General features: G+C 72.9%; 56 protein-coding genes (2 of these 56 cut by a window edge). 49 read left to right on the forward strand and 7 right to left on the reverse strand.

The window, feature by feature from the left end; translation table 11 throughout:
- From ABZ621_RS13910 to rpsD, 5 genes are all read left to right on the forward strand, one after another.
- Positions 1-102 carry the 3' portion of an MBL fold metallo-hydrolase gene (locus tag ABZ621_RS13910; RefSeq protein WP_360603998.1) on the forward strand. Its footprint begins 606 nt before the window's first position, so only the last 102 of its 708 coding nucleotides appear in the window; its start codon lies off the left edge, out of view; the stop codon is at positions 100-102.
- Positions 103-113: 11 nt separating this feature from the next.
- Positions 114-1,376, forward strand: a complete 1,263-nt coding sequence (gene hisS, locus ABZ621_RS13915; RefSeq protein WP_360604000.1) for a histidine--tRNA ligase — start codon at positions 114-116, stop codon at positions 1,374-1,376.
- Between the two features lie 135 nt (positions 1,377-1,511).
- Positions 1,512-2,126, forward strand: a complete 615-nt coding sequence (locus ABZ621_RS13920; protein WP_360604002.1) for a vitamin K epoxide reductase family protein — start codon at positions 1,512-1,514, stop codon at positions 2,124-2,126.
- A gap of 46 nt (positions 2,127-2,172) precedes the next feature.
- Complete coding sequence (locus ABZ621_RS13925; protein WP_360604162.1) at positions 2,173-3,522, forward strand: replication-associated recombination protein A; 1,350 nt, start codon at positions 2,173-2,175, stop codon at positions 3,520-3,522.
- A gap of 365 nt (positions 3,523-3,887) precedes the next feature.
- Positions 3,888-4,502, forward strand: coding sequence for a 30S ribosomal protein S4 (gene rpsD, locus ABZ621_RS13930; RefSeq protein WP_043228069.1), 615 nt, complete (start codon positions 3,888-3,890; stop codon positions 4,500-4,502).
- A gap of 29 nt (positions 4,503-4,531) precedes the next feature.
- On the opposite strand, the gene ABZ621_RS13935 is transcribed toward rpsD, so the two are convergent.
- On the reverse strand, positions 4,532-6,691 hold the full coding sequence (locus tag ABZ621_RS13935; RefSeq protein ID WP_360604004.1) for a regulator: 2,160 nt from the start codon (positions 6,689-6,691) through the stop codon (positions 4,532-4,534).
- A gap of 179 nt (positions 6,692-6,870) precedes the next feature.
- Here ABZ621_RS13935 and ABZ621_RS13940 point away from each other — a divergent pair, with 179 nt between their 5' ends.
- From ABZ621_RS13940 to nusB, 15 genes are all read left to right on the forward strand, one after another.
- Entirely contained in the window at positions 6,871-7,311 is a 441-nt protein-coding gene (locus tag ABZ621_RS13940; protein ID WP_360604006.1) for a DUF948 domain-containing protein, read from the forward strand.
- Between the two features lie 5 nt (positions 7,312-7,316).
- Entirely contained in the window at positions 7,317-7,667 is a 351-nt protein-coding gene (locus ABZ621_RS13945) for a DUF6167 family protein (protein WP_360604008.1), read from the forward strand.
- The gene (gene alaS / locus ABZ621_RS13950) at positions 7,667-10,336 is read left to right on the forward strand and encodes an alanine--tRNA ligase (RefSeq protein WP_360604010.1); all 2,670 of its coding nucleotides are present in this window, start codon (positions 7,667-7,669) and stop codon (positions 10,334-10,336) included. Before ABZ621_RS13945 ends, alaS begins: the two co-directional genes overlap by 1 nt.
- Positions 10,337-10,338: 2 nt before the next feature.
- The gene (ruvX, locus tag ABZ621_RS13955; RefSeq protein ID WP_200428327.1) at positions 10,339-10,803 is read left to right on the forward strand and encodes a Holliday junction resolvase RuvX; all 465 of its coding nucleotides are present in this window, start codon (positions 10,339-10,341) and stop codon (positions 10,801-10,803) included.
- Positions 10,804-10,904: 101 nt separating this feature from the next.
- Positions 10,905-12,665 carry an endolytic transglycosylase MltG gene (mltG, locus tag ABZ621_RS13960; protein ID WP_360604012.1) on the forward strand — a complete coding sequence of 587 codons (1,761 nt, stop codon included), beginning with the start codon at positions 10,905-10,907 and terminating at the stop codon, positions 12,663-12,665.
- Positions 12,649-13,491, forward strand: coding sequence for a shikimate dehydrogenase (locus ABZ621_RS13965; RefSeq protein WP_360604014.1), 843 nt, complete (start codon positions 12,649-12,651; stop codon positions 13,489-13,491). Before mltG ends, ABZ621_RS13965 begins: the two co-directional genes overlap by 17 nt.
- Positions 13,492-13,538: 47 nt before the next feature.
- Positions 13,539-13,766, forward strand: a complete 228-nt coding sequence (locus ABZ621_RS13970; protein WP_360604016.1) for a hypothetical protein — start codon at positions 13,539-13,541, stop codon at positions 13,764-13,766.
- Between the two features lie 114 nt (positions 13,767-13,880).
- Positions 13,881-15,065, forward strand: a complete 1,185-nt coding sequence (gene aroC, locus ABZ621_RS13975; protein WP_360604017.1) for a chorismate synthase — start codon at positions 13,881-13,883, stop codon at positions 15,063-15,065.
- The gene (locus ABZ621_RS13980; RefSeq protein WP_360604019.1) at positions 15,062-15,580 is read left to right on the forward strand and encodes a shikimate kinase; all 519 of its coding nucleotides are present in this window, start codon (positions 15,062-15,064) and stop codon (positions 15,578-15,580) included. The genes aroC and ABZ621_RS13980 overlap by 4 nt, the downstream gene beginning before the upstream one ends.
- Positions 15,577-16,674 carry a 3-dehydroquinate synthase gene (gene aroB, locus ABZ621_RS13985; protein WP_360604021.1) on the forward strand — a complete coding sequence of 366 codons (1,098 nt, stop codon included), beginning with the start codon at positions 15,577-15,579 and terminating at the stop codon, positions 16,672-16,674. Before ABZ621_RS13980 ends, aroB begins: the two co-directional genes overlap by 4 nt.
- Positions 16,671-17,123, forward strand: a complete 453-nt coding sequence (aroQ, locus tag ABZ621_RS13990; protein WP_360604023.1) for a type II 3-dehydroquinate dehydratase — start codon at positions 16,671-16,673, stop codon at positions 17,121-17,123. Before aroB ends, aroQ begins: the two co-directional genes overlap by 4 nt.
- 293 nt (positions 17,124-17,416) lie before the next feature.
- Complete coding sequence (locus ABZ621_RS13995; protein ID WP_360604025.1) at positions 17,417-18,325, forward strand: AAA family ATPase; 909 nt, start codon at positions 17,417-17,419, stop codon at positions 18,323-18,325.
- Between the two features lie 68 nt (positions 18,326-18,393).
- Entirely contained in the window at positions 18,394-19,506 is a 1,113-nt protein-coding gene (locus tag ABZ621_RS14000) for a M24 family metallopeptidase (protein ID WP_360604027.1), read from the forward strand.
- A gap of 49 nt (positions 19,507-19,555) precedes the next feature.
- Positions 19,556-20,122 carry an elongation factor P gene (gene efp / locus ABZ621_RS14005; protein ID WP_030745513.1) on the forward strand — a complete coding sequence of 189 codons (567 nt, stop codon included), beginning with the start codon at positions 19,556-19,558 and terminating at the stop codon, positions 20,120-20,122.
- 2 nt (positions 20,123-20,124) lie between these two features.
- Complete coding sequence (gene nusB / locus ABZ621_RS14010) at positions 20,125-20,562, forward strand: transcription antitermination factor NusB (protein ID WP_169092715.1); 438 nt, start codon at positions 20,125-20,127, stop codon at positions 20,560-20,562.
- A gap of 196 nt (positions 20,563-20,758) precedes the next feature.
- On the opposite strand, the gene bldD is transcribed toward nusB, so the two are convergent.
- Positions 20,759-21,259, reverse strand: a complete 501-nt coding sequence (gene bldD / locus ABZ621_RS14015; protein ID WP_015032294.1) for a transcriptional regulator BldD — start codon at positions 21,257-21,259, stop codon at positions 20,759-20,761.
- A gap of 256 nt (positions 21,260-21,515) precedes the next feature.
- Here bldD and pyrR point away from each other — a divergent pair, with 256 nt between their 5' ends.
- The 14 genes from pyrR (at position 21,516) to ABZ621_RS14085 (ending at position 38,112) form a co-directional block, all read left to right on the forward strand.
- A complete protein-coding gene (pyrR, locus tag ABZ621_RS14020) occupies positions 21,516-22,079 on the forward strand; it encodes a bifunctional pyr operon transcriptional regulator/uracil phosphoribosyltransferase PyrR (protein WP_360604030.1) in 564 nt (187 codons plus the stop codon).
- Between the two features lie 85 nt (positions 22,080-22,164).
- Complete coding sequence (locus ABZ621_RS14025) at positions 22,165-23,151, forward strand: aspartate carbamoyltransferase catalytic subunit (protein ID WP_360604032.1); 987 nt, start codon at positions 22,165-22,167, stop codon at positions 23,149-23,151.
- Positions 23,152-23,153: 2 nt separating this feature from the next.
- Positions 23,154-24,440: a dihydroorotase gene (locus ABZ621_RS14030; protein ID WP_360604034.1), complete on the forward strand. Its 1,287-nt coding sequence runs from the start codon at positions 23,154-23,156 to the stop codon at positions 24,438-24,440.
- A complete protein-coding gene (locus tag ABZ621_RS14035) occupies positions 24,437-25,045 on the forward strand; it encodes a hypothetical protein (RefSeq protein WP_360604036.1) in 609 nt (202 codons plus the stop codon). The genes ABZ621_RS14030 and ABZ621_RS14035 overlap by 4 nt, the downstream gene beginning before the upstream one ends.
- On the forward strand, positions 25,042-26,181 hold the full coding sequence (gene carA / locus ABZ621_RS14040; RefSeq protein WP_360604038.1) for a glutamine-hydrolyzing carbamoyl-phosphate synthase small subunit: 1,140 nt from the start codon (positions 25,042-25,044) through the stop codon (positions 26,179-26,181). The genes ABZ621_RS14035 and carA overlap by 4 nt, the downstream gene beginning before the upstream one ends.
- Positions 26,174-29,482, forward strand: coding sequence for a carbamoyl-phosphate synthase large subunit (carB, locus tag ABZ621_RS14045; protein ID WP_360604040.1), 3,309 nt, complete (start codon positions 26,174-26,176; stop codon positions 29,480-29,482). The genes carA and carB overlap by 8 nt, the downstream gene beginning before the upstream one ends.
- Positions 29,483-29,537: 55 nt before the next feature.
- On the forward strand, positions 29,538-30,650 hold the full coding sequence (locus tag ABZ621_RS14050; protein WP_360604042.1) for a quinone-dependent dihydroorotate dehydrogenase: 1,113 nt from the start codon (positions 29,538-29,540) through the stop codon (positions 30,648-30,650).
- The gene (gene pyrF / locus ABZ621_RS14055; protein WP_360604044.1) at positions 30,647-31,492 is read left to right on the forward strand and encodes an orotidine-5'-phosphate decarboxylase; all 846 of its coding nucleotides are present in this window, start codon (positions 30,647-30,649) and stop codon (positions 31,490-31,492) included. Before ABZ621_RS14050 ends, pyrF begins: the two co-directional genes overlap by 4 nt.
- A 307-nt stretch (positions 31,493-31,799) precedes the next feature.
- Positions 31,800-32,123 carry an integration host factor gene (locus tag ABZ621_RS14060; protein WP_030493613.1) on the forward strand — a complete coding sequence of 108 codons (324 nt, stop codon included), beginning with the start codon at positions 31,800-31,802 and terminating at the stop codon, positions 32,121-32,123.
- A gap of 73 nt (positions 32,124-32,196) precedes the next feature.
- Entirely contained in the window at positions 32,197-32,760 is a 564-nt protein-coding gene (gmk, locus tag ABZ621_RS14065; RefSeq protein ID WP_360604046.1) for a guanylate kinase, read from the forward strand.
- Between the two features lie 76 nt (positions 32,761-32,836).
- On the forward strand, positions 32,837-33,109 hold the full coding sequence (rpoZ, locus tag ABZ621_RS14070; protein ID WP_030493615.1) for a DNA-directed RNA polymerase subunit omega: 273 nt from the start codon (positions 32,837-32,839) through the stop codon (positions 33,107-33,109).
- 107 nt (positions 33,110-33,216) lie between these two features.
- The gene (gene coaBC, locus ABZ621_RS14075; protein ID WP_360604048.1) at positions 33,217-34,431 is read left to right on the forward strand and encodes a bifunctional phosphopantothenoylcysteine decarboxylase/phosphopantothenate--cysteine ligase CoaBC; all 1,215 of its coding nucleotides are present in this window, start codon (positions 33,217-33,219) and stop codon (positions 34,429-34,431) included.
- 237 nt (positions 34,432-34,668) lie between these two features.
- Positions 34,669-35,877, forward strand: a complete 1,209-nt coding sequence (metK, locus tag ABZ621_RS14080) for a methionine adenosyltransferase (RefSeq protein WP_360604050.1) — start codon at positions 34,669-34,671, stop codon at positions 35,875-35,877.
- Positions 35,878-35,973: 96 nt separating this feature from the next.
- Positions 35,974-38,112 (forward strand): primosomal protein N', encoded by a 2,139-nt coding sequence (locus tag ABZ621_RS14085; protein WP_360604052.1) that lies wholly within the window; start codon positions 35,974-35,976, stop codon positions 38,110-38,112.
- A gap of 78 nt (positions 38,113-38,190) precedes the next feature.
- Here the strand turns inward: ABZ621_RS14085 and ABZ621_RS14090 are convergent, their stop codons facing one another.
- On the reverse strand, positions 38,191-38,712 hold the full coding sequence (locus ABZ621_RS14090; protein ID WP_360604054.1) for a hypothetical protein: 522 nt from the start codon (positions 38,710-38,712) through the stop codon (positions 38,191-38,193).
- 307 nt (positions 38,713-39,019) lie between these two features.
- On the opposite strand from ABZ621_RS14090, the gene fmt reads away from it, so the two are divergent.
- The 11 genes from fmt (at position 39,020) to ABZ621_RS14145 (ending at position 48,971) form a co-directional block, all read left to right on the forward strand.
- Positions 39,020-39,952 (forward strand): methionyl-tRNA formyltransferase, encoded by a 933-nt coding sequence (gene fmt / locus ABZ621_RS14095; RefSeq protein ID WP_360604056.1) that lies wholly within the window; start codon positions 39,020-39,022, stop codon positions 39,950-39,952.
- Entirely contained in the window at positions 39,949-40,179 is a 231-nt protein-coding gene (locus ABZ621_RS14100) for a hypothetical protein (protein ID WP_360604058.1), read from the forward strand. Before fmt ends, ABZ621_RS14100 begins: the two co-directional genes overlap by 4 nt.
- A 42-nt stretch (positions 40,180-40,221) precedes the next feature.
- Positions 40,222-41,634 carry a transcription antitermination factor NusB gene (locus tag ABZ621_RS14105; protein WP_360604060.1) on the forward strand — a complete coding sequence of 471 codons (1,413 nt, stop codon included), beginning with the start codon at positions 40,222-40,224 and terminating at the stop codon, positions 41,632-41,634.
- 96 nt (positions 41,635-41,730) lie between these two features.
- Entirely contained in the window at positions 41,731-42,414 is a 684-nt protein-coding gene (rpe, locus tag ABZ621_RS14110; RefSeq protein ID WP_360604062.1) for a ribulose-phosphate 3-epimerase, read from the forward strand.
- 121 nt (positions 42,415-42,535) lie between these two features.
- Positions 42,536-43,594, forward strand: coding sequence for a sugar-binding domain-containing protein (locus tag ABZ621_RS14115; RefSeq protein WP_360604064.1), 1,059 nt, complete (start codon positions 42,536-42,538; stop codon positions 43,592-43,594).
- Positions 43,595-43,819: 225 nt separating this feature from the next.
- A complete protein-coding gene (locus ABZ621_RS14120) occupies positions 43,820-44,278 on the forward strand; it encodes a ribonuclease domain-containing protein (protein ID WP_360604066.1) in 459 nt (152 codons plus the stop codon).
- Complete coding sequence (locus ABZ621_RS14125; protein ID WP_360604068.1) at positions 44,265-44,573, forward strand: barstar family protein; 309 nt, start codon at positions 44,265-44,267, stop codon at positions 44,571-44,573. The genes ABZ621_RS14120 and ABZ621_RS14125 overlap by 14 nt, the downstream gene beginning before the upstream one ends.
- A 143-nt stretch (positions 44,574-44,716) precedes the next feature.
- Complete coding sequence (locus ABZ621_RS14130) at positions 44,717-45,355, forward strand: DUF998 domain-containing protein (protein ID WP_360604070.1); 639 nt, start codon at positions 44,717-44,719, stop codon at positions 45,353-45,355.
- A 47-nt stretch (positions 45,356-45,402) separates the two neighbouring features.
- A complete protein-coding gene (locus ABZ621_RS14135; RefSeq protein ID WP_360604072.1) occupies positions 45,403-46,683 on the forward strand; it encodes a histidine kinase in 1,281 nt (426 codons plus the stop codon).
- Positions 46,684-46,688: 5 nt separating this feature from the next.
- Entirely contained in the window at positions 46,689-47,372 is a 684-nt protein-coding gene (locus ABZ621_RS14140) for a response regulator transcription factor (RefSeq protein WP_360604074.1), read from the forward strand.
- Positions 47,373-47,528: 156 nt separating this feature from the next.
- The gene (locus ABZ621_RS14145; RefSeq protein ID WP_360604076.1) at positions 47,529-48,971 is read left to right on the forward strand and encodes a GuaB1 family IMP dehydrogenase-related protein; all 1,443 of its coding nucleotides are present in this window, start codon (positions 47,529-47,531) and stop codon (positions 48,969-48,971) included.
- Positions 48,972-49,050: 79 nt separating this feature from the next.
- On the opposite strand, the gene ABZ621_RS14150 is transcribed toward ABZ621_RS14145, so the two are convergent.
- On the reverse strand, positions 49,051-50,049 hold the full coding sequence (locus ABZ621_RS14150) for a GDSL-type esterase/lipase family protein (RefSeq protein WP_360604078.1): 999 nt from the start codon (positions 50,047-50,049) through the stop codon (positions 49,051-49,053).
- 344 nt (positions 50,050-50,393) lie between these two features.
- On the opposite strand from ABZ621_RS14150, the gene ABZ621_RS14155 reads away from it, so the two are divergent.
- The gene (locus ABZ621_RS14155) at positions 50,394-51,875 is read left to right on the forward strand and encodes an amino acid permease (RefSeq protein ID WP_360604080.1); all 1,482 of its coding nucleotides are present in this window, start codon (positions 50,394-50,396) and stop codon (positions 51,873-51,875) included.
- Between the two features lie 10 nt (positions 51,876-51,885).
- Positions 51,886-52,341, forward strand: coding sequence for an Lrp/AsnC family transcriptional regulator (locus tag ABZ621_RS14160; RefSeq protein WP_043223665.1), 456 nt, complete (start codon positions 51,886-51,888; stop codon positions 52,339-52,341).
- Positions 52,342-52,345: 4 nt separating this feature from the next.
- Here ABZ621_RS14160 and ABZ621_RS14165 read toward each other — a convergent pair whose 3' ends face one another.
- Positions 52,346-52,900 carry a Repetin gene (locus ABZ621_RS14165; RefSeq protein WP_360604082.1) on the reverse strand — a complete coding sequence of 185 codons (555 nt, stop codon included), beginning with the start codon at positions 52,898-52,900 and terminating at the stop codon, positions 52,346-52,348.
- A 285-nt stretch (positions 52,901-53,185) separates the two neighbouring features.
- Between ABZ621_RS14165 and ABZ621_RS14170 the strand changes: the two genes are divergently transcribed.
- Both ABZ621_RS14170 and ABZ621_RS14175 read left to right on the forward strand, forming a co-directional pair.
- Positions 53,186-53,992: a carbon-nitrogen hydrolase family protein gene (locus ABZ621_RS14170; RefSeq protein ID WP_360604084.1), complete on the forward strand. Its 807-nt coding sequence runs from the start codon at positions 53,186-53,188 to the stop codon at positions 53,990-53,992.
- Between the two features lie 63 nt (positions 53,993-54,055).
- Positions 54,056-55,756, forward strand: coding sequence for an NAD(P)/FAD-dependent oxidoreductase (locus tag ABZ621_RS14175; protein WP_360604086.1), 1,701 nt, complete (start codon positions 54,056-54,058; stop codon positions 55,754-55,756).
- A gap of 45 nt (positions 55,757-55,801) precedes the next feature.
- On the opposite strand, the gene ABZ621_RS14180 is transcribed toward ABZ621_RS14175, so the two are convergent.
- Positions 55,802-56,509 (reverse strand): DUF5995 family protein, encoded by a 708-nt coding sequence (locus ABZ621_RS14180; RefSeq protein ID WP_360604088.1) that lies wholly within the window; start codon positions 56,507-56,509, stop codon positions 55,802-55,804.
- Between the two features lie 73 nt (positions 56,510-56,582).
- A protein-coding gene (locus tag ABZ621_RS14185) for a solute carrier family 23 protein (RefSeq protein ID WP_360604090.1) crosses the window boundary here: on the reverse strand, positions 56,583-56,979 show its end. 998 nt of this gene lie beyond the right edge of the window; 397 of the gene's 1,395 nt are visible here — the last part of the coding sequence; its start codon lies off the right edge, out of view; it ends in the stop codon at positions 56,583-56,585.

Genomic DNA, 56,979 nt, shown 5'->3' on the forward strand with positions numbered 1-56,979 from the left:
GGTCCCCAGACGACCATCGGCCAGGAGCGCGCCACCAATCCGTATCTGCGGCAGGTGGCCTCCGGCCTCGGGAGCACGGACGCTCCCCGACGAGGAATGTGACGAGAACCTCCGTGAGCACCTTTCAGGCCCCCAAGGGCACGTACGACCTGATCCCCCCGCGCTCCGCCGTCTTCCTGGCGGTCCGGGACGCCATCTCCACCCAGGCGAGGAACGCCGGCTACGGCTACGTCGAGACCCCCGGCTTCGAGGACGTGAACCTCTTCGCCCGCGGCGTCGGCGAGTCCACCGACATCGTCACCAAGGAGATGTACACCCTCACCACGAAGGGCGGCGACCAGCTCGCCCTGCGCCCCGAGGGCACCGCCTCCGTGCTGCGCGCGGCCCTCCAGGCCAACCTGCACAAGCAGGGCAACCTGCCGGTCAAGCTCTGGTACTCCGGCTCCTACTACCGCTACGAGCGCGCCCAGGCCGGCCGCTACCGCCACTTCTCGCAGGTCGGCGCCGAGGCCATCGGCGCCGAGGACCCGGCGCTCGACGCCGAGCTGATCATCCTGGCCGACCAGGCGTACCGCTCGCTCGGCCTGCGCCAGTACCGCATCCTGCTGAACTCGCTCGGCGACAAGGAGTGCCGCCCCGTCTACCGCGAGGCGCTGCAGACCTTCCTGCGCGGCCTCGACCTCGACGAGGAGACGCTGCGCCGCGCCGAGATCAACCCGCTGCGGGTCCTCGACGACAAGCGCGCCGACGTGCAGAAGCAGCTCGTCGACGCGCCGCTGCTCCGCGACTACCTGTGCGACGCCTGCAAGGCGTACCACGAGCAGGTCCGCGAGCTGATCACCGCCGCCGGCGTGGTCTTCGAGGACGACCCCAAGCTGGTCCGCGGCCTCGACTACTACACCCGCACCACCTTCGAGTTCGTCCACGACGGCCTCGGCTCCCAGTCCGCCGTCGGCGGCGGCGGCCGCTACGACGGCCTCTCCGAGATGATCGGCGGCCCCTCGCTGCCGTCCGTCGGCTGGGCGCTCGGTGTGGACCGCACGGTCCTCGCCCTGGAGGCGGAGGGCGTCGAGCTTGACCTGCCCGCCACCACCAGCGTCTTCGCGGTGGCCCTCGGCGAGGAGGCGCGGCGCGTCCTCTTCGGCAAGGTCACCGAGCTGCGCCGGGCCGGGATCGCCGCGGACTTCTCCTTCGGCGGCAAGGGCCTGAAGGGCTCGATGAAGGACGCCAACCGCTCCGGCGCCCGCCTCACGCTCGTCGCCGGCGAGCGCGACCTCGCCGAGGGCGTCGTCCAGCTCAAGGACATGGAGTCCGGAGAGCAGCGCGCGGTCGCCCTGGACGAGGTCCTGGACGCCGTCCGCGACCGGCTCGCCTGACACCCGTACCGAGGGAAGGGCCCGGTCCGCCCCGCGCGGCCGGGCCCTTCCTTATGCCCCGCGAACAGCCGATGGCGTACGCCTTGTTGCAGAATGGCGGGGGCCGCCAGGCCCGCGAGCGAGGGAAAAGGACAGATGAGAGAAGCCGCTACGGAGACGACGGGGACGCCGGGGACCATCGGCGCGAGCAAGGGCCTCGCCTGGCTCCTGGTGATCACCGGAGCGGCCGGACTCCTCGCCGCCTGGGTCATCACCCTCGACAAGTTCAAGCTCCTGGAGGACCCGAACTTCGTCCCCGGGTGCAGCCTCAACCCCATCGTGTCCTGCGGGAACATCATGAAGAGCGAGCAGGCCTCGGTCTTCGGCTTCCCCAACCCGATGCTCGGCCTGGTCACCTACGGCATGATCGTCGCCATCGGCGCCGGCCTCCTCGCGGGCGCCCGCTACCGCCGCTGGTACTGGCTCGGCCTCAACGCCGGCACCCTCTTCGGCGTCGGCTTCTGCACCTGGCTGATGCAGCAGTCCCTGTACGAGATCAACTCGCTCTGCCTCTGGTGCTGCCTCGCCTGGGTCGCCACCATCGTCATGTTCTGGTACGTGACCTCGCACAACGTCCGCAAGGGCGTCATCCCCGCCCCGGCCGGACTGCGGACCTTCTTCGCCGAGTTCACCTGGGTCCTGCCCGTCCTGCACATCGGGATCATCGGCATGCTGGTCCTGACCCGCTGGTGGGACTTCTGGACGAGCTGACCGGCTGCCCCCGGCTTGTCGGTGGCGTGACCTAGGCTTCATGGACGTGGAGCCCGACCTCTTTACCGCAGCCGCAGAAGAACGCCAGGAGAAGGACCCGGCCAGCAGTCCGCTGGCGGTCCGGATGCGCCCCCGCACCCTCGACGAGGTGGTGGGCCAGCGGCACCTGCTCAAGCCCGGCTCGCCGCTGCGGCGGCTCGTCGGGGAGAGCGGCGGCCCCGCCGGCGCCTCCTCGGTGATCCTCTGGGGCCCGCCCGGCATCGGCAAGACCACCCTCGCGTACGTGGTCTCCAAGGCCACCGACAAGCGCTTCGTGGAGCTCTCCGCGATCACCGCCGGCGTCAAGGAGGTCCGGGCCGTCATCGACGGCGCCCGCCGCGCCTCCGGCGGCTACGGCAAGGAGACCGTCCTCTTCCTCGACGAGATCCACCGCTTCTCCAAGGCGCAGCAGGACTCCCTGCTCCCCGCCGTCGAGAACCGCTGGGTCACCCTCATCGCCGCCACCACCGAGAACCCGTACTTCTCGGTGATCTCCCCGCTGCTCTCCCGCTCCCTGCTCCTCACCCTGGAGCCGCTCACCGACGAGGACCTCAGCGGCCTCATGGACCGGGCCGTCACCGAGGAGCGCGGCCTCGGCGGCGCCGTCGAGCTCCAGGACGACGCCCGCGCCCATCTGCTGCGGATCGCGGGCGGCGACGCCCGGCGCGCCCTCACCGCCCTGGAGGCCTCCGCGGGCGGCGCCCTCGCCAAGGGCGAGCGGGAGGTCACCCTCCAGACGGTCGAGGAGGCCGTCGACCGGGCCGCCGTGACGTACGACCGGGACGGCGACCAGCACTACGACGTGGCCAGCGCCCTCATCAAGTCCATCCGCGGCTCCGACGTGGACGCGGCGCTGCACTACCTCGCCCGCATGATCGAGGCGGGGGAGGACCCCCGCTTCATCGCCCGCCGCCTGATGATCTCCGCCAGCGAGGACATCGGCCTCGCCGACCCGCAGGCCCTGCCGCTGGCCGTCGCCGCCGCCCAGGCCGTCGCCATGATCGGCTTCCCCGAGGCCGCCCTCACCCTCAGCCACGCCACCATCGCCCTGGCCCTGGCCCCCAAGTCCAACGCGGCGACCACCGCGATCTTCGCCGCCCGCGAGGACGTCAGGAAGGGCCTCGCGGGCCCCGTCCCGGCCCACCTCCGCGACGGCCACTACAAGGGCGCCGCCAAGCTCGGCCACGCCCAGGGGTACGTGTACCCGCACGACGTGCCCGGCGCGATCGCCGCCCAGCAGTACGCCCCCGACGCCCTGCACGGCAAGCGCTACTACGAGCCCACCCGCTACGGCGCCGAGGCCCGCTACGCGGACGTGGTGGAGAAGGTCCGAGGGCGCCTGAAGGGCGACGGCTGACCGCCGGCCGGGCCGACCGGGCCCCCGGGCGGCCGCGCTCCGCGGAGCCGGTACACTGGTCGGGATCGCTGCGTCCCGTGTCCGGCCCCAGGCCGGCGCCACCAGAGCGGGACAGTCAGCAGGAGACCCGGCCCCCGGGCAGGGTTTCCAGGAGCGTCGCGCACCTCGAAGGTGTCGCGTGCCACCCACCACCCCCCGGGTTCCCGGGACCGGCGGTGGGTCGTTCGCGTGCTGCACGTACGTGCCCAGACCGGGAAGCGGCTGCCCGACAGGTCCCTCGCGGACCCGACGGGTTTTCCCGGCTGCGGATGCGACCTCCCTAACCACTGGTGAAGCCGTATTCGTTCAGACAGAGAGGTTGGTTCATGCCGAACCAGGCCCGCCCCAAGGTCAAGAAGTCTCGTGCGCTCGGTATCGCGCTGACGCCGAAGGCCGTCAAGTACTTCGAGGCCCGTCCCTACCCGCCGGGCGAGCACGGCCGTGGCCGCAAGCAGAACTCGGACTACAAGGTCCGTCTGCTCGAGAAGCAGCGTCTGCGTGCCCAGTACGACATCAGCGAGCGCCAGATGGCGCGCGCCTACGACCGCGCCAAGAAGGCCGAGGGCAAGACGGGCGAGGCGCTGGTCGTCGAGCTCGAGCGCCGTCTCGACGCCCTGGTCCTGCGTTCGGGCATCGCCCGCACCATCTACCAGGCCCGTCAGATGGTCGTCCACGGCCACATCCAGGTCAACGGTGGCAAGGTCGACAAGCCGTCCTTCCGCGTCCGTCCCGACGACGTCGTGATGGTCCGCGAGAAGTCCCGCGCGAAGACCCTGTTCCAGGTCGCCCGCGAGGGTGGCTTCGCCCCCGACGGCGAGACCCCGCGCTACCTCCAGGTCAACCTGAAGGCCCTGGCCTTCCGCCTGGACCGCGAGCCGAACCGCAAGGAGATCCCGGTCATCTGCGACGAGCAGCTGGTCGTCGAGTACTACGCCCGCTGATCCAGCGGCCGCAGACTCACCCGCGGTGTTCAGCCCGCCGCTTCCCCGCCCTTTCCGGTGGGGGAGCCGGCGGGCTTCCGCGTTCCCGGCACCACCGGCGGACGCGCGGAGCGGAACGGCCGCCGCGCCGCCTCCCCGGGCCGCCCGGCCCCGACCGCCGACGGCCGGTCCGCGAGCGCCCGCTCCACCGTCTCGTCCAGCGAAAGCCCCTGGCCGAACCGCAGCGCCTCCTCGTACCGCTCCGCCCCCAGCTCCTCGACCGCCCGCCCCGCGCACAGCGCCCGCGGCCCGTCGAAGGCACCGGACCCGAAGAGCTGGATCCCCACCGCGTCCCACACCGGCAGCGCCGCCCCCTGGAGCACCGCGGCCTCCACGGCGTCGCCCTCGCCCACCGTGACCAGCGCGAGCAGCTCCACCGCGAGCACCACCCCCACCAGGTCGCGGAAGAGGTGGTTGATCGTCACGCACTCCACGAGCAGCTCACGCGCCTGCGCGAGCGCGCCGCGCGTCCAGGCCGAGTACGCGAGCACGTAGAGCGCGTATGCCCGCGTCCACCGCTCCCCGCGCTCCTCGCAGACCTCCCGCACGTCCCGGCAGATCGTCGTCGCGCCCTCCAGATCGCCCCGGAAGGCCCGTGCCATCGCGAGCTCCACCTGGCCCATCAGCACATTGCTGTTCAGCTCGCCCAGCTCGCCGTAGGCGTCGAGCGCCCGGCTCAGCAGCTCCTCGGCGCGCGGGAAGTCGTCCGTGAGCAGCGCCAGACAGCCCATCCGGTGCGTCGCGTACGCCTCCGCCAGCCGGTTCCGCGAGGCGCGCGCCCGCTCCCGGCAGGAGTGCAGCGCCGCCACCGCCGCCGTCGCGTCGCCCTGCAGGACCGCCACGTAGCCGAGCACCCACAGCGCCTTGAGCCGCGCCTCCTCGTGCCCGGACTCCAGGGCGAGGGCCCGGTCCAGCCAGTGCCGCCCCTCCGCGAGCCGCCCGCACCCCACCCACGCGAACCAGAGCGTGCCCGCCAGGTGCTGGGCCAGGTGCGCGTCCTCCGGCAGCTCCAGGCAGAGGTCGAGCGCCGCCCGCAGGTTCGGCAGCGCCGCCGCCGTCCGCGCCGCCACCTCCGCCTGGCGGGGGCTGAACCACTCCAGCTCGCACCAGGTCGCCAGGCCCATGTACCAGTCCCGGTGCCGCCTGCGCATCCGCTCGGTGTCCCCGAGCTGGGCCAGCCACTCCGCCCCGTACGCCGCCACCGTGTCCAGCATCCGGTAGCCCGGGCCCGCCGCCGTGTCCTCCCGGGTCACCAGCGACTGCGCGAGCAGACCGCCGAGCAGGTCGAGGACCGCCTCCGGCGGCAGGTCGGGGCCCCCGCACACGTACTCGACGGCCTCCAGGTCGAAGGGGCCCGCGAAGACCGAGAGGCGCGCCCACAGCAGCCGCTCCTCCGGCGTGCACAGCTCGTGGCTCCAGCCGATCGCGGTGCGCAGCGTCTGGTGGCGGGGGAGGACTCCGCGTCCGCTGCCGCCGAGCAGCCGGAAGCGGTCGTCGAGCCGGGCGAGCAGCTGTTCCACGGAGAGCAGCGGCAGCCGGCCCGCGGCCAGTTCGAGGGCGAGCGGGATCCCGTCGAGCCGCCGGCACAGCTCCCGTACCGACGCGTCGGCGTCGAGGGCGGGCGCGCCGGCCCCGGCCGCCCGCTCGGTGAGCAGCGCGAGGGCGTCCGGCTCGGCCATCGGTGTCAGCCTCAGCACCGCCTCGCCCGGCAGCCGCAGCGGGCGGCGTCCGGTGGCGAGGACGGTCAGCCCCGGTGCCGCCGTGAGCAGCTCGTGGACGAGCGGGGCGCAGTCGTCCACCAGGTGTTCGAAGCCGTCGAGGACGAGGAGCAGCCGGCGTTCGGCGAGGTGCTCCCTCAGCACCTCGCGGGGCGCGCGGGGCGTGTGGTCGGTCAGGCCGAGCGCCTCGATCAGGGCGTGCTCGACGAGCCCGGGGTCGCGCAGCGGCGCCAGTTCCGCGAGCCGCACCCCCTCGCCGTAGCGTTTCTGCACCTCGGCGGCGGTCTTCAGGGCGAGTCGGGTCTTGCCGACCCCGCCCACACCGAGCACGGTGACGAGACGGGACTCGGCCAGGAGCGCGGCCAGTTCGGCCCGCTCCCCGGTCCGGCCCACGAACCGGTTGAGCTCCGCCGGGAGGTTGCTGCGTCGCATGGGACACGGAGCGTACTCACCCGCGCGCGCTCCGTACAATCCGATCGCGCGGCTCCCGTGCCGGGGCGGCAACGCGGGCGCTAATGCGGTACGGCGTCCCAGCCCCGGCGCGATAGGCTCGGGGGACGACTTTTCGCAGGACCCCAACGACCGATGACGACAGCAGAGAGCGGTGCGGAGTGACCGGTGGAGAGGTTGCCGGGATCCTGGTGGCCGTGTTCTGGGCGATCCTCGTCTCCTTCCTCGCCGTGGTGCTGGGGAGGCTGGCGCAGACGCTCAGGGCGACCACCCGGCTCGTGGCGGAGGTGACCGAACAGGCCGTGCCGCTGCTCGCCGACGCGTCGGCGACCGTCCGCTCGGCACAGACCCAGCTGGACCGGGTCGACGCCATCGCCTCGGACGTCCAGGAGGTCACCGCCAACGCCTCCGCGCTCTCGACGACCGTCGCCTCCACCTTCGGGGGCCCGCTCGTCAAGGTCGCCGCCTTCGGCTACGGGGTCCGCAAGGCGCTCGGCCGCGACCGGGACCGCGGGGAGGCGGCGCCCGACAGCGGGCGTCGCACTGTGATCGTCGGCCGTACCGTGCCGGTCGCACGGCGCCGGAAGCAGAAGGGCCGATAGCCGCGATGTTCCGCCGTACGTTCTGGTTCACGGCCGGCGCAGCCGCCGGCGTCTGGGCCACCACCAAGGTCAACCGCAAGATCCAGCAGTTGACCCCCGAGAGCCTCGCGGCGCAGGCCGCGAACAAGGCGGTCGAGGCGGGCCACCGGCTCAAGGACTTCGCCCTCGACGTGAGGGCGGGCATGGTCCAGCGCGAGGCGGAGCTCGGCGAGGCACTCGGCCTCGACGCGGAGCCTCCCGCGGACCGGGAGCTTCCGCAGCCCCGCCGCCGGGCCGCCCTCGGACCCACCCCGCACAAGACCACGACCACGTTTTCGTCGCGCACGATCTCGTACAACCGGAATGAGGACCACTGATGGAGTCGGCTGAAATCCGCCGCCGCTGGCTGAGCTTCTTCGAGGAGCGCGGGCACACCGTCGTCCCTTCGGCGTCGCTCATCGCGGACGACCCGACTCTGCTGCTCGTCCCCGCCGGCATGGTGCCCTTCAAGCCCTACTTCCTGGGTGAGGTCAAGCCGCCCTTCACGCGCGCCGCGAGCGTGCAGAAGTGCGTCCGCACCCCGGACATCGAAGAGGTCGGCAAGACCACCCGCCACGGCACGTTCTTCCAGATGTGCGGCAACTTCTCCTTCGGCGACTACTTCAAGGAAGGCGCCATCAAGCTCGCCTGGGAGCTGCTGACCTCCTCGGTCGAGCACGGCGGCTACGGGCTCGACCCGGAGAAGCTCTGGATCACCGTCTACGAGCAGGACGACGAGGCCGAGCGCATCTGGCGCGACGTCGTGGGCGTCCCCGCCGAGCGCATCCAGCGCCTGGGCATGGGCCCGAACTTCTGGTCCATGGGCGTCCCCGGCCCCTGCGGCCCCTGCTCCGAGATCAACTACGACCGCGGCCCCGAGTTCGGCGTCGAGGGCGGCCCGGCCGTCAACGACGAGCGGTACGTGGAGATCTGGAACCTCGTCTTCATGCAGTACGAGCGCGGCGCGGGCTCCGGCAAGGACGACTTCCCGATCCTCGGCGATCTGCCGGCCCAGAACATCGACACGGGCCTCGGCCTGGAGCGCCTGGCGATGATCCTCCAGGGCGTCCAGAACATGTACGAGACGGACACCCTCAAGGTCGTCATCGACAAGGCCACCGAACTCACCGGCGTCGCCTACGGCAAGACCAAGGACAGCGACGTCTCGCTGCGCGTGGTCGCCGACCACATGCGCACCTCGGTCATGCTCATCGGCGACGGCGTCACCCCGGGCAACGAGGGCCGCGGCTACGTGCTGCGCCGCATCATGCGCCGCGCCGTCCGCAACATGCGCCTGCTCGGCGCCACCGGCCCGGTCGTCGGCGAGCTCGTCGACACGGTCATCAAGACGATGGGCGAGCAGTACCCGGAGCTGGAGACCGACCGCAAGCGCATCGAGACGGTCGCCCTCGCCGAGGAGGCCGCGTTCCTGAAGGCCCTCAAGGGCGGCACGAACATCCTCGACAGCGCCGTCACCGAGACCAAGGCCGCCGGCGGCACGGTCCTCGCCGGCGAGAAGGCCTTCCTGCTCCACGACACCTGGGGCTTCCCGATCGACCTCACCCTGGAGATGGCCGCCGAGCAGGGCCTCTCCGTGGACGAGACCGGCTTCCGCCGCCTGATGCAGGAGCAGCGGGACCGGGCCAAGGCCGACGCCAAGGCCAAGAAGACCGGCCACGCCGACGTCTCCGCCTACCGCGAGATCGCCGACACCTCCGGCGCCACCCAGTTCACCGGCTACACCAACACCGAGGGCGAGTCCACGGTCGTCGGCCTGCTGGTGAACGGCGTCCCGTCGCCGGCCGCCTCCGAGGGCGACGAGGTCGAGGTCGTCCTCGACCGCACCCCCTTCTACGCCGAGGGCGGCGGCCAGATCGCCGACCAGGGCCGCATCCGGCTGCACTCCGGCGCCGTGATCGAGGTCCGCGACGTCCAGCAGCCCGTCCCGGGCGTCTCGGTGCACAAGGGCTCGGTCCAGGTCGGCGAGGTGACCGTCGGCTCCACCGCCTACGCCACCATCGACGTGCGCCGCCGCCGGGCCATCGCCCGCGCCCACTCGGCCACCCACCTCACCCACCAGGCGCTGCGCGACGCCCTCGGCCCGACGGCCGCCCAGGCCGGTTCCGAGAACCAGCCCGGCCGCTTCCGCTTCGACTTCGGTTCGCCGAACGCCGTCCCCGGCACGGTCCTCATGGACGTCGAGCAGAAGATCAACGAGGTCCTCTCGCGCGAGCTGGAGGTCCACGCCGAGGTCATGCCGATCGACGAGGCCAAGCGGCAGGGCGCCATCGCCGAGTTCGGCGAGAAGTACGGCGAGCAGGTCCGCGTCGTCACCATCGGCGACTTCTCCAAGGAGCTGTGCGGCGGCACGCACGTCAAGAACACCTCGGCCCTGGGCCTGGTGAAGCTGCTCGGCGAGTCCTCCATCGGTTCCGGCGTGCGCCGCATCGAGGCCCTGGTCGGCGTCGACGCGTACAACTTCCTCGCCAAGGAGCACACGGTCGTCGCCCAGCTCCAGGAGCTGGTCAAGGGCCGCCCGGAGGAGCTGCCGGAGAAGATCTCCTCCATGCTCGGCAAGCTGAAGGACGCCGAGAAGGAGATCGAGAAGTTCCGCGCGGAGAAGGTCCTCCAGGCCGCCGGCGGCCTGGTCGACTCCGCCAAGGACATCCGCGGCCTCGCCCTGGTCACCGGCCAGGTCCCGGACGGCACCGGCGCCGACGACCTGCGCAGGCTCGTCCTCGACGTGCGCGGCCGCATCCCGTCCGACCGCCCGGCCGTCGTGGCCCTCTTCACCACGGCCAACGGCAAGCCGCTGACGGTCATCGCCACCAACGAGGCCGCCCGCGAGCGCGGTCTCAAGGCCGGCGAGCTGGTCCGCACGGCCGCCAAGACCCTCGGTGGCGGTGGCGGCGGCAAGCCGGACGTCGCCCAGGGCGGCGGCCAGAACCCGGAGGCCGTCGGCGAGGCCATCGCCGCCGTCGAGCGTCTCGTGGTGGAGACGGCGTGACGATGCGCCGCGGCCGCCGTATCGCGGTCGACGTCGGGGACGCCCGGATCGGGGTCGCCTCGTGCGACCCCGACGGGGTCCTCGCCACGCCGGTGGAGACCGTGCCGGGACGTGACGTCCCGGCCGCCCACCGGCGGCTCCGCCAGATCGTCGAGGAGTACGAGCCGATCGAGGTCGTCGTGGGCCTGCCCCGCTCGCTCAGCGGGCGGGAGGGCCCCGCGGCCACCAAGGTCCGGGCCTTCGCGAGGGAGATGGCGAAGGGCGTCGCCCCGGTGCCGGTCCGTCTGGTCGACGAGCGGATGACCACGGTGACGGCCACGCAGGGGCTGCGGGCCTCCGGTGTGAAGTCCAAGAAGGGGCGGTCCGTCATCGACCAGGCCGCCGCTGTGATCATCCTTCAGAACGCTCTTGAGTCCGAACGGGTATCAGGTAATCCGCCCGGCGAGGGCGTCGAAGTGGTCATCTGATCGCGATACGGTAACGTTCCGCGCGATGCGGCGGTGTTCGAACAGCTGCCGCACTACGTAGAGGCGGATCGTCCGGAAGCCTCGCGGCTGTTTGGGGATCGATGACTGAGTATGGCCGGGGCCCTGGCTCCGAACCGTGGCACCCCACGGACCCGTTGTACGGGGACCAGGGGTGGGAAGGTCAGCAGCAGTACCACCAGCAGCCGCACCAGGCGACGCCGTACGCGCAGGGTGGTCAGGCCTACCAGGACCCGTACGCCCAGCAGGGCTACGGGACCGACCCGTACGCGCAGCAGCAGCACGCGCAGCAGCAGGCCGCGTACCAGCAGCAGTACCCGCAGCAGGGGTACGTCGACCCGCAGGAGGCGCAGCCGCAGGCGTACGGCCAGGGCGGCTGGGACCAGGGCGCGCAGGGGCATCAGGGGTACCCGGAGCAGGGCTACGACACGCCCGGGCATCCCGCACACGCGTACGACGGCAACTGGGAGACCGGCCAGGCCGCCATGGCCTACAACGCGCCGCCCGCCGATCCGTACGGCGGCCAGCAGCCCGACCTGTACGGCACGCCGGAGGCGTACCCGCCGCCGCAGCCGCCCGGCCGCCGGCAGCGGCCGCCGCAGCCCGAGCCCGCCCACCCGGAACCGGAGCCCGAGCCCGAGCCGGAGGAGTTGCACCCCTTCTTCGGCGGTGACGACGAGGACGGCTACGAGGACGACGAACCGGCCTCGCGCCGGGGCCGCGGCGGCGACGACCGCGACCGCGAGCGCCGTGGCAAGGAGCGGAAGCGCAAGGGCAAGAACGGCATGGCCTGCCTCGTCGTCGCCGCCGTCATCGTGGGCGGCGTCGGCGGCATCGGCTACTTCGGCTACCAGTTCTGGCAGGGCCAGTTCGGCGAGGCGCCCGACTACGCGGGCGGCGGCAGCGGCGAGGTCCAGGTCGAGATCCCGAAGGGCGCCTTCGGCAACGAGATCGGCAACATCCTCAAACAGGCCGGCGTCGTGAAGAGCGTCGACGCCTTCGTCGCCGCCCAGAAGAAGAACGAGAAGGGCAACACGATCCAGGCCGGCGCCTACACCCTGAAGAAGGAGATGTCGGCGGAGAGCGCGGTCGCGCTGATGCTGGATCCGGCGAGCCAGGCCAACCTCATCATCCCCGAGGGCAAGCGCAACGCCTGGGTCTACGAGCAGCTCGACACCCGCCTCGGCCTCGACCCCGGCAGCACCAAGGAGATCGCGGTCTCGAAGGCCGACTCCCTGGGCCTGCCGGACTGGGCGAAGAACCACAAGAACGTCAAGGACCCCCTGGAGGGCTTCCTCTTCCCCGCGAGCTACCCGGTCGCGAAGGGCTCCAAGCCCGAGGACGCCCTCAAGAAGATGGTCAGCCGCGCCAACCAGGAGTACACGAAGCTGGACCTGGAGGGTAGGGCGAAGGCGCACGGCCTGGAGAACGCCTGGGAGCTCGTGACGGTCGCGAGCCTGGTGCAGGCCGAGGGCAAGACGCACGACGACTTCCGCAAGATGGCCGAGGTCATCTACAACCGCCTCCAGCCGGACAACACGGAGACGAACCGGAAGCTCCAGTTCGACTCGGCCCTGAACTACCTGAAGGGCCAGTCCGAGATCAAGATCTCGGAGAACGAGGCGAACACCAACCAGGACCCGTACAACACGTACACCCAGGTCGGTCTGCCGCCCGGTCCGATCAGCAACCCCGGTGTCGAGGCCCTGGCCGCCATGCTCGACCCGACGAAGGACGGCTGGATGTACTTCGTGGCGACCGACGGCATGAACAAGACCGAGTTCGCGAAGACGTACGCCGAGTTCGAGAAGCTCAAGGACAAGTTCAATGCCAACACGAACTAGTGCCGCCGGCCGCCGCGCCGCCGTCCTCGGTTCGCCGATCGCGCACTCGCTCTCCCCGGTCCTGCACCGGGCCGCGTACGCGGAGCTCGGTCTCGACGCCTGGTCCTACGAGCGCTTCGAGGTCGACGAGGCGGCGCTGCCGGGCTTCGTCGCGGAGCTCGACGGCTCGTGGGCGGGGCTCTCGCTGACCATGCCGCTGAAGCGGGCGATCATCCCGCTGCTCGACGAGGTCAGCGAGACGGCCGCCTCCGTGGAGGCCGTGAACACGGTGGTCTTCCGCGAGGACGGCCGCCGGGTCGGCGACAACACCGACATCCCCGGCATGATCGCCGCCCTGCGCGAGCGCGGCGTCGAGAAGGTCGAGTCCGCGGCGATCCTCGGCGCGGGCGCCACCGCCTCCTCCGCGCTCGCCGCCCTGGCCCGCGTCTGCGCGGGCCCGGTCACCGCCTACGTACGCGGCGAGGCACGGGCCGCGGAGATGCGCGGCTGGGGCGAGCGCCTCGGCGTCGACGTCCGCACCGCCGCCTGGGACGACGCGGCGGAGGCCCTCGCGGCGCCGCTGGTCGTCGCCACCACCCCGGCGGGCGCGACGGACGGACTGGCGGCGGCCGTCCCCGACCGCCCCGGCACCCTCTTCGACGTCCTGTACGACCCCTGGCCCACCCGGCTCGCGGCCGCCTGGTCCGAACGCGCCGGTAAGATCATCGGCGGCCTGGACCTCCTGGTCCACCAGGCGGTGCTGCAGGTCGAACAGATGACGGGCGCCCCGAAGGCCCCGCTGGCCGCCATGCGCGCCGCCGGCGAGGCCGCGCTCGCCGCGCGCTGACCCCGCGCGGCCGCCCCGGGGTGCCATGACACCCAGGGGGAACGGGGATGGACGGGGACATCACGCTCGCGTCGAAGGCGGATCTGGCCTTCGACGCGTTGCGCTTTCTGTACGTGGGCTTCCTCAGCTCACTGCCCGCGTGGGCGCGGTACACCGTGCTCGCGCTCTTCGGGCTGACCGTGGTGTACGGCTTCGTCAGCTGGCTGCGGAAACGGTCCGCCGACGAGCCCGCGGCCGCCGCCGACGTCCACGAGGACGAGGCACGCGTCCGATAGCTGGACCGAGGGCCGAGGTCAGGGCCCGGACGTGGGAGGATCGGGGGTGGCGGGTCAGGGCCGCGCGCCCGGTCCTGCCGTCGCAGTGCCCAGGCGCGAGCATGAGGAGCATCGTTGAGCAGGTTGCGTTGGCTGACCGCTGGGGAATCCCACGGACCCGCGCTGGTCGCGACGCTGGAGGGTCTTCCCGCCGGCGTCCCGGTCACCACTGAGCTGGTGGCGGACCACCTCGCGCGGCGGCGCCTCGGCTATGGGCGCGGCGCCCGGATGAAGTTCGAGCAGGACGAGGTCACCTTCCTCGGCGGCGTCCGGCACGGGCTCTCGCTGGGTTCGCCGATCGCCGTGATGGTCGGCAACACCGAGTGGCCCAAGTGGGAGAAGGTCATGTCGGCCGACCCGGTCGACCCCTCGGAGCTGAAGGAGACCGGCCGCAACGCGCCGCTCACCCGGCCCCGCCCCGGCCACGCCGACCTCGCCGGCATGCAGAAGTACGGCTTCGACGAGGCCCGGCCGATCCTGGAGCGCGCCAGCGCCCGGGAGACCGCCGCCCGCGTCGCCCTCGGCGCCGTCGCCCGGTCCTTCCTCAAGGAGGCCGCCGGCATCGAGATCGTCAGCCACGTGGTCGAACTGGCCGCGGCCAAGGCCCCGTACGGCGTCTACCCGGTCCCCGGCGACGTCGAGCGGCTCGACGCCGACCCGGTCCGCTGCCTCGACGCCGACGCGTCGAAGGCGATGGTCGCCGAGATCGACCAGGCCCACAAGGACGGCGACACCCTCGGCGGCGTCGTCGAGGTCCTCGCCTACGGCGTGCCCGTCGGCCTCGGCTCGCACGTCCACTGGGACCGCCGCCTCGACGCCCGGCTCGCCGCCGCCCTCATGGGCATCCAGGCCATCAAGGGCGTCGAGGTCGGCGACGGCTTCGACCTCGCCCGGGTGCCCGGCTCCCAGGCCCACGACGAGATCGTGAGGACCGAGGACGGCATCAAGCGCACCTCCGGCCGCTCCGGCGGCACCGAGGGCGGCCTCACCACCGGCGAACTGCTGCGCGTCCGCGCCGCCATGAAGCCGATCGCGACCGTCCCGCGCGCCCTCGCCACCATCGACGTCGCCACCGGCGAGGCAGCCGCGGCCCACCACCAGCGCTCCGACGTCTGCGCCGTCCCGGCCGCCGGCATCGTCGCCGAGGCCATGGTCGCCCTCGTCCTCGCCGACGCCGTCGTCGAGAAGTTCGGCGGCGACTCGGTCCCCGAGACCCGGCGCAACGTCCGGTCGTACCTCGACAACCTCCGCATCCGGTGACCGGCGGCCCGCTGGTCGTCCTCGTCGGCCCGATGGGCTCCGGCAAGTCCACGGTGGGCGCGCTCCTGGCCGAACGGCTCGGCGCGCCCTACCGGGACACCGACGCCGACATCGTCGCCGCCGAGGGCCGCGAGATCGCCGACATCTTCGTCGAGGACGGCGAGGAGCGCTTCCGCGCCCTGGAGAAGGCCGCCGTCACGCGGGCCGTCGCCGAGCACCGGGGCGTCCTCGCCCTGGGCGGCGGCGCGATCCTCGACGCCGACACCCGCGCGCTGCTGGCCGGGCAGCCCGTCGCGTACCTCTCGATGGACGTCGAGGAGGCCGTACGACGGGTCGGGCTCGGAGCGGCCCGCCCGCTGCTCGCCGTCAACCCGCGCCGGCAGTGGCGCGAGCTGATGGACGCCCGGCGCCACCTGTACGAAGAAGTCGCCCGCGTCGTGGTCGCCACCGACGCCCGCACCCCCGAAGAGGTCGCCGAGGCGGTCCTCGACGCACTGGAGCTGAAGGACGCATGACCACGGACCAGGAAGTCACCCGCATCCACGTCGGCGGCACGGCGGGCACGGAGCCGTACGAGGTGCTGGTCGGCCGGCAGCTGCTCGGCGAACTGCCCACCCTCATCGGCGACAAGGCCAAGCGGGTCGCGGTCATCCACCCCGAGGCGCTCGCCGAGACCGGTGAGGCGCTCCGCGAGGACCTCGCCGGGCAGGGGTACGAGGCCGTCGCCATCCAGGTGCCGAACGCCGAGGAGGCGAAGACCGCCGAGGTCGCCGCGTACTGCTGGAAGGCGCTCGGCCAGACCGGCTTCACCCGCACCGACGTCATCGTCGGCGTCGGCGGCGGCGCCACCACCGACCTGGCCGGCTTCGTCGCCGCGACCTGGCTGCGCGGCGTCCGCTGGGTCGCCGTGCCGACCACCGTCCTCGGCATGGTCGACGCGGCCGTCGGCGGCAAGACCGGCATCAACACCGCCGAGGGCAAGAACCTCGTCGGCGCCTTCCACCCGCCCGCCGGCGTCCTCTGCGACCTGGCCGCCCTCGACTCGCTGCCCGTCCACGACTTCGTCAGCGGGCTCGCGGAGATCATCAAGACCGGCTTCATCGCCGACCCGGTGATCCTCGACCTCGTCGAGGAGGACCCGCAGGCCGCCCGTACGCCCGCCGGACCGCACACCGCCGAGCTGATCGTCCGCTCGATCCGGGTGAAGGCCGACGTGGTCTCCGGCGACCTCAAGGAGTCCGGCCGCCGCGAGATCCTCAACTACGGGCACACCCTCGCGCACGCCATCGAGAAGAACGAGCGGTACAAGTGGCGCCACGGCGCCGCCGTCTCCGTCGGCATGGTCTTCGCCGCCGAGCTGGGCCGCCTCGCCGGCCGGCTCGACGACGCCACCGCCGACCGGCACCGCGCCGTCCTGGAGTCCGTCGGCCTGCCGCTCACCTACCGCGGCGACCAGTGGCCCAAGCTCCTGGAGACGATGAAGGTGGACAAGAAGTCCCGCGGCGACCTGCTGCGCTTCATCGTCCTCGACGGGCTCGCCAAGCCGTCCGTCCTGGAGGGCCCGGACCCGGCCGTCCTCTTCGCCGCCTACGGGGAGATCTCCGCATGAGCGGAACGCGGCGCGTCCTGGTGCTGAACGGGCCGAACCTCGGCCGGCTGGGCTCGCGCGAGCCCGACATCTACGGCGCCACCTCCTACACGGGGCTCGTGGAGTCCTGCCGGGAGCTCGGCGCCGAGCTCGGCTTCGACGTCGAGGTCCGCGAGACCAACGACGAGGGCGAGATGATCCGCTGGCTGCACGAGGCGGCCGACGGGCGCGTCCCGGTCGTGCTCAACCCGGGCGCCTTCACGCACTACTCGTACGGGATGCGGGACGCGGCCGCGCAGCGGACCGCCCCGCTGATCGAGGTGCACATCTCCAACCCGTACACCCGCGAGGAGTTCCGGCACACCTCGGTGGTGGCCGCCGTCGCGACCGGCACCATCGCCGGCTTCGGCATCGGCTCCTACCGGCTCGCCCTGCGCGCCCTCGCCGAGGAGCTCGACGCCCGGCTCTGAGCGGGTACGCGGACACGCGCGTACGCAGGACCCGGGGCGGTCGCCGTGCGGCGGCCGCCCTTCGCGCGCAGGCCCCGTCCCCGGCGGCCGGTCCTCGCGGCCGGGCCGTTCCGCCGGGCCGTTCCGCCGGGCATGTCCGGCGGGCACTTTCGGCGGGGTCCCGCCCGTTCCCCGAGCGGGGGGACGGGGCGGTAACGTTTTGGCATCCCCGGGGGGACCGGAGCGGGGCCGACGGCGGCACCGGACCGGCCGCCCGTACGACCTACCAGGCCGACGAGACGGAGTGGCACCGGATGCAGCACGCAGTGGGGGCACCGCTGCCACCGCCCGAGGGGCCGGGCCACACGCCCGGCCTGGGCCCGGCGGGCGGCCACGGCCCCGTACCCCCGCCTCCGCCCCCGCAGGCCGCGCCCTACCCGGGGCCGCCGTCCGGCGCGCCCGGCGGCCGGCTCGGGGTGCACCCGGCCGTGCGGCCGGGACAGCCCCCGGCGACCGGCGGCGCGGGCTGGGGCGCCGCCCCCGGAGGCGCCCCGCCGCATCCCGGCGGAGGCGCCCCGCCGCACTCCGCGGGGTCCCCGCACGCCACCGGGGCCGTCCCCCTCGCGCCGCCCGTGCCGGTCGTCGAGCACCGGCCCGGCACCGGGGGCGCCACGCTCGCCGTGCTGCTCATCGGGCCCGCCGGCGCCGGCAAGACGACCGTCGCCCGGCACTGGGCGACCCGCCGGCCCGTCCCCACCGCCCACATCAGCCTCGACGACGTCCGGGAATGGGTCTGCTCCGGCTTCGCCGACCCGCAGTCGGGGTGGAACGAGCACTCCGAGGCGCAGTACCGCCTCGCCCGCCGCACCTGCGGCTTCGCCGCCCGCAACTTCCTCGCCAACGGCATCTCCTGCATCCTCGACGACGCCGTCTTCCCCGACCGGCCCGCCGTCGGGCTCGGCGGCTGGAAGCGGCACGTCGGCCCCGGCCTGCTGCCGGTGGTCCTCCTGCCCGGCCTGGAGGTCGTCCTGGAGCGCAACGCCCAGCGCGCCGGCAACCGCCGGCTCTCCGACGAGGAGGTCGCCGCGATCCACGGCCGGATGGCCGGCTGGTACGGCTCCGGGCTGCCGATCATCGACAACTCCGCGCTCGACGTGGACGCCACCGCCCGGCTCATCGACGAGGCGCTGGCCCGGGCGATAGCCGCGCCGCCCGCCGGCTGACGGCGGGCGTTCCCCGGTCGGCCGCCGCCGACAGGCCGGGCCGGGGCCCGGCTCGTAGGCTCGGAGGCATGTCACAGGTGTATGCGGACCGCCGGGTCAGGCTGCGCGACCGGGTCGCGGCAGCGGGCAGTGCGGCGGCCCTGGTGTCCCGTCCCGCCAACGTCCGCTATCTGGCGGGCGGCGCCCCGCCCGGCGCCGTCCTCCTCGTCGGCCCCGAGCCCGGCGCGGACCTGCTGATCCGGCCGCTCGCCGCCGAGGGCGAGCCCCTCGACGGACGGCTCGACGAAGCGCTCCGGCAGCAGCAGCTGCCGCTCGGCGGCGGCGACGCGGCCGTCGCCGCCGCCGAACTCGCCCGCCGCTGCGGCGCCGACGGGCTCGCCGTCGAGGAGCACGACCTGACGGTGGCCCGCCACCGCAGCCTGGCCGCCGCCGCTCCCGGCCTCCGCCTCGCCGACCTCGCCTGCGCCGTCGAACAGCTCAGGGTGGTCAAGGACGAGGACGAGATCGGCTGTCTGCGGATCGCCGCCGAGATCGCCGACCAGGCCCTCGGCGAGCTCCTGGAGTCCATCCTCGTCGGCCGCACCGAACGCCACCTCGCCCTCGAACTGGAGCGGCGGCTCGTCGACCACGGCGCCGACGGGGCCGCCTTCCCCACCTCCGTCGCCACCGGGCCGCACTCCGGCCGGCGCGGCCACCGGCCCACCGACCGCCGGGTCGAGGAGGGCGACTTCCTCTCCGTCTGCCTCGGCGCCGACTACCACGGCTACCGCTGCGAGATCGGCCGGACCTTCGTCATCGGCACCGCGCCCGCCGACTGGCAGATCGAGCTGTACGAGCTCGTCTTCGCCGCTCAGCGGGCCGGCCGGGAGTCCCTCGTGCCCGGCGCCGGGTACCGTGACGTGGACCGCGCGGCACGCCAGATCCTCGACGCCGCGGGCCATGCGGAGACCGCCGTTCCGCTCACCGGACACGGCGTGGGGCTCGAAATCCACGAGGACCCGCAGTTGTCCCCCTCGGCCATGGGTAAACTGGACGCTTGTGTGCCGGTCACCGTCGAACCGGGGGTCCACCTCCCGGGCCGGGGCGGGGTCCGGATCGATGACACGCTCGTCGTGCGCCAGGAGGCGGACGGCGGACCCGAGCTACTCACCATCACGACCAAGGAGCTGCTCGCGCTGTGAGGCGCGTACGCCTCCTCGGTCCCACGTCAGTCCAGGAGATTCCGCAACCGTGGCTTCCACGAACGACCTCAAGAACGGCATGGTGCTCAAGCTCGAAGGCGGCCAGCTCTGGTCCGTCGTCGAGTTCCAGCACGTCAAGCCCGGCAAGGGCCCGGCCTTCGTGCGCACCAAGCTCAAGAACGTGCTGTCCGGCAAGGTCGTCGACAAGACCTTCAACGCCGGCGTGAAGGTGGAGACCGCGAACGTCGACAAGCGCGACATGCAGTTCTCCTACATGGACGGCGACTACTTCGTCTTCATGGACCTGGACACCTACGACCAGCTCCACATCGACCGCAAGGTCGTCGGCGACGCCGCCAACTTCCTCATCGAGGGCTTCACCGCGCTCGTCGCGCAGAACGAGGGCTCCGTGCTCTACGTCGAGCTGCCGGCCGCCGTCGAGCTCGTCATCGCCGAGACCGAGCCGGGCGTCCAGGGCGACCGCTCCACCGGTGGCACCAAGCCCGCCAAGCTGGAGACCGGCCACGAGATCCAGGTCCCGCTCTTCATCACCACCGGTGAGAAGGTCAAGGTCGACACCCGCACCAGCGACTACCTCGGCCGGGTGAACAGCTAACCGTGGCCGCCCGGAGCAAGGCCCGCAGGCGGGCCTTCCAGATCCTGTTCGAGGCCGACCAGCGCGGCACTTCGGTCCAGGAGGTCCTCGCGGACCAGATCCGGCTCCACCGTGCCGACGAGCGCCAGCCCGCGGTCGGTGACTTCACCATGCAGCTGGTCGAGGGATACGCCCAGTACGTGGCCCGGATCGACGAGCTCATCGCCACCTACGCGGTGGACTGGGACCTCGACCGGATGCCGGCCGCCGACCGGAACATCGTGCGCCTCGGCGCGTACGAGCTGATCTGGGAGGACGGCACGCCGGACGCGGTGGCCATCGACGAGGCCGTGCAGCTCGCCAAGGAGTTCTCCACGGACGACTCCCCGGCCTTCGTCAACGGTCTCCTCGGGCGCTTCAAGGACCTGAAGCCCCGACTCCGCCGCGACGTGGACGCCTAGTCCCGCACACGGCCCTGCGAAGGGGCCCGCCGCACCGTTCGGTGCCGCGGGCCCCTTCGCGTTATCCGGACGGGCCGCCCTGACCCGTTCGGGTGAGGGCGGCCGTGGGACGGGGACGCGAAAAGCGCCGGGCCCGTGGTCGTCGGATGACGTCCACGGGCCCGGCGGCACGTTTCTGCAGGTGCTGTGGAGGGGGTCAGTTCTCCTCGTGGGCGACCGCGCGGCGCGCATCCGCGTCGAGCACGCCCCAGCTGATCAGCTGCTCGGTGAGGACCGAGGGGGACTGGTCGTAGATGACGGCCAGGGTGCGCAGGTCGTCCTGGCGGATCGACAGCACCTTGCCGTTGTAGTCGCCGCGCTGCGACTGGATCGTCGCGGCGTAGCGCTGGAGGGGGCCGGCCTTCTCCTGCGGGACGTGGGCCAGGCGCTCCAGGTCCAGGACCAGCTTCGGCGGGGGCTCGGCGGCGCCGCCGGGGGTCGTACCGGGCAGCAGCTCCTGCACCGGCACGCCGTAGAAGTCCGCCAGCTCGGCCAGACGCTGTACGGTCACGGCGCGGTCGCCGCGCTCGTACGAGCCGACCACCACGGCCTTCCAGCGGCCCTGGGACTTCTCCTCCACCCCGTGGAGGGACAGGCCCTGCTGGGTGCGGATGGCGCGGAGTTTGGCCCCGAGCTGCTTTGCGTATTCGCTGGACATAACGCTCCCGGACGCTGTGACGACATGCGGCTGCGCCGCGCGGCTGGTAACTCACTGTGAGGTTACGCAGCGTTACTCTTTCCCGTCAAGCCGAAAAGGGCTCGCCACCCCCTCCCGGGGGACGGTCCGCCGCAGGTCGGAGCGGGGGAGGGGGCCCCGGGAAAGCCTGTGCGAGCGTCCCTGCTAAAGTGGACGCCGTACTTTCCGACGTCCTTTAAGAACCGTCCCGTGAGGCGGAGAAGGAGGTCCTTTCTTCATGGACACGCACGAGCACACCGATGTGGCGCGGCCCGTTCTCGAGGCCCCCGACATCGCCCGGGTCCTGACCCGGATCGCCCACGAGATCGTCGAGCGCGCCAAGGGCGCCGACGACGTGGTCCTCCTCGGCATTCCCACCCGCGGCGTCTACCTCGCCCGCAGGCTCGCCGAGAAGCTCGAATCGATCACCGGTGCCGCGATTCCGGTCGGTTCCCTCGACATCACCATGTACCGCGACGACCTCCGGTTGAAGCCGGCGCGCGCCATCGGCCGCACCGAGATCCCCGGGGACGGCGTGGACGGCCGCCTGGTCGTCCTCGTCGACGACGTGCTCTTCTCGGGCCGCACCATCCGCGCCGCCCTCGACGCCCTCGGCGACATCGGACGCCCCCGCGCGGTCCAGCTCGCCGTCCTCGTCGACCGCGGCCACCGCGAGCTCCCGATCCGCGCCGACTACGTCGGCAAGAACCTCCCCACGTCGCTGCGGGAGACCGTCAAGGTCCAGCTCGCCGAGGAGGACGGTCGCGACACCGTCCTGCTCGGCGGCAAGTCCGCCTCCTAGCCGGACCGGCCACCCCGCGGAGCCCGGGCACCCCGCCCGCGCGCCCGCATGCCCTGATGCCTCCCCACCCCGGAGAGAAACCCCGATGATGCGTCACCTCATCTCGGCCGCCGACCTCACCCGCGACGACGCCGTCCTGATCCTCGACACCGCCGAGGAGATGGCCCGGGTGGCCGACCGGCCCATCAAGAAGCTGCCGACCCTCCGCGGCCGGACCATCTGCAACCTGTTCTTCGAGGACTCCACCCGCACCCGGATCTCCTTCGAGGCCGCCGAGAAGCGCCTCTCCGCCGACGTCATCAACTTCGCGGCCAAGGGCTCCAGCGTCTCCAAGGGCGAGTCCCTGAAGGACACCGCGCAGACCCTGGAGGCGATGGGCGTCGACGCCGTCGTCATCCGGCACAGCGCCTCCGGCGCCCCCTTCCGCCTCGCCACCTCCGGCTGGATCGACGCCCCCGTCATCAACGCCGGCGACGGCACCCACCAGCACCCCACCCAGGCCCTCCTCGACGCCTTCACCATGCGCCGCCGCCTCGTCGGCCGCGACGCCGGTCTCGGCAGGGACCTGGCCGGCAAGCGCGTCACCCTCGTGGGCGACGTCCTGCACAGCCGGGTCGCCCGCTCCAACGTCGACCTGCTGCACACCCTCGGCGCCGAGGTCACCCTGGTGGCCCCGCCCACCCTCGTCCCCGTCGGCGTCGAGACCTGGCCCTGCGAGGTCAGCTACGACCTCGACAGCGTGCTGCCGAAGTCCGACGCGGTGATGATGCTGCGTGTGCAGCGCGAGCGGATGAACGCCGCCTTCTTCCCGACCGAGCGCGAGTACTCGCGCCGCTACGGCCTGGACGGCGAGCGGATGGCGAAGATGCCCGAGCACGCCATCGTCATGCACCCCGGCCCCATGGTCCGCGGCATGGAGATCACCGCCGAGGTCGCCGACTCCGACCGCTGCACGGTCGTCGAGCAGGTCGCCAACGGCGTCTCCGTCCGGATGGCCGTCCTCTACCTGCTGCTCGGCGGCTCCGAGCCCGCCGTCGCCCCCGCCACCACCCGTACCGAGGAGAGCAAGTAAAGATGAGCAAGATCCTTATCCGTGGTGCGAAGGTGCTGGGCGGCGAGCCGCAGGACGTCCTCCTCGACGGCGAGACGATCGAGGCGGTCGGCACCGGCCTGTCCGCCGAGGGCGCGACCGTGATCGAGGCCGAGGGCCAGATCCTCCTCCCCGGCCTCGTCGACCTCCACACCCACCTGCGCGAGCCCGGCCGCGAGGACTCCGAGACCGTCCTCACCGGCACCCGCGCCGCCGCCTCCGGCGGCTACACGGCCGTCTTCGCCATGGCCAACACCCACCCGGTCGCCGACACCGCCGGCGTCGTCGAGCAGGTCTACCGGCTCGGCAAGGAGGCCGGCTACTGCGACGTGCAGCCCATCGGCGCCGTCACCGTCGGCCTGGAGGGCAAGAAGCTCGCCGAGCTCGGCGCCATGCACGACTCCGCCGCCGGCGTCACCGTCTTCTCCGACGACGGCAAGTGCGTCGACGACGCCGTGATCATGCGCCGCGCCCTGGAGTACGTGAAGGCCTTCGGCGGCGTCGTCGCCCAGCACGCCCAGGAGCCCCGCCTCACCGAGGGCGCCCAGATGAACGAGGGCGTCGTCTCCGCCGAGCTCGGCCTCGGCGGCTGGCCGGCCGTGGCGGAGGAGTCGATCATCGCCCGCGACGTCCTCCTCGCCGAGCACGTCGGCTCCCGCGTCCACATCTGCCACCTCTCCACCGCCGGCTCCGTCGAGATCGTCCGCTGGGCCAAGTCCCGCGGCATCGACGTCACCGCCGAGGTCACCCCGCACCACCTCCTCCTCACGGACGAGCTGGTCCGCACGTACGACCCGGTCTACAAGGTCAACCCGCCGCTGCGCACCGAGCGCGACGTGCTGGCCCTGCGCGAGGCCCTGGCCGACGGCACGATCGACATCGTCGCCACCGACCACGCCCCGCACCCGCACGAGGACAAGGACTGCGAGTGGGCCGCCGCCGCCATGGGCATGGTCGGCCTGGAGACCGCGCTCTCCGTCGTCCAGCAGACGATGGTGGAGACCGGCCTCCTCGACTGGGCCGGCGTCGCCGACCGGATGTCCTCCGCCCCGGCCCGCATCGGCCGCGCCACCGGCCACGGACGACCCGTCTCGGCTGGTGAGCCCGCGAACCTGGTCCTGGTCGATCCGGCTTACCGTGGGACGGTGGACCCCGCGGACTTCGCCTCCCGCAGCCGCAACACCCCCTACGAGGGCCGTGAGCTGCCGGGTCGCGTCACCCACACCTTCCTGCGGGGCCGGGCAACGGTCATGGACGGGAAGTTGGCGTGACACACACCATCGCAAGCGCGGCCCTCGCCGCGGAGCAGAAGTCGGCGGAGGTGACCGACTGGGCCGGCCGCATCGGCTGGGTCGTCGGACTCCTGCTCTTCGTCGCCTTCGTCTACTGGCTCATGCGCCAGGGCTGGAAGTGGCGCGGCAGCCTCCAGTCGGACCTTCCCGAACTCCCCGAGGTGCCGCGGACGCCCGGTGAGGCCAAGCTGACTGTGTTGTCGATGGCCGGCCGCTACCACGGCTCCACCACCGCCGGTCAGTGGCTGGACCGGATCGTCGCCCACGGCCTCGGCACCCGCAGCCGCGCCGAGCTCACGCTCACCGAGGCCGGGATCTCGGTCGTCCGCCCCGGGGCGAACGACTTCCTGATCCCCGCCGCCGCCCTGCGCGAGGCCCGTCTCGACAAGGGCATCGCCGGCAAGGTCCTCGCCGAGGGCGGGCTCCTGATCGTCACCTGGGAGCACGGCGGCACCCTCCTCGACTCCGGCTTCCGCTCCGACCGGGCCGCCGAGCACACCGCCTGGGTCGAGACCCTCAACTCCATGATCGACACCTCGATCGACACTCCGAAGACCGACACGACGGAAGGCATCGCACGATGACGACCTCCACAAGGGGAGCCCAGGCTCCCGCCGTACTCGTCCTGGAGGACGGCCGCACCTTCCGCGGCCGCGCCTACGGGGCCGTGGGGGAGACCTTCGGCGAGGCCGTGTTCTCCACCGGCATGACCGGCTACCAGGAGACCCTCACCGACCCGTCGTACGACCGCCAGATCGTCGTCGCCACGGCCCCCCAGATCGGCAACACCGGCTGGAACGACGAGGACGACGAGTCGAGCCGCATCTGGGTCTCCGGCTACGTGGTCCGCGACCCCGCCCGCATCCCGTCGAACTGGCGCGCCAAGCGCAGCCTCGACGACGAGCTGGTCGCCCAGGGCGTCGTCGGCATCTCCGGCATCGACACCCGCGCCCTCACCCGCCACCTGCGCGAGCGCGGCTCCATGCGCGCCGGCGTCTTCTCCGGCGAGGCGCTCGCCCCCGAGGCCGAGCTGCTCGCCCGCGTGCAGGCCCAGCCGCACATGAAGGGCGCCAGCCTCTACGAGGAGGTCGCCACCAAGGAGCCGTACGTCGTCCCCGCGATCGGCGAGAAGAAGTTCACCGTCGCCGCGATCGACCTCGGCATCAAGGGCATGACCCCGCACCGGATGGCCGAGCGCGGCATCGAGGTCCACGTGCTGCCCGCCACCGCCACCGCCGACGACGTGTACGCGGTGAACCCGGACGGCGTCTTCTTCTCCAACGGCCCGGGCGACCCGGCCACCGCCGACGGCCCGGTCGCGCTGATGACCGCCGTCCTGGAGCGGAAGACCCCGCTCTTCGGCATCTGCTTCGGCAACCAGATCCTCGGCCGCGCGCTCGGCTTCGGCACCTACAAGCTGAAGTACGGCCACCGGGGCATCAACCAGCCCGTCCAGGACCGGACCACCGGCAAGGTCGAGGTCACCGCGCACAACCACGGCTTCGCCGTCGACGCGCCCCTCGACAAGGCCTCCGAGACCCCCTTCGGCCGCGCCGAGGTCTCCCACGTCTGCCTGAACGACAACGTCGTGGAGGGCCTCCGGCTGCTCGACCAGCCGGGCTTCTCCGTCCAGTACCACCCCGAGGCGGCCGCGGGCCCGCACGACGCCGCGTACCTCTTCGACCGCTTCGTGACCCTCATGGAGGCCGAGCGTGCCTAAGCGCACCGATATCCAGTCCGTCCTGGTCATCGGCTCCGGCCCGATCGTCATCGGCCAGGCCGCCGAGTTCGACTACTCCGGCACCCAGGCCTGCCGGGTCCTCAAGGCCGAGGGCCTGCGGGTCATCCTGGTCAACTCCAACCCGGCCACGATCATGACCGACCCGGAGATCGCCGACGCCACCTACGTCGAGCCGATCACCCCCGAGTTCGTCGAGAAGATCATCGCCAAGGAGCGCCCCGACGCCCTCCTGCCCACCCTCGGCGGCCAGACCGCGCTCAACACCGCGATCTCCATGCACGAGCAGGGCGTCCTGGAGAAGTACGGCGTCGAGCTCATCGGCGCCAACGTCGAGGCCATCCACAAGGGCGAGGACCGCGACCTCTTCAAGGGCGTCGTCGAGGCCGTCAACGCCAAGATCGGCTACGGCGAGTCCGCCCGCTCGGTCATCTGCCACTCCATGGACGACGTCCTCAAGGGCGTCGACACCCTCGGCGGCTACCCCGTCGTCGTCCGCCCCTCCTTCACCATGGGCGGCGCCGGCTCCGGCTTCGCCCACGACGAGGAGGAGCTGCGCCGCATCGCCGGCCAGGGCCTCACGCTCTCCCCGACCACCGAGGTGCTCCTGGAGGAGTCCATCCTCGGCTGGAAGGAGTACGAGCTGGAGCTCATGCGCGACAAGCACGACAACGTCGTGGTCGTCTGCTCCATCGAGAACTTCGACCCGATGGGCGTCCACACCGGCGACTCCATCACCGTCGCCCCGGCGATGACGCTCACCGACCGCGAGTACCAGATCCTCCGCGACATCGGCATCGCGATCATCCGCGAGGTCGGCGTCGACACCGGCGGCTGCAACATCCAGTTCGCGGTCGACCCGGTCGACGGCCGTGTGATCGTCATCGAGATGAACCCGCGCGTCTCCCGCTCCTCGGCCCTCGCCTCCAAGGCCACCGGCTTCCCGATCGCCAAGATCGCGGCCCGGCTCGCCGTCGGCTACACCCTGGACGAGATCCCGAACGACATCACGGAGAAGACCCCGGCGTCCTTCGAGCCCACGCTCGACTACGTCGTGGTCAAGGCCCCGCGCTTCGCCTTCGAGAAGTTCCCCTCCGCCGACTCCACGCTGACCACGACCATGAAGTCGGTCGGCGAGGCCATGGCCATCGGCCGGAACTTCCCCGAGGCCCTCCAGAAGGCCCTGCGCTCCCTGGAGAAGAAGGGCTCGCAGTTCGCCTTCACCGGCGAGCCCGGCGACAAGGCCGAACTCCTCCGCGAGGCGGTCCGCCCCACCGACGGCCGCATCAACACCGTCATGCAGGCGATCCGGGCCGGCGCCACCCCGGAGGAGGTCTTCGAGTACACGAAGATCGACCCGTGGTTCGTCGACCAGCTCTTCCTGATCAAGGAGATCGCCGACGAGCTCGCCGGCGCCGACAAGCTGGAGCCGGAGCTCCTCGCCGAGGCCAAGCGCCACGGCTTCTCCGACGCCCAGATCGCGGAGATCCGCGGCCTGCGCGAGGACGTCGTCCGCGAGGTCCGGCACGCCCTCGGCGTCCGCCCGGTCTACAAGACGGTCGACACCTGCGCCGCCGAGTTCGCCGCGAAGACGCCGTACTTCTACTCCTCCTACGACGAGGAGTCCGAGGTCGCGCCGCGCGAGAAGCCCGCCGTGATCATCCTCGGCTCCGGCCCGAACCGCATCGGCCAGGGCATCGAGTTCGACTACTCCTGCGTCCACGCCTCCTTCGCCCTGAGCGACGCCGGCTACGAGACCGTGATGGTCAACTGCAACCCGGAGACCGTCTCGACGGACTACGACACCTCCGACCGCCTGTACTTCGAGCCGCTGACGCTCGAAGACGTGCTGGAGATCGTCCACGCCGAGTCCCTCGCGGGCCCGATCGCCGGTGTCGTCGTCCAGCTCGGCGGCCAGACGCCGCTCGGCCTCTCCCAGGCCCTCAAGGACAACGGCGTGCCGGTCGTCGGCACCTCCCCGGAGGCCATCCACGCCGCCGAGGACCGCGGCGCCTTCGGCCGCGTCCTGGAGGAGGCCGGCCTGCCGGCCCCCAAGCACGGCACCGCCACCACCTTCGCCGGCGCCAAGAAGATCGCCGACGAGATCGGCTACCCGGTCCTGGTCCGCCCCTCGTACGTGCTCGGCGGCCGCGGCATGGAGATCGTCTACGACGAGGCGCGCCTGGAGTCGTACATCGCCGAGTCCACCGAGATCAGCCCCACCCGGCCGGTCCTGGTCGACCGCTTCCTCGACGACGCCATCGAGATCGACGTCGACGCCCTCTACGACGGCACCGAGCTCTACCTCGGCGGCGTCATGGAGCACATCGAGGAGGCCGGCATCCACTCCGGCGACTCGGCCTGCGCCCTGCCCCCGATCACCCTCGGCGGCTTCGACATCAAGCGGCTGCGCGCCTCCACCGAGGCCATCGCCAAGGGCGTCGGCGTCCGCGGCCTGATCAACATCCAGTTCGCCATGGCCGGCGACATCCTCTACGTCCTGGAGGCCAACCCGCGCGCCTCCCGGACCGTGCCCTTCACCTCCAAGGCCACCGCCGTCCCGCTCGCCAAGGCCGCCGCCCGCATCTCGCTGGGCGCCACCATCGCCGAGCTGCGCGCCGAGGGCCTGCTGCCGAAGACCGGCGACGGCGGCACCCTGCCGCTCGACGCGCCGATCTCCGTCAAGGAGGCCGTGATGCCGTGGTCGCGCTTCCGCGACGTGCACGGCCGCGGCGTGGACACCGTCCTCGGCCCGGAGATGCGCTCCACCGGCGAGGTCATGGGCATCGACGCCGTCTTCGGCACCGCCTACGCCAAGTCGCAGGCCGGCGCCTACGGCCCGCTGCCCACCAAGGGCCGCGCCTTCATCTCGGTCGCCAACCGCGACAAGCGCTCGATGATCTTCCCGGCGCGCGAGCTGGTCGCCCACGGCTTCGAACTGCTCGCCACCTCCGGCACCGCCGAGGTCCTCAAGCGCAACGGCATCAACGCCACCGTCGTGCGCAAGCTCAGCGAGGGCGAGGGCCCGGACGGCGAGAAGACCGTCGTCCAGCTCATCCACGACGGCCAGGTCGACCTGATCGTCAACACCCCGTACGGCACCGGCGGCCGCCTCGACGGCTACGAGATCCGTACGGCGGCGGTGTCCCGCGGCGTCCCGTGCCTCACCACGGTCCAGGCGCTCGCCGCGGCCGTCCAGGGCATCGACGCCCTCAACCACGGCGATGTCGGCGTCCGTTCCCTCCAGGAACACGCCGAACACCTGACCGCGGCCCGCGACTAGCAGCCACCGAGGGGGACACCGGAAACGGTGTCCCCCTCTTCATGAGGACACCACCATGTACAAGCTCTTCTTCCAGCTCGTCTTCAAGCGCATGGACCCCGAGAAGGCCCACTACCTCGCCTTCCGCTGGATCCGGCTCGCGGCCCGCACCCCCGTCCTGCGCACCTTCGTCGCGGCCGTCCTCGCGCCCCGGTACAAGGAGCTGCGCACCGAGGCCCTGGGCCTGCGCATGCACGGCCCCTTCGGCCTCGCCGCCGGTTTCGACAAGAACGCCGTCGCCATCGACGGCATGGCCATGCTCGGCTTCGACCACGTCGAGATCGGCACGGTCACCGGCGAGGCCCAGCCCGGCAACCCCAAGAAGCGGCTCTTCCGCCTCGTCCCGGACCGGGCCCTGATCAACCGCATGGGCTTCAACAACGAGGGCTCCGCCGCCGTCGCCGCCCGCCTCCACGCGCGGGCGGAGGTCTTCAGGACCGTCGTCGGCGTCAACATCGGCAAGACCAAGGCCGTCGAGGAGGCCGACGCGGCCGCCGACTACGTGAAGTCCACCGAGCGGCTCGCCACCCACGCCGACTACCTCGTCGTCAACGTCTCCTCGCCGAACACCCCCGGCCTGCGCAACCTCCAGGCCACCGAGTCGCTGCGCCCGCTGCTCACCGCCGTCCGCGAGGCCGCCGACCGCACGGTCACCGACCGCCGCGTCCCGCTCCTGGTGAAGATCGCCCCCGACCTCGCCGACGAGGACGTGGACGCCGTCGCCGACCTCGCCGTCGAGCTCGGCCTGGACGGCATCATCGCCACCAACACCACCATCGCCCGCGAGGGCCTCGGCCTGAGCTCCTCCCCGGCCCTCGTCCAGGAGACCGGCGGCCTCTCCGGCGCCCCGCTCAAGGAGCGCTCCCTGGAGGTCCTGCGCCGCCTGTACGCGCGCGTGGGCGACCGGATCGTCCTGGTGGGCGTCGGCGGCATCGAGAACGCCGAGGACGCCTGGCAGCGCATCCTCGCCGGCGCCACCCTGATCCAGGGCTACAGCGCCTTCATCTACGAGGGCCCCTGCTACGCCCGCGCCATCCACAAGGGGCTCGCCGCGCGCCTCGCGGCCTCCCCGTACGCCACCATCGCCGAGGCCGTCGGCGCGGACCACCGAAAGGCCACCACCTCGTGACTCCCTCCTTCGGCACCCGCCTGCGCTCCGCCATGGACGAGCGCGGCCCGCTCTGCGTCGGCATCGACCCGCACGCCTCCCTGCTGGGCTCCTGGGGCCTCGGCGACGACATCGCCGGCCTGGAGCGCTTCACGTACACCGTGGTCGAGGCGCTGGCGGAGACCGTCGCCGTCTTCAAGCCGCAGGCCGCCTTCTTCGAGCGCTTCGGCTCGCGCGGCATCGCCGTCCTGGAGCGCGCCACCGCCGACCTGCGGGCCGCCGGCGGCCTGGTCGTCATGGACGCCAAGCGCGGTGACATCGGCTCCACCATGGCCGCCTACGCGGAGGCCTTCCTCCGGAAGGGCTCCCCGCTCTTCTCCGACGCGCTCACGGTCTCCCCGTACCTCGGCTACGGCTCCCTGAAGCCGGCCGTCGACCTGGCCCGCGAGTCCGGAGCCGGCCTCTTCGTCCTGGCGCTGACCTCGAACCCGGAGGGCGCGGAGGTGCAGCGGGCGGTACGCACCGACGACCCGGCCGGCCGGACGATCGGCGCGACCATGCTCGCCCACCTGGCGGAGGAGAACGCGGGGGAGACCCCCATGGGCTCCTTCGGCGCGGTCGTCGGCGCCACCCTCGGCGACCTCTCCTCCTTCGACCTCGACATCAACGGCCCGCTGCTCGCTCCGGGCATCGGCGCCCAGGGCGCGACCCCGGCCGACCTTCCGGTCGTCTTCGGGGACGCGGTCCGCAACGTGGTCCCGAACGTCAGCCGCGGGGTGCTGCGCGCCGGACCGGACGCGTCCGCCCTGCGGGACGCGGCGACGCGCTACGCGGACGAGATCCGGGCCGCCGTCGCCGGCTGACCCCGCCGGCCCGCCCCCGGGTCATCCCCGCAGGTGGGAGCGGACGGCGGGCGCGGGCCGCGTCCCGTCGTGGCACTTGACGAAATCTTGGCAGAAATCCGGGTCGATATGCCGGAAAAGTCCTGGTCGGCAGAGGCTGACCAGGACTTTTCCGCTGTTCTCGCTGACTGGAGCGGCCATGGCCGCTAGTCTCCGGGGCAGAGCAGACGTCCGACGGCCGCGTCGTCGGGCGTTGCTCCACTGGTGTGGGTCGACCAGGTCCTCACCGGTCCGTATCCGACAGATCGACATCCGAGGTGACGTAGGCGTGGCTCTTCCGCCCCTTACCCCTGAACAGCGCGCAGCCGCGCTCGAGAAGGCCGCCGCGGCTCGCCGGGAGCGGGCCGAGGTCAAGAATCGACTCAAGCACTCCGGCGCATCCCTCCACGAGGTCATCAAGCAGGGCCAGGAGAACGACGTCATCGGCAAGATGAAGGTCTCCGCGCTCCTTGAGTCCCTGCCCGGCGTCGGCAAGGTCCGCGCCAAGCAGATCATGGAGCGGCTCGGCATCTCCGAGAGCCGCCGCGTCCGCGGTCTCGGCTCCAACCAGATCGCCTCCCTGGAGCGCGAGTTCGGCGGCGCCGGCGCCTGACCCGGCGCTCCGGCGGGTGCCCGATCCGGGCCACGCGTCCCGGGCACCCCGGCGTTACTGGAATAATCGCCGCATGGCAGCAGAGGTACGTCCGCGGCTGACCGTGCTCTCAGGCCCCTCAGGGGTCGGCAAGAGCACGGTCGTCGCTCATATGCGCAAGGTCCACCCCGAGGTCTGGCTCTCGGTGTCGGCCACGACACGAAAGCCCCGCCCCGGCGAGAAGCACGGCGTCCAGTACTTCTTCGTCTCGGACGACGAGTTCGACAAGCTGATCGCCAACGGTGAGCTCCTCGAGTGGGCCGAGTTCGCGGGCAACCGCTACGGCACCCCTCGCGGCGCGGTCGTCGACCGCCTGGAGAAGGGCGAGCCCGTGCTCCTGGAGATCGAGCTCCAGGGCGCGCGCCAGGTGAAGGAGTCCATGGCCGACTCCCGCCTCGTCTTCCTGGCCCCGCCGAGCTGGGAGGAGCTGGTCCGCCGGCTCACCGGCCGCGGCACCGAGTCGCCCGAGGTCATCGAGCGGCGTCTGGCGGCCGCCAAGATCGAACTCGCCGCGGAGTCGGAGTTCGACACCACGCTCGTCAACACCTCCGTCGAGGACGTCGCACGCGAGCTGCTAACGTTGATGCACGTAGTCTGATCTTTCTGATCATTCTGCACTCTCTGAATCTTTCAGGGTCTCTCCAAATCTTTTATCCATCTTCGGAAGGTAGAGCGTGTCCTCTTCCATCACCGCGCCCGAGGGCATCATCAACCCGCCGATCGACGAGCTGCTCGAGGCCACGGACTCGAAGTACAGCCTCGTGATCTACGCGGCCAAGCGCGCGCGTCAGATCAACGCGTACTACTCGCAGCTCGGTGAGGGCCTGCTGGAGTACGTCGGTCCCCTCGTCGACACCCACGTCCACGAGAAGCCGCTCTCGATCGCCCTGCGCGAGATCAACGCGGGCCTGCTGACCTCCGAGGCCGTCGAGGGTCCCGTTCAGTAAGCGTTGCGTTCGTCACTCCAGGCCCGGCGGTCCTTCCGCCGGGCCTGTGGTGTCTCATGGAGTCGTACGCAATCCGAGAGCGCGCACCCGCGTGGGGAGAGGCAGCCGTGACCAAGCCGAAGGTCGTCCTGGGCGTGAGCGGCGGGATCGCCGCCTACAAGGCGTGCGAGCTGCTGCGCCGGCTCACCGAGTCGGGCCACGACGTCCGCGTCGTCCCCACCGACTCCGCGCTCCACTTCGTCGGCGCCGCCACCTGGTCCGCACTCTCCGGCAACCCCGTCTCCACCGAGGTCTGGGAGACCGTCCACGAGGTGCCGCACGTCCGCATCGGCCAGGGCGCCGACCTCGTCGTCGTCGCCCCCGCCACCGCCGACATGCTCGCCAAGGCGGCCCACGGCCTCGCCGACGACCTCCTCACCAACACGCTGCTCACCGCGCGCTGTCCGGTCGTCTTCGCCCCCGCCATGCACACCGAGATGTGGGAGCACCCGGCCACCCAGGAGAACGTGGCCACGCTCCGCCGCCGCGGCGCCGTCGTCATCGAACCCGCCGTCGGCCGTCTCACCGGCGTCGACACCGGCAAGGGGCGGCTCCCCGACCCCGGCGAGATCTTCGAGGTCTGCCGCAGGATCCTCGCCCGCGGCGTCACCGCCCCCGACCTGGCGGGCCGCCACGTCGTGGTGTCCGCCGGCGGCACCCGCGAGCCCCTCGACCCGGTCCGCTACCTGGGCAACCGCTCCTCCGGCAAGCAGGGCTACGCCCTCGCCAAGGCCGCCGCCGCCCGCGGCGCGAGGGTCACCCTGATCGAGGCCAACACCGCCCTTCCCGACCCGGCCGGCGTCGACGTCGTCCACGTCGGCACCGCCGTCCAGCTGCGCGAGGCCGTCCTCAAGGCCGCCGCCGACGCCGACGCGGTCGTCATGGCCGCCGCCGTCGCCGACTTCCGCCCGGCCGCGTACGCCACCGGCAAGATCAAGAAGACCGACGACGGGGGCGCGCCCACCATCGAGCTGGTCCGCAACCCCGACATCCTCGCCGAGCTCTCCGCCGACCGCGCCCTGCCCGGCCAGGTCGTCGTCGGCTTCGCCGCCGAGACCGACGACGTGCTCGCCAACGGCCGCGCCAAGCTCGCCCGCAAGGGCTGCGACCTCCTCGTCGTCAACGAGGTCGGCGAGCGCAAGACCTTCGGCTCGGAGGAGAACGAGGCCGTGGTCCTCGCCGCCGACGGCACCGAGACCCCGGTCCCGTACGGCCCGAAGGAAGCCCTCGCCGAGACCGTCTGGGACCTCGTCCTGCCCCGCCTGCGGGAGCGCTCCGCCTGAGAACGGGGCGGCCGGGGCGCGCGAAACGCCGGGGCGCGAGTGATCTCCGCCCTACGGAACGTGCTCCCCGGCCCCCTCCCGGAGCCGGTTCGCCCCAGCTGATCACATTCGTCAGGCGAGACACCTGGTCCATCCGGCGACCCGGCCCGATAGACTGTCCGTGGAACGTCGCGGGGCGCAGCCCCCTGCCGGTCCGCGAAGAGATAGCCAGCAGCCGCTGCAACCCCAGGGAGCGTTGTGTCCCGTCGTCTGTTCACCTCGGAGTCCGTCACCGAGGGGCACCCCGACAAGATCGCTGACCAGATCAGCGACACCATCCTCGACGCGCTGCTCCGGGAGGACCCCACCTCCCGCGTCGCCGTCGAGACGCTGATCACCACCGGCCTCGTGCACGTCGCGGGCGAGGTGACCACCAAGGCGTGGGCGGACATCCCGACCCTCGTCCGCAACAAGATCCTCGAGATCGGGTACGACTCCTCGAAGAAGGGCTTCGACGGCGCCTCCTGCGGCGTCTCGGTCTCCATCGGGTCGCAGTCCCCCGACATCGCGCAGGGCGTGGACACCGCCTACGAGAAGCGCGTCGAGGGCGACGAGGACGAGCTCGACAAGCAGGGCGCCGGCGACCAGGGCCTGATGTTCGGCTACGCCTCGGACGAGACCCCCGAGCTGATGCCGCTGCCGATCCACCTCGCGCACCGGCTCTCCCGCCGCCTCACCGAGGTCCGCAAGAACGGCACCATCCCGTACCTGCGCCCCGACGGCAAGACCCAGGTCACCATCGAGTACGACGGCGACAAGGCCGTCCGCCTCGACACGGTCGTCGTCTCCTCGCAGCACGCCTCGGACATCGACCTCGAATCGCTGCTCGCGCCCGACATCCGCGAGTTCGTCGTCGAGCACGTCCTGCAGGAGCTCGTCGAGGACGGCATCAAGCTCGACACCGACGGCTACCGCCTGCTGGTCAACCCGACCGGCCGCTTCGAGATCGGCGGCCCGATGGGCGACGCCGGCCTCACCGGCCGCAAGATCATCATCGACACCTACGGCGGCATGGCCCGCCACGGCGGCGGCGCCTTCTCCGGCAAGGACCCGTCGAAGGTCGACCGCTCGGCCGCCTACGCCATGCGCTGGGTCGCCAAGAACGTCGTCGCCGCGGGCCTCGCCTCCCGCTGCGAGGTCCAGGTCGCCTACGCGATCGGCAAGGCCGAGCCCGTCGGCCTCTTCGTCGAGACCTTCGGCACCAACGCCGTCGAGACCGAGAAGATCGAGAACGCCATCGGCGAGGTCTTCGACCTCCGCCCGGCCGCGATCATCCGCGACCTCGACCTGCTCCGCCCGATCTACTCCCAGACCGCCGCCTACGGCCACTTCGGCCGCGAGCTGCCCGACTTCACCTGGGAGCGCACCGACCGCGTCGACGCCCTCAAGAAGGCCGCCGGCCTGTAGTCCCCCCGTACCACCTCCGGAAGCCCGGCACCCCTCAGGGGGCGCCGGGCTTCCGGCGTGCTCCCGCTGTCCGAGCCGTCTGGTAGGTATGGGGCTGTGAGCAGCGAGAAGGGGAACGGGGTGAGCGGCGAGGGGCCCGAGCAGCTTGCGCTGATCCGGGAGACCGTGCGCAAGGCGAAGGTGCCGAAGGCGAAGCCGCGGACGTGGCGGGGGGCGGCGCTCGCGAAGGAGCTGCCGGTCGCGCGGGTGGTGGTGAACAAGGGGGTGCTGCACCTCGACCAGTTCTTCGACTACGCGGTGCCCGAGGAGCTCGACGAGGTCGCGCGGCCGGGCGTGCGGGTGCGGGTGCGGTTCGGGGCCGGGGCCGGGCAGGTGCGGGGCGGGCGCCGGGAGGGCGGGCGGCTGATCGACGGGTTCCTCGTCGAGCGGCGGGCCGTGTCCGACTACTCGGGGCCGCTGGCCGCGCTCGCCGACGTGGTGTCGCCCGAGCCGGTGCTCGGGCCCGAGCTGCTCGCGCTCGCGCGGGCCGTCGCCGACCGGTACGCGGGCAGCCTCGCCGACGTGCTGCAGCTCGCCGTGCCGCCGCGCAACGCCGCCGCCGAGCGGCGGGACTCGCCCGCGCCGCTGCCGCCGCCCCCGCCGCCGGAGCCGGGCACCTGGGGGCGGTACGAGCAGGGGCCGGCGTTCCTGGAGTCGCTGGCGCGCGGCGGGGCGCCCCGGGCGGTCTGGACGGCGCTGCCGGGGCCGCACTGGGCCGAGGAGATCGCCCGCGCGGTCGCCGCCACGCTCGCCTCCGGGCGCGGCGCCCTCGTCGTCGTGCCCGACGGGCGGGCCGTCGGCCGTGTCGACGCGGCGCTGACCGCCGTCCTGGGGGAGGGGCGGCACGCGGTGCTCACCGCCGAGGCCGGGCCCGAGAAGCGGTACGGGCAGTGGCTCGCCGTGCGGCGCGGCTCCGTGCGGGCCGTCGTCGGCACCCGCGCCGCCATGTTCGCGCCCGTCCGGGATCCGGGCCTCGTCGTCGTCTGGGACGACGGCGACGGCAGCCACAGCGACCCGCACGCCCCGCAGCCGCACTCCCGCGAGGTGCTGCTGCTGCGCGCCGCGCACGACCGGTGCGCCTTCCTGCTCGGCGCCACCGGCTGCACCGTGGAGGCCGCGCAGCTCGTCGAGTCCGGCTGGGCCCGGCCGCTCGCCGCGAGCCGCGAGGAGGTCCGCAGGGCCGCGCCCCGGGTGCGTACCGTCGGCGACGACCTGCTCGCCCGGGACGGGGCCGCGCGCGCCGCCCGGCTGCCCTCGCTCGCCTGGGAGACGCTCCGGGACGGGCTGCGCTCCGGGCCGGTCCTGATCCAGGTGCCCCGCCGGGGGTACGTGCCCCGGCTCGCCTGCCAGCAGTGCCGGACGCCCGCCCGCTGCCGGCACTGCGCCGGGCCGCTGGAGGCCCCCGACCAGCGCGAGCTGCACTGCGCCTGGTGCGGGCGCGAGGCCCCCGACTGGCACTGTGAGGCGTGCGGATCCACCCGGCTGCGCGCCCAGGTCGTCGGCGCCCGCAGGACCGCGGAGGAGCTGGGCCGGGCCTTCCCCGCCGTGCCGGTGCGGACCTCCGGCCGCGATCACGTCCTGGACCGGGTCCCGGACCGCCCCGCCCTCGTCGTCTCCACCCCCGGCGCCGAACCGGTCGCCGACGGCGGCTACGCGGCCGCGCTGCTGCTCGACGGCTGGGCCCTGCTCGGCCGCCCCGACCTGCGGGCCGGCGAGGAGGCGCTGCGGCGCTGGATGGACGCGGCCTCGCTGGTCAGGGGCCAGGCGGAGGGCGGCACGGTGGTGGTGGTCGCCGAGCCGACGCTCCGGCCCGTGCAGGCGCTGGTCCGCTGGGATCCGGTCGGGCACGCCCAGCGGGAGCTGGCCGAGCGGGCCGAGCTGGGTTTCCCGCCGGTCTCCCGGATGGCCGCGGTGACCGGGCCGCCCGAGTCGGTGGCGACCTTCCTCACGGGCGCCGCGCTGCCCATGGACGCGGAGATCCTCGGGCCGGTGCCGCTGCCGGTGGTCCGCCCGGGGTCCGTCCGCCGGCCCGGCGATCCGCCGCCCGGCGAGCAGTGGGACCGGGCGCTCGTCCGGGTACCGCCGGGCAGCGGCGCGGCGCTCGCGCAGGCCCTCAAGCACGCCCGGGCGAGTCGCCAGGCGCGCGGCACCGGTGACCCCGTCTGGGTCAGGGTGGATCCGCCGGACATCGGCTGACGGACGGCGGAGCGGACACGGCGACGGCCGCCGCCCCCTTCGGCCAGGGGACGGCGGCCGGTCGTCGGACCCGCGCGGTCAGCCGTTGCGCGGGCTGGGGAAGGCGGGGGAGCGGGGCTCCTCGCGGAGGGTGGCGCTGCCCGAGGTGGGCTGCGGCGGCATGCTGCGGGCGGCGGGCACCGACGGCAGGGTGCGGGTCACGCCCGGCTCGGCGACGCCGTGCTGCTCCGGCTCCACCGCGGGCGGCTGGGGCGCCCGGCGGGCGCCGTAACGGCGGTGGACGGCCTGCTTGGTGACACCCAGCGCGGAACCGACGGCGTCCCAGGAGAACCCGAGGGAGCGGTCGAACTCGACGGCCGCGGTCACCAGGGTCTCGACGCTGTCGCGGAGCTCCTGGGCGAGCCGAACGGTGGGGGCGGGGGCGCGGCCGTAGACGACGAAGCCCGTGGACGGGCCGGAGCGGCGAGGGCGGTAGACATTGCCCAGCTGGGCCGTGAGCGTGCGCAGTGCGTCCACCTGCCGCCGGACCCGCTCGATGTCCCGCACCAGCAGGTGCAGACTCGCCCGGGCTTGGGCGTCGTGGGTTGCGTGGTCGGCCATGTGAAAGCCTCTCGAACCGGCGATGGAAGGGCGGGCGGCCGCAGGGGGACGGCAGCCCGATTCGGTCAATCTCTCTTGACCAACGCGCCACCGGGACTTGGGTCACGCTGCGGGGGCGTACACGCATATGCGCAGGGCGCTCACCGCAGCGCACGCCCCCTCCCCGCGCGCGCCGCACGCGAGCCCCTCCGACCGCCCTCGCGCCGTACGGCGGCGCCCCGCACGTGCCCCCGGTCCTCCGCGGGGGACAGCGCCTAGACTGGTGTGTCGCTCGCAACACCCCCGGACAGACAGGCAGTCGCCACCCATGAAGCTGGTCTTCGCAGGCACCCCCGAGGTCGCCGTTCCCGCCCTGGACGCCCTGCTCGCCTCGGGCCGGCACGAGGTGGCGGCCGTGGTCACCCGGCCGGACGCGCCGGCGGGGCGCGGGCGGCGGCTCGTCGCCAGTCCGGTCGCGCAGCGGGCCGAGGAGGAGGGCATCGAGATCCTGCGGCCGGCCCACCCGCGCGACGAGGACTTCCTCGCCCGGCTGCGCGAGATCGCCCCCGACTGCTGCCCGGTCGTCGCCTACGGCGCGCTGCTGCCGCAGAAGGCCCTCGACATCCCGGCGCACGGCTGGGTCAACCTGCACTTCTCCCTCCTCCCCGCCTGGCGCGGCGCCGCCCCCGTCCAGCACGCGGTGATGGCGGGCGACGAGGTGACCGGCGCCTCCACCTTCCAGATCGAGCGGGGTCTCGACTCCGGCCCGGTCTACGGCGTGATCACCGAGGAGATCCGCCCCACCGACACCAGCGGCGATCTGCTCACCCGCCTCGCCTTCGCCGGCGCCGGGCTGCTCTCGGCGACCATGGACGGCATCGAGGACGGCGCCCTGAAGGCCGTCCCGCAGCCCGCCGACGGCGTCACCCTGGCCCCGAAGATCGAGGTCGAGGACGCCCACGTCGACTTCGCCGCCCCCGCCCTCCGCGTCGACCGCGTCGTCCGCGGCTGCACCCCCGCCCCCGGCGCCTGGACCCTGTTCCGCGGCGAGCGCCTCAAGCTCATCCAGGTCGCCCCCGTCGCCGACCGCACCGACCTCGCCCCCGGTGAGCTGGCGGTCGGCAAGAACAACGTGTACGCGGGAACCGGGTCGTACGCCGTCGAGCTGCTGTGGGTCCAGCCCCAGGGCAAGAAGCCCATGAAGGCCGCCGACTGGGCCCGCGGCGTCCGCATCTCCCCCGACGAGCGCCTGGGCGCGTGACGCTGCCGCTCCCCGAGGGCTCGTGGTGGAACCGGGAGGTGCGCCGCTTCGACGGCAGCCGGCTCACCCTGGCCGCCGGGTGCGACCTCACGTACCACCACGGGCCGGAAGCGGAGCCGACGGACGTGCTCCACGTCCGGTGCCCGACGGCCTTCACGGACCCCGTCTTCCGGGAGCCCACGGCGGAGGAACGGGCCGTTTTCCCCGGTAGGGGCGCGCGGACGTAGGCTGGGTGGGTTCGACCCCTCATTTCGTCACGCGGAGCACCTTTGAGCGAGCAGGCACGTCGCCGTCCCCCCAAGCCCCACCGCCGGCCCAAGAAGGATCCGGTGCGGATGCTCGCCTTCGAGGTGCTCCGGGCGGTCGACGAGCGGGACGCGTACGCCAACCTCGTGCTGCCCCCGCTGCTGCGCAAGGCGCGCGAGAAGGAGGGCTTCGAGGCGCGGGACGCGGCCCTCGCGACCGAGCTGGTCTACGGGACGCTGCGGCGGCAGGGCACGTACGACGCGATCATCGCGGCCTGTGTCGACCGGCCGCTGCGCGAGGTCGACCCGCCCGTCCTGGACGTGCTGTCGCTCGGCGCGCACCAGCTGCTCGGGACCCGCATCCCGCCGCACGCCGCCGTCTCCGCCACCGTCGAGCTGGCCCGCGCGGTCCTCGGCGAGGGGCGCGCCAAGTTCGTCAACGCCGTGCTGCGGAAGATCACGCGGCAGGACCTGGACGCCTGGCTGGCCGAGGTCGCCCCGCCGTACGAGAAGGACGCCGAGGACCACCTCGCCGTCATGCACTCCCACCCCCGCTGGGTGGTCTCCGCGCTCTGGGACGCGCTCGGCGGCGGCCGGGCCGGCATCGAGGAGCTCCTGGAGGCCGACAACGAGCGGCCCGAGGTCACCCTCGTCGCCCGCCCCGGCCGGGTCACCGTCGAGGAGCTGGCCGAGGCCGCCGAGACCGAGCCGGGCCGCTGGTCCCCGTACGCCCTCCGGCTCTCCGAGGGCGGCGAGCCCGGCGCCATCGAGGCCGTCAGGGACGGCCGGGCCGGCGTCCAGGACGAGGGCAGTCAGCTCGTCGCGATCGCGCTGGCCAACGCGCCGCTCGACGGCCCCGACACCCGCTGGCTCGACGGCTGCGCGGGCCCCGGCGGCAAGGCCGCCCTGCTCGGGGCGCTGGCCGCCGAGCGCGGCGCCGCCCTGCTCGCCTCCGAGAAGCAGCCGCACCGCGCCCGGCTCGTCGAGCGCGCGCTGGCCGGCAACCCCGGCCCGTACCAGGTCATCGCCGCCGACGGCACCCGCCCGCCGTGGCGCGAGGGCGCCTTCGACCGCGTCCTCGTCGACGTGCCCTGCTCCGGGCTCGGCGCCCTGCGCCGCCGCCCCGAGGCCCGCTGGCGCCGCCGCCCCGAGGACCTCGACGGCTTCGCCCCGCTCCAGCGCGGGCTGCTCACCGAGGCGCTCAGGGCCGTCCGCGTCGGCGGAGTCGTCGGCTACGCGACCTGCTCGCCGCACCTCGCCGAGACCCGGGTCGTCGTGGACGACGTCCTGAAGAAGCTCGGGGGCGCCGAGCTGATCGACGCCCGGCCCCTCTTCCCCGGCGTCGAGCCGCTCGGCGACGGTCCCGACGTCCAGCTGTGGCCGCATCTGCACGGTACGGACGCCATGTATCTGGCGTTGATCCGCCGGACGGCCTGACGGTTTCCGCTGGTCCGTACCAGTACGTCCGGTGCCGTGAGGGCCGAGCCTCGGTTCGCGGCAAAGAAGTCCCCAAGAACGTGGCAGGCTTGGCTCATGGCGCAGATCAATCCCAGCATCCTCTCCGCAGACTTCGCCCGCCTCGCGGACGAGGCCAAGGCCGTCGACGGGGCCGACTGGCTGCACGTCGACGTCATGGACAACCACTTCGTGCCCAACCTGACGCTGGGCGTGCCGATCGTCGAGTCGCTCAGCCGGGCGACCGGCACCCCCCTCGACTGTCACCTGATGATCGAGGACCCGGACCGCTGGGCCCCGCAGTACGTGGAGGCCGGCGCCGGCTCGGTCACCTTCCACGTCGAGGCCGCCGCCGCGCCGGTCCGGCTCGCCCGGGAGATCCGCGCCAAGGGCGCCAGGGCCTCCATGGCGCTCAAGCCGGCCACGCCCATCGAGCCCTTCGAGGACCTGCTCCCCGAGCTCGACATGCTGCTCATCATGACCGTCGAGCCCGGCTTCGGCGGCCAGGCCTTCCTCGACATCATGCTGCCCAAGATCCGCCGCACCCGTGAGCTGATCTCCAAGCACGGCCTGGAACTGTGGCTCCAGGTCGACGGCGGCGTCTCCGAGGCGACCATCGAGCGCTGCGCCGAGGCGGGCGCGGACGTCTTCGTGGCCGGCTCGGCGGTCTACGGCGCGGCCGACCCGGCCGCCGCGGTGGCCGGGCTGCGGGCCAAGGCGGAGGCCGCCACGGCCGGTGCCGCCTGGGCATGTGGCCACTGAGCCTCCGGCTGATGAACGCGGTCCGACGGGCCGCCGACAGGACTGATCAAGGCCCGCCGTTTCTGACAGGATGAACAGCGGGTCCAGAGTGTGAACGAACACGGATCGTGGACAGCGGTGCGTGAACAGCAGTGAGGAGATCGCGGTGGCGGGAATGTCGGCGGGACGGTCGGCCCTGCGGATGGGCCCCGCGGAGCTGGTGCAGGCGGCGGCCATGGCGCGCCGCTTCTACCTGGAGGGGAAGTCCAAGATCCAGATCGCCGAGGAGTTCGGCGTGAGCCGCTTCAAGGTGGCCAGGGTCCTGGAGACCGCTCTGGAGCGGGATCTCGTACGCATCGAGATCCGGGTACCGGCCGAGCTGGACGCCGAACGTTCCGACGCGCTGCGCGCCCGTTACGGGCTCCGCCACGCCGTCGTCGTCGAGTCCCCGGCCGAGGACGACGAGTCGCCCGACCCGGAGAACCTCGGCGAGGTCGCCGCCGACCTCCTCGGCGAGCTCGTCACCGAGGGCGACGTCCTCGGCCTGGCCTGGGGCCGCTCGACCATCCACATGGCGGCCGCCCTCGACCGGCTGCCCCCGTGCACGGTCGTCCAGCTCACCGGCGTGTACGACGCCGGGACCGCCGAGCGCGGCTCGGTGGAGGCGGTCCGGCGCGCCGCCCAGGTCTCCGGCGGCGAGGCCCACCCCATCTACGCGCCCATGCTGCTGCCCGACCCGGCCACCGCCGCGGCGCTGCGCAACCAGACCGGCATCGCGCGGGCCTTCGAGTACTTCGACAAGGTCACCGTCGCCTGCGTCTCCATCGGCTCCTGGGAGCCGGGCATCTCGACCGTCCACGACATGCTCACCGAGGAGGAGCGCGCCCACTACGCCACCCTCGGCGTGGCCGCCGAGATGTCCGCGCACCTCTTCGACTCCGAGGGCCGCCGGGTCGGCCGCGACCTCGGCGAGCGGTGCATCACCGTCGAGGCGGACCGGCTGCGCCGGATCCCCGAGGTCGTCGCCATCGCGGGCGGCCAGCGCAAGGCGGCGGCGATCGGCGCGGTGCTCCGCTCCGGCCTCGTCACCAGCCTCGTCACCGACCGCTCGGCCGCCGACTACCTGCTCACCGAGTTCAGCCCGGGCCCGCGCCCGGCCCTCGACCGCAAGGACCCGGACACCGGCACCGAAGCCCGCTGAGCCCGGACGGAGGGCGCCGACCGCGGACAGCCGCGGTCGGCGCCCTCCGCCGTACGCGCGGCCGTCGCCGCGGCGCCTCCCCCGCGCCGCGCGGGGGCGGGCAGAGTCCGGAGCGTCGCCCGGGCCCGCTTCCGGGCCCCCGCACGGGCCCTCCCGGGCTCCGTTCCACGTCCTCCCCGGGCGCGCCCCCGGGCCGGGTCCGGGGGCCGGTGACAGCATCGGGGGATGATCGCTCGTTGCCTCCGGCTGGGGCTCGGCGTCCTGGCCGGGCTGACCCTGCTGCTGACCGGCTGTTCCGCCGGGACCGCCACGCCGGCCGCGACCGCGGCCCCGTCCCGTACCGCCGCGACGGCCGCCCCCGCGCCCTCGGCGGCCACCGCCACGCCCGTCTCGGACCTTCCCACCGTCCGGGAGTCGGAGCTGCCGCCCGAGGCGCGCAGGACCCTCGCGCTGATCCGGGCCGGCGGACCCTTCCCGTACGCCAAGGACGGCAGCGTCTTCTCGAACTTCGAGCGGATCCTGCCGCCGAGGAAGCGCGGCCACTACCACGAGTACACCGTCCGCACCCCCGGCGAACGCGACCGCGGGGCGCGCCGCATCGTCACCGGCGGGGACGGCGAGCGGTACTACACCGACGACCACTACGAGAGCTTCCGGGAGGTGGTCGGCGATGAGGATCGATGACCCCGTCGTCCTCGATCTGCGCGGCGTCACCGACAAGGCGGGCTTCATGGACCGCTGCGCGGACGCGTTCGGCCTGCCGGACTGGTTCGGCCGCAACTGGGACGCGCTGGCCGAGAGCCTCGGTGAACTGCCCCGGCCCGTCGCCGTCGTGGTGACCCACTGGCAGGCGTACGCGCGCCGCGCCCCGCGCGACTGGGACCTCGCCCAGGAGGTCTTCGCGACGGCCGTCGAGGAGTCCGGCGAGCGGCTCTCGGTGCTGGTCGCCCTCGGATCGCCGGGGGGAGCCGAGGAGTGAGGACGTACACCGTGGGGAGTACGGCGTGCGCCGGGGGAGTACGCCGGGATGTCGGCGGACGGGGGACGCGGGAGGGGCGGCCGGATTCCTAGCGTGTGGGGCGTCGGGCGGAAGCGCCGCCCCTCACCGTCCGGAGGCCTCTCGTGCAGACACGCTCCCTGTTCACCCCCTCCTCCGTCGTCGCCGGGGTCGGTGCCGCCGTGGCCGGGATCGCCGCCGCCGACCTGCTGAACCCGGGGTACAGCCCGGTCACCGAGGTGATCAGCCGGTACGTCAACGGCACCGCGGGCTGGCTGGTCACCACGGCCCTGCTGCTGATCGCCGGGGCGTCCGCCCTCCTCCTCGCCCTGCTGCGGCGCGCCGGGGCCCCACGGGGCGGCCGGTGGGCGGTGGGGGTGTGGACCGTCGGGGTCCTGATCGCCGGGGTGTTCCCGGCCGACCCGCCCGGGCGGTGGAGCCGGCCCTCCACCTCGGACCTCGTCCACGGCACCGCCGCCACCCCCGCCTTCCTCGCCCTGCCCGTGGCCGCGCTGGTGCTGCACCGGTGGCTGGCCCGGCGCCGGCCGGGCTCCGCCGGGGTGCTGCGGGCCGTGCTCGTCACCTCGCTCGTCTCGACCGTCGCGCTGCTCGTCTGCCTGGTGGACGTCATGGACGGGCCGTCGCTGGGCACCGCCGCCGTGCCCACCGTGGTCGGGCTCGTCGAGCGGGTCGCCTTCGGCACCGCCCTGCTCTGGGTGGCGCTGGCCGCCGTCGCCGCCGCCCGCCCGGAGGAGCGCGCGTGAGGCGCGAACGGCCCTGGTCCCGGGCGGGCGTTGGGCAGAATGAGCCGGTGAGCGAAGAACGTTTCCGTGGTGAACGCAGTGGTGGGACGGGGGCCGTACGGGTCGCCGCCGCGGCCGTGACGGCGGTCGCCGTGGTCACCGCCGAGGCCCTGGCGGGCGACGGCCCGCTCCTGGTCGGCGCGGTGCCGTACGCCCTCGGCCTGGCCGTACTGGTCCTCGCGGCCGGCCGGTGGCCGCATGCCGCCCTCCTGGCGAGCGTCCAGACCGTCATCGCCTTCCGGGGCGCCGGGATGTCGGACGTGGGCTGGATCTGGCCGGCCTCCGCCGCGTACTTCCTCGTGGCGGCCGGGGACGGTGCCGGAGCCGTACGGGACGAGGCGGGGAAACGGTTCGGCCCGCTGCTGCGGCGGGTGCCGCGCGGGCTTCCCTTCGCCGTGGCCGTCGGGGTCTTCCAGGTCCTCTTCGCGGCGAACTGGGAGCGGTACGTCGCCGGGCTCGGCGGCCGGGAGGTCGTCGCCGAACTCGGCGCGGAGACCCTCTGGCTCGCCCTCGTCCTGGCCGCCGCGACCGCCTGGCGCAACGGCCGCAACTGGCGCCGCGAGGAGGCGGCCGGACGGGAACGCGCCGCCCGGGAGCGGGCGGCGGAGGCCCGGCGGCGGGCCGAGGCGGAGCGGCTCCGGATCGCCCGCGAGCTGCACGACGTGGTCGCGCACACCCTCACCGTCGTCGGGGTGCAGCTGCGGGTGGCCGTCGAGGCCCTCGACGACGAGCCGGCGGAGGCGCGGGCCGCGCTGCGGACGGCGCAGGAGGTCCGCGCGAGCGCCGTCGCCGACCTGCGCGCGCTCATCGGCGTGCTGCGCGACCCCGGCGAGGACCCGGGAGGGATGGAACTCGCCCCGGGGCGGGGACTCGACGGCGTCGCCGACCTGGTGGAGGGCGTACGGGCCGCCGGACTCCGGGCGGCCGTCGAGACCGAGGGCGACCCGGCCGGGGTCCCGGCGCCCGTCGCGCTCGCCGTCTACCGGATCGTCCAGGAGTCGCTGACCAACGCGGTACGGCACTCCGGCGGCACCCGCGTCGACGTCCGGCTGCGGTACGGCCCCGAGGCCGTCCGCGTCGAGATCGCCGACGACGGCACGGGCATCGGCGTCGGGGCAGGGGCAGGGGCAGGGGCAGGGGCAGGGGCAGGCGAAGGGGGTGCGGACGGAGGCGGTCACGGGGTCGCCGGGATGCGGGAGCGGGTCTCCGTCCTCGGCGGCGAGTTCGCCTTCGGACCGGGCGAGCACGGCGGACACACCGTCCGGGCCGTGATTCCTGTGCCAAGCTGACGATCATGACGATCTCGGTACTGCTCGCCGACGACCAGGCCCTCGTCCGGGCCGGATTCCGCAGCCTGCTCCGGCGGACCCGCGACATCGAGGTGGTCGGCGAGGCGGCCACCGGCGACGAGGCGCTGCGCGCCGTCCGGGAGCTGCGCCCCGACGTCGTCCTGATGGACATCCGCATGCCGGGGACGGACGGGCTGACCGCCACCGAGACCCTCACCAGGGACCCGGAACTCGCCGGCACCCGGGTCATCGTGCTGACGACCTTCGAGACCGACGAGTACGTCTTCGCGGCGCTGCGCGCGGGCGCCGGCGGCTTCCTCACCAAGGAGATCGAACCGGACGACCTGCGCCAGGCGATCCGGGCGGTCGCCGCGGGCGACGCCCTGCTCTCGCCGAGCGCGACCCGCCGGGTCGTCGCGGAGTTCGCCCACCGGGCGCCCGCCGCCACCGTCGCCGCCGAGCGGCTCACCGCGCTCACCGCCCGCGAGCGCGAGGTGGTCGCCCTGGTCGCGGCCGGGCTCTCCAACGAGCGGATCGCCGAACGGCTGGTGATCTCACCGCTGACGGCCAAGACCCACGTCACCCGGGCGATCACCAAGCTCGGCGTGCGCGACCGCGTCCAGCTCGTCGTCCTCGCGTACGAGACGGGGCTGATCCGCCCCGGCCACACCGCGGAAAGCGACGGATGACCGAAAGCATTCGGGTGATCCTCCGAAAGGACGGTCGTGAGGCTCGGAGGATTCGCCCGGGGCTGGTATCCGTACCGGCGTGGGACAATGAACTACGTGCTTTTTCCCCTGGCTGAAATGCCTAGGGGCCGATCCGAACGACTGGGATGTCAGCACGTGCGTTTCCTCAATGACGTCAAGCCGCCGTACGACCTCACGTACGACGATGTGTTCATGGTGCCGAGCCGGTCGGCCGTCGGCTCCCGACAGGCCGTGGACCTCTCCGCGCCGGACGGCACCGGCACGACGATCCCGCTGGTCGTCGCCAACATGACCGCGATCGCCGGCCGTCGCATGGCCGAGACGGTCGCCCGCCGGGGCGGCATCGTCGTCATCCCCCAGGACATCCCGATCGAGGTCGTCACCGAGGTCGTCTCCTGGGTGAAGGGCCGCCACCTGGTCCTCGACACGCCCATCGTCCTGGAGCCGCACCAGACCGTCGCCGACGCCCTCGCGCTGCTGCCCAAGCGGGCGCACGAGGCCGGTGTCGTCGTCGACGAGCACCGCCGCCCGGTCGGCGTCGTCACCGACGCGGACCTCACCGGCGTCGACCGCTTCACCCAGCTCTCCGAGGTCATGTCCAAGGACCTCCTGCTGCTCGACGCGGACATCGACCCCCGCGAGGCCTTCAACACCCTCGACGGCGCCAACCGCCGCTACGCCCCCGCCGTCGACGCGGACGGCAAGCTGGCCGGCATCCTCACCCGCAAGGGCGCCCTGCGCGCCACCCTGTACACCCCGGCCGTCGACAAGGACGGCAAGCTGCGCATCGCCGCGGCCGTCGGCATCAACGGCGACGTGGCCGGCAAGGCCAAGCAGCTGCTCGACGCGGGTGTCGACACGCTCGTCATCGACACCGCCCACGGGCACCAGGAGTCGATGATCTCCGCGATCAAGACCGTGCGGGCGCTCGACCCGCAGGTCCCGATCGTCGCGGGCAACATCGTCTCCGCCGAGGGCGTCAAGGACCTCATCGAGGCCGGCGCGGACATCATCAAGGTCGGCGTGGGCCCCGGTGCCATGTGCACCACCCGCATGATGACCGGTGTCGGCCGCCCGCAGTTCTCGGCCGTCCTGGAGTGTGCCGCCGAGGCGAAGAAGTACGGCAAGCACGTCTGGGCCGACGGTGGCGTGCGGCACCCGCGCGACGTCGCCATGGCGCTCGCCGCGGGCGCGTCCAACGTGATGGTCGGCTCCTGGTTCGCGGGGACGTACGAGTCCCCCGGCGACCTCCAGCACGACGCGCAGGGCCGCGCCTACAAGGAGTCCTTCGGCATGGCGTCCGCGCGGGCCGTGCGGAACCGGACGTCCGAGGAGTCGGCGTACGACCGTGCTCGCAAGGCGCTGTTCGAGGAGGGCATCTCGACGTCGCGGATGTTCCTCGACCCGACCCGTCCGGGCGTCGAGGACCTGATCGACTCGATCATCGCGGGTGTGCGGTCGTCGTGCACGTACGCGGGCGCGAGCACGCTGGCCGAGTTCGAGGAGAAGGCCGTCGTCGGCATCCAGTCCGCCGCCGGCTACGCCGAGGGCAAGCCCCTCCACGCCAGCTGGAGCTGAGCCCCGCCGCGGCTTTCCGCGCCTGGACCCGCACCCTCCGTACGGCTTCGTACGGGTGCGGGTCCAGGCGTATGCGCTCCTAGCGGAACGTAGGCCCACAACGAAACCGGAGGGTCTTCGTCACCGCCTCCGCCAGGCGGTGGTGGCCCGTGTCGTTGGGGTGGAGGCCGTCCGCCAGGTGTTCGGGGCGGAGGAGCGGGCGGCCCGGCAGGACGAGGAGGCGGTCGTCGCCCTCCGCCGCCAGCTCGCGGCCCGCTCGTTCCATCGCCCGGCGCAGCTCCGTGAGCGTCGCGCCCAGCGCGTTGCGGGTGTGCTCCGCGGCCGGGCGCAGCACGGGGGAGACCAGGAGGAGCGGGGTGCGGGGGTGGCCCCGCCGCACCAGCCGCACGAAGGAGCGCACCGTCGCGTGCAGCCACTCCGGCGTCGCCGGCACCCGGTCCCAGCAGTTGGTGCCGAACGCCAGGGTGATCAGGTCGCCCGGGAGCCGGGAGAGCTGCTCCGCCAGCGCGAGTTCGCCGCGCGCCCCGCCCGCGTACCCGAGGTTCACCGGGTCGAGTCCGAGCGCGCGCCCCGCCGCCGCGGGCCAGGCGTGGGCCGGCCGGGTGGACCACCAGCCCTCGGTGATGGAGTCGCCGTGGACCAGCCACCGGGGCCGCGCGGGCGCCGGTGAGAGCGCCCCGCCGACGGCCCGCACGCCGCGCACGACCGGCGCCTGACCCTCCGGCAGGTGGACGGTGAACTCCCCGCCGCCCGGCGGGAGTCGGAGTCGTACCGTGGTCTCCTCCGCCGGCTCCGCGAAGACCTCCCGTACACACCGTCCGCCCTGCCAGAGCGCGAACGCGTGCCGCAGCGCGCGCAGTTCGTCACCGGCCGGCGGGACGTCCGCCCGGTAGCGGAGCTCGACCGCCGAAGTGCCGGGCTCCGCGCGGAATTCCACCCGTACCCCGATCGGCAGCGCGGCCCGCTCCGCGATGTCCCAGGGCAGCCGTTCCAGGTCGTCGGGGTCGGCGCGGACCGCCCGGTCGCCGTCGCGCCAGGCCGTGCCGCGCAGAAAGGGTTCGGGCTCCAGCCAGCTCACTCGGCACCTCCGATCGGCCCGGTGCAGGGTGGGCCACGGGCGGCGAGGAGTCAAGGCACGTGCTCCGGATCCGTCCTGTCCCCGGATGTGTCGATTCATGCGGGGGCGCGCAATGTTTCCCCGTCCGGGCCGGAAGTGCGCAATGATCATCCGCCACTGCGCAACAACACTGCATTACGGATGCGAAGCGGAGCGCTAGGCTCATCCCTCGTACCAGGAGTGGCGGGGACCGCCTGCTCGGCGGACTTCCTGCCCCCGTGGGCTGCTTCGGCATGCCCGCGGAACCGGCACGCGGCCGCCGCGATCCCCGTCGTACCGACAGGCAGCGATAAGGAGCCTCCGCAGTGCTGGATCACGGCGCAGCCCCACCGGTCGAGTCCACGACCGTCCCCAAGACCCCCTTCCTGACCGCCCTCGTCCGCCGCAAGCCGGTGGAACGCCTGGTCGCCGAGGGTGGGCAGGGCGAGGGCGGCAGTCTCCGCCGCTCGCTCTCCATGTGGCAGCTGACCATGATCAGCATCGGTGCCACGCTCGGCACGGGCATCTTCGTCGTCCTCGGCGAGGCGGTCCCCGAGGCCGGTCCCGCCGTGACGCTCGCCTTCGTCTTCGCCGGTCTCACCGCGCTCTTCTCGGCCCTCTCGTACGCCGAGCTGGCCGGCACCATCCCGGTCGCGGGATCCTCCTACTCGTATGCGTACGCAACGATGGGTGAGCTGGTCGCCTGGGTCTGCGGCTGGTGCCTGATGCTGGAGTACGGCGTCTCGGTCGCCGCCGTGGCCGTCGGCTGGGGCGACTACCTGAACGAGCTGCTCGACGGCACGATCGGCGTCACCCTCCCCGCCACGCTGAGCGCTCCGCCCGGCGAGGGCGGCGTCTTCAACCTGCCGGCGCTGATAGTCGTCGTCCTCGCGATGCTGTTCCTGATGGGCGGCGCCAAGGAGTCGGCCCGCGCGAACACGATCATGGTCGCGGTGAAGATCGCCGCCCTGGTCCTCTTCTGCGCCGTCGGCTTCATGGGCTTCAAGTCCGGCAACTACTCCGACTTCATGCCGCTCGGCCTGAGCAGCGTCGGCGCCGCCGGGGCCATCCTCTTCTTCTCCTACATCGGCTTCGACGCCGCCTCCACGGCCGGCGAGGAGGCGAAGAACCCCAAGCGCGACCTGCCCCGGGCGATCATGCTCTCGCTGGTCATCGTCACCGCGCTGTACGTCCTCGTCGCGGCCGTCGCCGTCGGCGCCTGGGACTGGAAGAAGTTCGAGGGCACCGAGGCGACCCTCGCCGCGATCATGAACGACGTCACCGGCCAGAGCTTCTGGGGCACCCTGCTCGCCGCCGGCGCCGTGATCTCCATCGCCAGCGTGGTCCTCACCGTCCTCTACGGCCAGACCCGCATCCTCTTCGCGATGTCCCGCGACGGCCTCGTCCCGAAGGTCTTCGGCAAGGTCGACGCCAAGACCGGCACCCCGCGCACCAACACCCTCATCGTCTCGCTGCTCTGCGGCGTCCTCGCGGCCGTCGTCCCGCTCGGCGAGCTGGTCAACGCCACCAGCATCGGCACGCTCTTCGCCTTCGCCCTGGTCAACGTCGCCGTCGTGGTGCTCCGCTTCACCCGCCCCGACATGGAGCGCTCCTTCAAGGTGCCCTTCGGTCCGGTCTTCGCCGTCCTCGGCTTCCTCTGCTGCGGCTACAGCATGTACAGCCTCGACCTGATCACCTGGGTGTACTTCGGTGCCTGGATGGCCGCGGGACTCGTGTTCTACTTCCTGTACGGCATGCGCCGCTCCCGACTGGTCACCGAGCCCGTGACCACCGACGCAGAGAAGTGATCCACCCGTAGTGCGACTCAACGACCTCGACGAACGCATCGTCCACGCCCTCGCGGAAGACGCCCGCCGCAGCTACGCCGACATCGGCTCGCTCGTCGGCCTCTCCGCCCCCGCCGTGAAGCGGCGCGTGGACCGGCTCCGGGCCGAGGGCGCCATCACCGGCTTCACCGTACGGGTGGACCCGGCGGCGCTCGGCTGGGAGACGGAGGGCTTCGTCGAGATCTTCTGTCGCCACAACACCTCGCCGGACGACATCCGGCGAGGTCTGGAGCGGTACCCGGAGGTGGTGTCCGCGTCGACCGTCACCGGTGACGCGGACGCCGTCGTCCAGGTCTTCGCCTCCGACATGCGCCACTTCGAACGCGTCCTGGAGCGGATCGCGGGCGAGCCCTTCGTGGAGCGGACCAAGTCCGTCCTGGTGCTCTCCCCGCTGCTGCGGCGCTTCTCCTCGGGCTCGCCCGCCTGACGCGCTACCCGGCCATGCCGTCGTAGATCCACGGCAGCACCCGGAAGTCCCCGCCGCCCCGTACGACCTTCTCGTGCGGGGCGGCCGCGTTGCACGGCGGCACCTCGTCCGCCAGCGGGGAGGAGGCCAGCCAGCTGTAGCCCAGCCGGTCGCGCTTCCCGTCGTCGTACACCGACACCCCGACCCGCTTCTTCCGCAGGCCCGGCACGTTCGTCTCCTCGACGATCCCGGTGACGGTCGCCACCGGGCCGCCGGTGGAGAGGCAGTCGACCCGGACGAAGGCGGTGAACTCCTCCTTCCCCATGGCGTGGCCGTACCGGAAGGTACCGGTGGCGGCCCTCGGATCGTTGCGGTCCGCCCAGGCCAGGTGCGCGTCGAAGGAGAAGCGGACCTTCTCCCCGGTGGCCGGGTCGCGGTCCAGCCAGGCCGCGCCGGTCAGCGCGGCCGCCTCCCGGTGCGCCCCGCCCTCCCGCCCGGTGGCGGCCGTGGCGGCGCCCGTGGCCCCGGCCCCGATCAGCAGGGCGACGGCGACGGCGGCGATCTTCGTACGGCGGTTCATGGCGGTCCTTCCGGCAGGTCGAGCGGACGCCCACCACTCTTCCGCCCGCGCCCCGCCCGGTCGTCGCGCCGCCGGAGGATCCGGGGGTACGCCGCCGGTCGCGGAGCGCGTACGACCCCGGTCTGATCGCCGCGCAACGAATCGCCGCCCAGGTCGTACATCGCGCAACGGTTCGACGGTCGGTCCGCAACGGTCCCGTCTTGTCCCGGCCGAGCCCGGAACCGTACCGTTTTGAACGTCTCCCGTAGACGCCCCTCCCTCCCCTCCGCCCCCACGAGGATCAGCATGCCCACGGTGCGCACCGCCCTGCTCCAGAGCTCCGGACGGCTCGGTGACGTGACCGCCAACCTGCGGATCCTCGACGAGGCCGCCGCCCGGGCCGCGGCCGCGGGCGCGGACGTGCTGCTCGCCCCCGAGCTCTTCCTCACCGGTTACGCGATCGGCGCCGACATCTCCCGCCTCGCCGAGCCGTCCGACGGCCCCTCGGCCCGCGCGGTCGCGGAGATCGCCGCCCGCCACGGCCTCGCCGTCGGCTACGGCTACCCGGAGCGGGACACCGAGCGGCACGGCGTGATCTACAACGCGGCCGCGCTCTTCGGCGCCGACGGCGCCCCCCTCGCGCACTACCGCAAGACCCACCTCTTCGGCGACTTCGAGCTGAAGTGGTTCACCCCGGGCGACGAGCCGCTCGTCCAGGCCCGCATCGGCGACCTCACCGTCGGCCTGATGATCTGCTACGACGTCGAGTTCCCCGAGAACGTACGGGCGCAGGCGCTGGCCGGCACGGACCTCCTCCTCGTGCCGACCGCCCTCATGCACCCCGCCGAGATCGTGCCGCTCTCCGTCGTCCCGGTGCGCGCCTTCGAGAGCCAGATGTACATCGCCTACGCCAACCGCGCCGGCGCCGAGGGCGACTTCGAGTTCGTCGGGCTCTCCGTGCTCGCCGGCCCCGACGGCACCGCCCGGGCCCGCGCGGGCCGCGGCGAGGACCTCGTCCTCGGCGACGTCGACCCCGAGGCCCTGGCGGCCTCCCGCGCGGAGAACCCGTACCTGCGCGACCGCAGGCCGGGCCTGTACGGCTCGCTCGTCTGAGCCGTCCCCCGCCCCGCACCCCTCAGCTTCCCGCCCCACCCCCGTGCAAGGAGTCCGTACCCCATGACGTCCACCGTGCCCAACGCCGTCGAGCACGCCGACGAGCAGCAGCCGCCGATCACCATGTTCGGCCCGGACTTCCCGTACGCCTACGACGACTTCCTGGCCCACCCGGCCGGCCTCGGCCAGATACCCGCGACCGAGCACGGCGCCGAGGTCGCGGTCGTCGGCGGCGGCCTGTCCGGCATCATCGCCGCGTACGAGCTGATGAAGATGGGCCTCAAGCCCGTCGTCTACGAGGCCGACCAGATCGGCGGCCGGCTGCGCACGGTGGGCTTCGAGGGGCCGGAGACCGAGGGGCTGACGGCGGAGATGGGCGCCATGCGCTTCCCGCCCTCCTCCACCGCCCTCCAGCACTACATCGACCTGGTCGGCCTGGAGACCACGCCGTTCCCGAACCCGCTGGCCGAGGCCACCCCGTCGACCGTCGTCGACCTCAAGGGCGAGTCGCACTACGCCGAGACCGTCGACGACCTGCCGCAGGTCTACCGCGACGTCGCCGCCGCGTGGAACAAGTGCCTGGACGAGGGCGCCGACTTCTCCGACATGAACCGCGCCATGCGCGAGCGCGACGTCCCGCGCATCCGCGAGATCTGGGCGACGCTCGTCGAGAAGCTCGACAACCAGACCTTCTACGGCTTCCTCTGCGAGTCGGAGTCCTTCAAGTCCTTCCGGCACCGCGAGATCTTCGGCCAGGTCGGCTTCGGCACCGGCGGCTGGGACACCGACTTCCCCAACTCCATCCTGGAGATCCTCCGGGTCGTCTACACCGAGGCCGACGACCACCACCGCGGCATCGTCGGCGGCTCGCAGCAGCTGCCGCTGCGCCTGTGGGAGCGCGAGCCGGAGAAGATCGTCCACTGGGCGCAGGGCACCTCGCTGGCCTCGCTGCACGAGGGCGGGCAGCCGAAGCCGGCCGTCACCCGGCTGAACCGCACGGCGGGCAACCGGATCACCGTCACCGACGCCTCCGGCGACATCCGCACCTACCAGGCGGCGATCTTCACCGCCCAGTCCTGGATGCTGCTCTCCAAGATCGCCTGCGACGACTCGCTCTTCCCGATCGACCACTGGACGGCGATCGAGCGGACCCACTACATGGAGTCCTCGAAGCTCTTCGTGCCGGTGGACCGGCCGTTCTGGCTGGACAAGGACGAGGAGACGGGCCGCGACGTCATGTCGATGACGCTGACGGACCGGATGACCCGTGGCACCTACCTCCTGGACGACGGCCCGGACAAGCCGGCCACCATCTGCCTCTCGTACACGTGGTGCGACGACAGCCTGAAGTGGCTGCCGCTCTCCGCGAACGAGCGGATGGAGGTCATGCTGAAGTCGCTCGGCGAGATCTACCCGAAGGTCGACATCCGGAAGCACATCATCGGCAACCCGGTGACGGTCTCCTGGGAGAACGAGCCCTACTTCATGGGCGCCTTCAAGGCCAACCTGCCGGGCCACTACCGCTACCAGCGGCGCCTGTTCACCCACTTCATGCAGGACCGCCTGCCCGAGGACAAGCGCGGCATCTTCCTCGCCGGCGACGACATCTCGTGGACGGCCGGCTGGGCCGAGGGCGCGGTGCAGACGGCGCTCAACGCCGTGTGGGGCGTGATGCACCACTTCGGCGGCGCCACCGACGGCACCAACCCGGGCCCGGGCGACGTCTACGACGAGATCGCCCCGGTCGAGCTGCCGGAGGACTGAGCCCGTACGGGTCCGGGCCCTCGGGGGGCCGGGTCCGTACGGCGGTCAGGGCCTGGCCAGGGGCGTGAGCAGCATCCGCCCCACCAGGCCGACCGAGCGGTCGAGCCGCTCGGTGAACTCGGCCGCGATCCCGGGCAGCGCCCGCAGCTGCCACAGCGAGCGGGCGGCGAGCCAGGCCCCGTCGCGGGCCCGGTCCAGGCTCCAGCAGCCGAGCAGATGGGTCAGCGGGTCCGCGATCTCCAGGAGGTCCGGGCCCGGCATCAGTTCCTCGCGGATCCGCTCCTCCAGGAGGACGAGGACGTCGCCGACCCGGTCGAACTCGTCCTCCAGGTCGGCCGGCGCGCACCCCAGGGCGGCGCAGCTGTCGACGACGGCGAGCGCCAGGTCGTGGCCGATGTGGGCGTTGATCCCGGCGAGCGCGAACTGGAGCGGGGTCACGCCGGGGTGGCGCCGGTAGTGGAAGAGGGGCCGCCAGCAGGCGGGCCCCGGCCGGCCCGCCGCGTGGGTCTCGACGGCGGCGAGGTAGCGCTCGGCGAAGAGCACGTCCAGGGTGGCCGCCGCCCGCCGGTCCCCGAAGGCGCCCGCCTCCAGGGCGTGGCCGATCTCCTCGGTGACCGTCAGGTACACCCGGTTGAAGACGGCGACCCCGTCGCCCGGGTGCCAGGCCGCCCGCAGCGACCGCATCCGGTCCACGACGGGGTCGACCGCCACGAACTGCCCGAGCCGTTCATCCGTCCACTGGGTCTGCGCCATGGGGGCAGACTCCCAGCCGCCGGGCCCGGGAGGGAGCCTCCGGGGCCCGGCTTCGCCGGAACGGGCGAATACCTCAGTTCTTCGCCGTGTCGCCGGAGCCCGTCTCGTACGAGCTGGTGCCCGAGTCCAGGAGCGGTTCCTGGTTCTTCAGATGGGCCGGGGCGAAGGCGCGCAGCACGTGGTAGCCGGTGATGACGACGATCGTGCCGAGCGCGATGCCGCCGAGCTCGAAGGTGTCGGTGAAGGTCAGCTTCACGCCGCCGACGCCGATGATGATGCCGGCGGCGGCCGGGACCAGGTTGAGCGGGTTGCGCAGGTCGACCTTGGCGTTGATCCAGATCTGGGCGCCGAGCAGGCCGATCATGCCGTAGAGGATGACGGTGATGCCGCCGAGGACGCCGCCGGGGATGGCGGCGACGACCGCGCCGAACTTGGGGCAGAGGCCGAAGAGGAGCGCGAAGCCGGCGGCG

The organism is Streptomyces sp. NPDC007863 (assembly GCF_040633895.1).
In the GTDB taxonomy this organism is placed as follows: domain Bacteria; phylum Actinomycetota; class Actinomycetes; order Streptomycetales; family Streptomycetaceae; genus Streptomyces.

Coding starts and splice junctions, on each gene's coding strand:
- ABZ621_RS13995 (WP_360604025.1), top strand. CDS start 17,417: ATGCAGCACGCAGTGGGGGCACCGCTGCCACCGCCCGAGGGGCCGGGC.
- gmk (WP_360604046.1), top strand. CDS start 32,197: ATGGCAGCAGAGGTACGTCCGCGGCTGACCGTGCTCTCAGGCCCCTCA.
- pyrR (WP_360604030.1), top strand. CDS start 21,516: ATGGACACGCACGAGCACACCGATGTGGCGCGGCCCGTTCTCGAGGCC.
- ABZ621_RS14125 (WP_360604068.1), top strand. CDS start 44,265: ATGAGGATCGATGACCCCGTCGTCCTCGATCTGCGCGGCGTCACCGAC.
- ABZ621_RS14165 (WP_360604082.1), bottom strand. CDS start 52,900: ATGAACCGCCGTACGAAGATCGCCGCCGTCGCCGTCGCCCTGCTGATC.
- ruvX (WP_200428327.1), top strand. CDS start 10,339: ATGCGCCGCGGCCGCCGTATCGCGGTCGACGTCGGGGACGCCCGGATC.
- ABZ621_RS14090 (WP_360604054.1), bottom strand. CDS start 38,712: ATGGCCGACCACGCAACCCACGACGCCCAAGCCCGGGCGAGTCTGCAC.
- ABZ621_RS14140 (WP_360604074.1), top strand. CDS start 46,689: ATGACGATCTCGGTACTGCTCGCCGACGACCAGGCCCTCGTCCGGGCC.
- ABZ621_RS14175 (WP_360604086.1), top strand. CDS start 54,056: ATGACGTCCACCGTGCCCAACGCCGTCGAGCACGCCGACGAGCAGCAG.
- ABZ621_RS13965 (WP_360604014.1), top strand. CDS start 12,649: ATGCCAACACGAACTAGTGCCGCCGGCCGCCGCGCCGCCGTCCTCGGT.
- bldD (WP_015032294.1), bottom strand. CDS start 21,259: ATGTCCAGCGAATACGCAAAGCAGCTCGGGGCCAAACTCCGCGCCATC.
- ABZ621_RS14120 (WP_360604066.1), top strand. CDS start 43,820: ATGATCGCTCGTTGCCTCCGGCTGGGGCTCGGCGTCCTGGCCGGGCTG.
- ABZ621_RS14170 (WP_360604084.1), top strand. CDS start 53,186: ATGCCCACGGTGCGCACCGCCCTGCTCCAGAGCTCCGGACGGCTCGGT.
- ABZ621_RS13945 (WP_360604008.1), top strand. CDS start 7,317: ATGTTCCGCCGTACGTTCTGGTTCACGGCCGGCGCAGCCGCCGGCGTC.
- ABZ621_RS14000 (WP_360604027.1), top strand. CDS start 18,394: ATGTCACAGGTGTATGCGGACCGCCGGGTCAGGCTGCGCGACCGGGTC.
- ABZ621_RS13920 (WP_360604002.1), top strand. CDS start 1,512: ATGAGAGAAGCCGCTACGGAGACGACGGGGACGCCGGGGACCATCGGC.
- aroB (WP_360604021.1), top strand. CDS start 15,577: ATGACCACGGACCAGGAAGTCACCCGCATCCACGTCGGCGGCACGGCG.
- carA (WP_360604038.1), top strand. CDS start 25,042: ATGACGACCTCCACAAGGGGAGCCCAGGCTCCCGCCGTACTCGTCCTG.
- aroQ (WP_360604023.1), top strand. CDS start 16,671: ATGAGCGGAACGCGGCGCGTCCTGGTGCTGAACGGGCCGAACCTCGGC.
- mltG (WP_360604012.1), top strand. CDS start 10,905: ATGACTGAGTATGGCCGGGGCCCTGGCTCCGAACCGTGGCACCCCACG.
- ABZ621_RS13970 (WP_360604016.1), top strand. CDS start 13,539: ATGGACGGGGACATCACGCTCGCGTCGAAGGCGGATCTGGCCTTCGAC.
- rpe (WP_360604062.1), top strand. CDS start 41,731: ATGGCGCAGATCAATCCCAGCATCCTCTCCGCAGACTTCGCCCGCCTC.
- ABZ621_RS14050 (WP_360604042.1), top strand. CDS start 29,538: ATGTACAAGCTCTTCTTCCAGCTCGTCTTCAAGCGCATGGACCCCGAG.
- alaS (WP_360604010.1), top strand. CDS start 7,667: ATGGAGTCGGCTGAAATCCGCCGCCGCTGGCTGAGCTTCTTCGAGGAG.
- ABZ621_RS14030 (WP_360604034.1), top strand. CDS start 23,154: ATGAGCAAGATCCTTATCCGTGGTGCGAAGGTGCTGGGCGGCGAGCCG.
- ABZ621_RS14025 (WP_360604032.1), top strand. CDS start 22,165: ATGATGCGTCACCTCATCTCGGCCGCCGACCTCACCCGCGACGACGCC.
- rpsD (WP_043228069.1), top strand. CDS start 3,888: ATGCCGAACCAGGCCCGCCCCAAGGTCAAGAAGTCTCGTGCGCTCGGT.
- ABZ621_RS13935 (WP_360604004.1), bottom strand. CDS start 6,691: ATGCGACGCAGCAACCTCCCGGCGGAGCTCAACCGGTTCGTGGGCCGG.
- fmt (WP_360604056.1), top strand. CDS start 39,020: ATGAAGCTGGTCTTCGCAGGCACCCCCGAGGTCGCCGTTCCCGCCCTG.
- ABZ621_RS14180 (WP_360604088.1), bottom strand. CDS start 56,509: ATGGCGCAGACCCAGTGGACGGATGAACGGCTCGGGCAGTTCGTGGCG.